Annotated in this window: 49 protein-coding genes (1 of these 49 cut by a window edge); 37 read left to right on the top strand and 12 right to left on the bottom strand. The window is 47.7% G+C overall.

Annotated features, from left to right (window positions below; translation table 11 throughout):
• Both ACJJIP_RS12305 and ACJJIP_RS12300 read left to right on the top strand, forming a co-directional pair.
• A protein-coding gene (locus ACJJIP_RS12305) for a carotenoid oxygenase family protein (protein ID WP_444945242.1) crosses the window boundary here: on the top strand, positions 1–1043 show its 3' portion. 826 nt of this gene lie to the left of the window's left edge; the window shows 1043 of its 1869 coding nt (coding positions 827–1869); the start codon falls outside the window, past its left edge; it ends in the stop codon at positions 1041–1043.
• A 42-nt stretch (positions 1044–1085) separates the two neighbouring features.
• Positions 1086–2747, top strand: a complete 1662-nt coding sequence (locus ACJJIP_RS12300; RefSeq protein WP_282950944.1) for a D-arabinono-1,4-lactone oxidase — start codon at positions 1086–1088, stop codon at positions 2745–2747.
• A gap of 83 nt (positions 2748–2830) precedes the next feature.
• Here ACJJIP_RS12300 and ACJJIP_RS12295 read toward each other — a convergent pair whose 3' ends face one another.
• From ACJJIP_RS12295 to ACJJIP_RS12285, 3 genes are all read right to left on the bottom strand, one after another.
• Entirely contained in the window at positions 2831–3655 is an 825-nt protein-coding gene (locus ACJJIP_RS12295; protein WP_444945241.1) for an alpha/beta fold hydrolase, read from the bottom strand.
• Positions 3656–3705: 50 nt separating this feature from the next.
• Entirely contained in the window at positions 3706–4140 is a 435-nt protein-coding gene (locus ACJJIP_RS12290) for a hypothetical protein (protein ID WP_282950943.1), read from the bottom strand.
• Between the two features lie 258 nt (positions 4141–4398).
• The gene (locus tag ACJJIP_RS12285; RefSeq protein ID WP_020414988.1) at positions 4399–4890 is read right to left on the bottom strand and encodes an Lrp/AsnC family transcriptional regulator; all 492 of its coding nucleotides are present in this window, start codon (positions 4888–4890) and stop codon (positions 4399–4401) included.
• 631 nt (positions 4891–5521) lie between these two features.
• Between ACJJIP_RS12285 and ACJJIP_RS12280 the strand changes: the two genes are divergently transcribed.
• On the top strand, positions 5522–9028 hold the full coding sequence (locus tag ACJJIP_RS12280; RefSeq protein WP_444945240.1) for an indolepyruvate ferredoxin oxidoreductase family protein: 3507 nt from the start codon (positions 5522–5524) through the stop codon (positions 9026–9028).
• A 25-nt stretch (positions 9029–9053) separates the two neighbouring features.
• Here ACJJIP_RS12280 and ACJJIP_RS12275 read toward each other — a convergent pair whose 3' ends face one another.
• Both ACJJIP_RS12275 and ACJJIP_RS12270 read right to left on the bottom strand, forming a co-directional pair.
• Positions 9054–9740 carry a ChrR family anti-sigma-E factor gene (locus ACJJIP_RS12275; protein ID WP_020414990.1) on the bottom strand — a complete coding sequence of 229 codons (687 nt, stop codon included), beginning with the start codon at positions 9738–9740 and terminating at the stop codon, positions 9054–9056.
• A 7-nt stretch (positions 9741–9747) separates the two neighbouring features.
• The gene (locus ACJJIP_RS12270) at positions 9748–10365 is read right to left on the bottom strand and encodes a sigma-70 family RNA polymerase sigma factor (RefSeq protein WP_020414991.1); all 618 of its coding nucleotides are present in this window, start codon (positions 10363–10365) and stop codon (positions 9748–9750) included.
• Positions 10366–10522: 157 nt separating this feature from the next.
• Here ACJJIP_RS12270 and ACJJIP_RS12265 point away from each other — a divergent pair, with 157 nt between their 5' ends.
• The 8 genes from ACJJIP_RS12265 to ACJJIP_RS12230 all read left to right on the top strand — a co-directional run bounded on the left by ACJJIP_RS12265 (position 10523) and on the right by ACJJIP_RS12230 (position 17379).
• Positions 10523–10954, top strand: coding sequence for a nuclear transport factor 2 family protein (locus ACJJIP_RS12265; protein ID WP_444945239.1), 432 nt, complete (start codon positions 10523–10525; stop codon positions 10952–10954).
• 3 nt (positions 10955–10957) lie between these two features.
• Complete coding sequence (locus tag ACJJIP_RS12260; protein WP_020414993.1) at positions 10958–11734, top strand: SDR family NAD(P)-dependent oxidoreductase; 777 nt, start codon at positions 10958–10960, stop codon at positions 11732–11734.
• On the top strand, positions 11734–12984 hold the full coding sequence (locus ACJJIP_RS12255) for an NAD(P)/FAD-dependent oxidoreductase (protein ID WP_353375169.1): 1251 nt from the start codon (positions 11734–11736) through the stop codon (positions 12982–12984). The genes ACJJIP_RS12260 and ACJJIP_RS12255 overlap by 1 nt, the downstream gene beginning before the upstream one ends.
• A 13-nt stretch (positions 12985–12997) precedes the next feature.
• The gene (locus tag ACJJIP_RS12250; protein WP_020414995.1) at positions 12998–13789 is read left to right on the top strand and encodes a DUF1365 domain-containing protein; all 792 of its coding nucleotides are present in this window, start codon (positions 12998–13000) and stop codon (positions 13787–13789) included.
• Positions 13786–15054: a class I SAM-dependent methyltransferase gene (locus ACJJIP_RS12245; protein ID WP_444945238.1), complete on the top strand. Its 1269-nt coding sequence runs from the start codon at positions 13786–13788 to the stop codon at positions 15052–15054. Before ACJJIP_RS12250 ends, ACJJIP_RS12245 begins: the two co-directional genes overlap by 4 nt.
• Before the next feature lies 1 nt (position 15055).
• Entirely contained in the window at positions 15056–15562 is a 507-nt protein-coding gene (locus ACJJIP_RS12240) for a DUF2878 domain-containing protein (protein ID WP_353375170.1), read from the top strand.
• 56 nt (positions 15563–15618) lie between these two features.
• A complete protein-coding gene (locus ACJJIP_RS12235) occupies positions 15619–16338 on the top strand; it encodes a hypothetical protein (RefSeq protein WP_020414998.1) in 720 nt (239 codons plus the stop codon).
• 111 nt (positions 16339–16449) lie between these two features.
• The gene (locus tag ACJJIP_RS12230) at positions 16450–17379 is read left to right on the top strand and encodes a LysR family transcriptional regulator (protein WP_444945237.1); all 930 of its coding nucleotides are present in this window, start codon (positions 16450–16452) and stop codon (positions 17377–17379) included.
• Here the strand turns inward: ACJJIP_RS12230 and ACJJIP_RS12225 are convergent.
• A complete protein-coding gene (locus ACJJIP_RS12225) occupies positions 17372–17989 on the bottom strand; it encodes a cytochrome P460 family protein (RefSeq protein WP_444945236.1) in 618 nt (205 codons plus the stop codon). The genes ACJJIP_RS12230 and ACJJIP_RS12225 overlap by 8 nt on opposite strands.
• 426 nt (positions 17990–18415) lie before the next feature.
• On the opposite strand from ACJJIP_RS12225, the gene ACJJIP_RS12220 reads away from it, so the two are divergent.
• Together ACJJIP_RS12220 and ahr are read left to right on the top strand one after the other, a co-directional pair.
• Entirely contained in the window at positions 18416–18811 is a 396-nt protein-coding gene (locus ACJJIP_RS12220) for a hypothetical protein (protein ID WP_020415001.1), read from the top strand.
• Positions 18812–18976: 165 nt separating this feature from the next.
• Positions 18977–19996, top strand: a complete 1020-nt coding sequence (gene ahr / locus ACJJIP_RS12215; protein ID WP_020415002.1) for an NADPH-dependent aldehyde reductase Ahr — start codon at positions 18977–18979, stop codon at positions 19994–19996.
• Between the two features lie 222 nt (positions 19997–20218).
• Here the strand turns inward: ahr and ACJJIP_RS12210 are convergent, their stop codons facing one another.
• The 3 genes from ACJJIP_RS12210 to putA form a co-directional block, all read right to left on the bottom strand.
• Positions 20219–20707, bottom strand: coding sequence for an AAA family ATPase (locus ACJJIP_RS12210; protein ID WP_020415003.1), 489 nt, complete (start codon positions 20705–20707; stop codon positions 20219–20221).
• Between the two features lie 220 nt (positions 20708–20927).
• Positions 20928–21797 (bottom strand): hypothetical protein, encoded by an 870-nt coding sequence (locus ACJJIP_RS12205; RefSeq protein WP_444945235.1) that lies wholly within the window; start codon positions 21795–21797, stop codon positions 20928–20930.
• Between the two features lie 897 nt (positions 21798–22694).
• A complete protein-coding gene (putA, locus tag ACJJIP_RS12200) occupies positions 22695–25841 on the bottom strand; it encodes a bifunctional proline dehydrogenase/L-glutamate gamma-semialdehyde dehydrogenase PutA (RefSeq protein ID WP_444945234.1) in 3147 nt (1048 codons plus the stop codon).
• Positions 25842–25982: 141 nt separating this feature from the next.
• Here putA and ACJJIP_RS12195 point away from each other — a divergent pair, with 141 nt between their 5' ends.
• The 4 genes from ACJJIP_RS12195 (at position 25983) to ACJJIP_RS12180 (ending at position 30684) form a co-directional block, all read left to right on the top strand.
• Entirely contained in the window at positions 25983–26492 is a 510-nt protein-coding gene (locus ACJJIP_RS12195) for an Lrp/AsnC ligand binding domain-containing protein (protein ID WP_020415006.1), read from the top strand.
• A gap of 339 nt (positions 26493–26831) precedes the next feature.
• On the top strand, positions 26832–27986 hold the full coding sequence (locus ACJJIP_RS12190) for an acyl-CoA dehydrogenase family protein (RefSeq protein ID WP_020415007.1): 1155 nt from the start codon (positions 26832–26834) through the stop codon (positions 27984–27986).
• A gap of 236 nt (positions 27987–28222) precedes the next feature.
• The gene (locus tag ACJJIP_RS12185; RefSeq protein WP_353375174.1) at positions 28223–30238 is read left to right on the top strand and encodes an alkyl/aryl-sulfatase; all 2016 of its coding nucleotides are present in this window, start codon (positions 28223–28225) and stop codon (positions 30236–30238) included.
• The gene (locus tag ACJJIP_RS12180) at positions 30238–30684 is read left to right on the top strand and encodes an OsmC family protein (RefSeq protein ID WP_444945233.1); all 447 of its coding nucleotides are present in this window, start codon (positions 30238–30240) and stop codon (positions 30682–30684) included. The genes ACJJIP_RS12185 and ACJJIP_RS12180 overlap by 1 nt, the downstream gene beginning before the upstream one ends.
• A gap of 425 nt (positions 30685–31109) precedes the next feature.
• Here the strand turns inward: ACJJIP_RS12180 and ACJJIP_RS12175 are convergent, their stop codons facing one another.
• The gene (locus ACJJIP_RS12175; protein ID WP_353375175.1) at positions 31110–32633 is read right to left on the bottom strand and encodes a flavin-containing monooxygenase; all 1524 of its coding nucleotides are present in this window, start codon (positions 32631–32633) and stop codon (positions 31110–31112) included.
• A gap of 116 nt (positions 32634–32749) precedes the next feature.
• On the opposite strand from ACJJIP_RS12175, the gene ACJJIP_RS12170 reads away from it, so the two are divergent.
• Entirely contained in the window at positions 32750–33799 is a 1050-nt protein-coding gene (locus tag ACJJIP_RS12170; RefSeq protein ID WP_444945232.1) for an AraC family transcriptional regulator ligand-binding domain-containing protein, read from the top strand.
• Here ACJJIP_RS12170 and ACJJIP_RS12165 read toward each other — a convergent pair.
• Complete coding sequence (locus ACJJIP_RS12165; RefSeq protein ID WP_444945231.1) at positions 33793–35298, bottom strand: DUF1254 domain-containing protein; 1506 nt, start codon at positions 35296–35298, stop codon at positions 33793–33795. The genes ACJJIP_RS12170 and ACJJIP_RS12165 overlap by 7 nt on opposite strands.
• 47 nt (positions 35299–35345) lie before the next feature.
• On the opposite strand from ACJJIP_RS12165, the gene ACJJIP_RS12160 reads away from it, so the two are divergent.
• The 18 genes from ACJJIP_RS12160 (at position 35346) to ACJJIP_RS12075 (ending at position 54122) form a co-directional block, all read left to right on the top strand.
• Positions 35346–35582, top strand: coding sequence for a hypothetical protein (locus ACJJIP_RS12160; RefSeq protein ID WP_444945230.1), 237 nt, complete (start codon positions 35346–35348; stop codon positions 35580–35582).
• 634 nt (positions 35583–36216) lie between these two features.
• Positions 36217–37686 (top strand): class I adenylate-forming enzyme family protein, encoded by a 1470-nt coding sequence (locus ACJJIP_RS12155; RefSeq protein ID WP_444945229.1) that lies wholly within the window; start codon positions 36217–36219, stop codon positions 37684–37686.
• 128 nt (positions 37687–37814) lie between these two features.
• Positions 37815–38963: a type III PLP-dependent enzyme domain-containing protein gene (locus ACJJIP_RS12150; protein WP_444945228.1), complete on the top strand. Its 1149-nt coding sequence runs from the start codon at positions 37815–37817 to the stop codon at positions 38961–38963.
• 3 nt (positions 38964–38966) lie between these two features.
• Positions 38967–40007, top strand: a complete 1041-nt coding sequence (locus ACJJIP_RS12145) for a hypothetical protein (protein ID WP_444945227.1) — start codon at positions 38967–38969, stop codon at positions 40005–40007.
• 8 nt (positions 40008–40015) lie between these two features.
• On the top strand, positions 40016–40840 hold the full coding sequence (locus ACJJIP_RS12140) for a hypothetical protein (protein ID WP_444945226.1): 825 nt from the start codon (positions 40016–40018) through the stop codon (positions 40838–40840).
• A complete protein-coding gene (locus ACJJIP_RS12135; protein ID WP_444945225.1) occupies positions 40837–41376 on the top strand; it encodes a hypothetical protein in 540 nt (179 codons plus the stop codon). Before ACJJIP_RS12140 ends, ACJJIP_RS12135 begins: the two co-directional genes overlap by 4 nt.
• Before the next feature lie 2 nt (positions 41377–41378).
• Complete coding sequence (locus tag ACJJIP_RS12130; RefSeq protein ID WP_444945224.1) at positions 41379–42398, top strand: hypothetical protein; 1020 nt, start codon at positions 41379–41381, stop codon at positions 42396–42398.
• The gene (locus ACJJIP_RS12125; protein ID WP_444945223.1) at positions 42391–44238 is read left to right on the top strand and encodes an acyl-CoA dehydrogenase family protein; all 1848 of its coding nucleotides are present in this window, start codon (positions 42391–42393) and stop codon (positions 44236–44238) included. The genes ACJJIP_RS12130 and ACJJIP_RS12125 overlap by 8 nt, the downstream gene beginning before the upstream one ends.
• A gap of 5 nt (positions 44239–44243) precedes the next feature.
• Positions 44244–46211 carry an NAD(P)/FAD-dependent oxidoreductase gene (locus ACJJIP_RS12120; RefSeq protein ID WP_444945222.1) on the top strand — a complete coding sequence of 656 codons (1968 nt, stop codon included), beginning with the start codon at positions 44244–44246 and terminating at the stop codon, positions 46209–46211.
• On the top strand, positions 46208–47122 hold the full coding sequence (locus ACJJIP_RS12115) for an alpha/beta fold hydrolase (RefSeq protein WP_020415021.1): 915 nt from the start codon (positions 46208–46210) through the stop codon (positions 47120–47122). Before ACJJIP_RS12120 ends, ACJJIP_RS12115 begins: the two co-directional genes overlap by 4 nt.
• Positions 47119–48249 (top strand): hypothetical protein, encoded by a 1131-nt coding sequence (locus ACJJIP_RS12110; RefSeq protein WP_282950913.1) that lies wholly within the window; start codon positions 47119–47121, stop codon positions 48247–48249. The genes ACJJIP_RS12115 and ACJJIP_RS12110 overlap by 4 nt, the downstream gene beginning before the upstream one ends.
• Before the next feature lie 2 nt (positions 48250–48251).
• Positions 48252–48506 (top strand): acyl carrier protein, encoded by a 255-nt coding sequence (locus ACJJIP_RS12105; RefSeq protein WP_020415023.1) that lies wholly within the window; start codon positions 48252–48254, stop codon positions 48504–48506.
• Positions 48507–48528: 22 nt separating this feature from the next.
• Positions 48529–49263 carry a tetratricopeptide repeat protein gene (locus tag ACJJIP_RS12100; protein WP_444945221.1) on the top strand — a complete coding sequence of 245 codons (735 nt, stop codon included), beginning with the start codon at positions 48529–48531 and terminating at the stop codon, positions 49261–49263.
• Complete coding sequence (locus ACJJIP_RS12095) at positions 49263–49997, top strand: ABC transporter ATP-binding protein (RefSeq protein ID WP_444945220.1); 735 nt, start codon at positions 49263–49265, stop codon at positions 49995–49997. Before ACJJIP_RS12100 ends, ACJJIP_RS12095 begins: the two co-directional genes overlap by 1 nt.
• Entirely contained in the window at positions 49994–50698 is a 705-nt protein-coding gene (locus ACJJIP_RS12090; protein WP_444945219.1) for a hypothetical protein, read from the top strand. The genes ACJJIP_RS12095 and ACJJIP_RS12090 overlap by 4 nt, the downstream gene beginning before the upstream one ends.
• Positions 50699–50700: 2 nt before the next feature.
• Positions 50701–51930, top strand: a complete 1230-nt coding sequence (locus tag ACJJIP_RS12085) for an ABC transporter permease (protein ID WP_020415027.1) — start codon at positions 50701–50703, stop codon at positions 51928–51930.
• A gap of 48 nt (positions 51931–51978) precedes the next feature.
• Complete coding sequence (locus ACJJIP_RS12080; protein ID WP_444945218.1) at positions 51979–52722, top strand: outer membrane lipoprotein-sorting protein; 744 nt, start codon at positions 51979–51981, stop codon at positions 52720–52722.
• 14 nt (positions 52723–52736) lie between these two features.
• Positions 52737–54122, top strand: a complete 1386-nt coding sequence (locus tag ACJJIP_RS12075; protein WP_444945217.1) for a hypothetical protein — start codon at positions 52737–52739, stop codon at positions 54120–54122.
• Between the two features lie 89 nt (positions 54123–54211).
• On the opposite strand, the gene ACJJIP_RS12070 is transcribed toward ACJJIP_RS12075, so the two are convergent.
• On the bottom strand, positions 54212–56515 hold the full coding sequence (locus ACJJIP_RS12070; protein WP_444945216.1) for a tetratricopeptide repeat protein: 2304 nt from the start codon (positions 56513–56515) through the stop codon (positions 54212–54214).
• 109 nt (positions 56516–56624) lie between these two features.
• On the opposite strand from ACJJIP_RS12070, the gene ACJJIP_RS12065 reads away from it, so the two are divergent.
• Entirely contained in the window at positions 56625–57671 is a 1047-nt protein-coding gene (locus ACJJIP_RS12065; RefSeq protein ID WP_444945215.1) for an HAD family hydrolase, read from the top strand.

The raw sequence follows: 57671 nt of genomic DNA, 5'->3' as shown, positions 1-57671 counted from the left end.
GGGTAACACGCAATCACGTCGTGATTTTTGAGACAGCCGCAAGGGTTGAGTCCACACGAATACTTGGCACACGAATTGTACTGCCGCAAGAGCATCGCACGCGCTGCTGGGTGTTGCGCAAAGCGGATATGATAACTGGCCGTGAGGATATAGTTGCCGACTACTTGGAATTAGGTTTCGATACTTCCGATATTGTTTGTAACTACGATGATAGCGCTGGTGAAATTACCCTCTATGGCCAGTACATGGGGGCTATGGATAAGTCAGAGCAACTGTTCCGCTACGAGATTTTGCAGGAGGGTGGTTTGGTACCCTCTTGGCTATCTGGTTATCCTGCCGCACCGGTAGATGTTGGTGGGCTTGTCCGTGCTCGTATTCAGGTGACTTCCGGTTCTGCGAGGGAAATTAAAGAAGACTATCAGGTTATACGTGATGAGCGTCTTCTGTGGGATATGAATGACCCTGCTTACAGAGGCCACTTCCAGTTCCCCGAGACTTTTGAACACCTGTATTGGGCGGCAGTTGGCTATCGTCCCAATCTGGTTTCTATGCGTGTGTCCTGGGCCTACCGGAACTATCCAGAGCGCCACTTTGGTTACTGGAATATGCCAGAGGAAAGTCGGCCTTCAGCACTGGTTCATATGGATTGTAAGCAAATGCGTATTGCTGATGCTTATCAGTTCCCGGATGACTGTGTGATGCGCACGCCTCAATTTATGGCCAGACCCGGCTCCACGGCACAGAATGACGGTTACCTGATTGCTGCTGTGGTCAGGAAAAATCCCACCACCTCAGCTTCCAATGGCAAGGAATTCTGGATTTTTGATGCGGCTGCTTTAAGCCGTGGGCCACTTTGTATTCTCGCCAGTACTTCACTGGAGTTTGCCACCACCAACCATGCCCTGTGGGTACCCTCAATAGGGAGACGTCCCATTACAGCTTACCGCTCAGGTTATGGAGACTTCCTTCGCGGTAAAGCTCCAGATCATAGCGGTAATGTACAAGACATTATTAACCGGGAGCTGCTGCCCCGATTCGGTTAATTCACTCATCCAATTGAAATGCAATCACAAGGAAACAAAGGCATGTACCATTTACTTTCTTCCGGGCGATGTCGTTTGTTGCGCGGGGCCACCAACTTACTTTGTGCGGCAGGTCTGTTTATTGCTGCAGGGGCTTCAGCAGCACAATTGCCACCACCCATTGAGGTTCCCGAGGTAATTAAGAATTACCAGGGTACCCAGGACTGTTTTCCAGGTGTTATCTATGATCCCTCATCGGTAGCAGAGGTTCAGGATATTGTACGCAATGCCGCTGCGCAGGGGCGTAAGGTAATGGCGGGTACTCGCCGATTTAACAGCCAGATTGATGCTGCCTGTGCAGGAAATGGTGAAGTTCAGGTCACCTTAAAAAATATGGATCAGGTGATTAGCCTGGATAAAGAAAACCGCCTGGTGACCGTTCAGGCAGGAATGCGCTTTAACGACCTGACGGCCTACCTGCGAGAGCATGAGCTTAGCGTTCCTATGGTGACAGAACTAGCCATATTTACAATTGGCGGCATGCTCGGTAGCGGCACTCACGGTTCAACTTTTACACAAAAAAGCAACATGATCTCAGACTATGTCACTGAGCTAAAAATTGTCGATGGCAAGGGAGATCTGCGTGTATTGAGTGGGGAGATGCTCAACGCCGCCCGAGTAAACCTGGGAGTCCTCGGCATAGTGGTGGAAGTCACTATTGAGGCTGAACCCGGTTATAAAGTTCAGGCCAAGGTGAAAGGGCACCGGGATGATGAAGACCTTGAGAGTGTAATACTGGATCTGGCCCGGGATAATCACTCAGCCAATGTTGCCTGGTTCCCCGGACTCGGTCGTTATACGGTAACCACCTACAATAAAGTTCCCCTGGATACCAAAGGCAATGCCTATAATGCCCAGGCGGATGTCTCTGATTTCTCTGAATACCTTTTCGGTCTTATTTTTGACAGCTTACATGAAGCTGACAGCTCTGCCTTGCAGTGCTTTGCAGCGTCCTTGCGTTATACCGCACGCTCCAGTTCTTATTTCAGGGATGTAGATAGCGGCTTTAAGAAGTTTATTAAGCCGACTGGTCATGCGGATCTGATGCAGCACTTTGTTTGTAAGGAGCCTAACAACTGCGTATGGGATAAGCTACCGATTGCCCTGCAGGAAGTTGCCATTCCCTTTGAAGAGCTGCCTAACTGGATTGCAGATGTACGTCAGATTATTGCACACAGTGAGCGAACCTGCTTCCCGTTGAATGGTATCTATTTCCGTTTTGGCAAGGCTTCTGATAGCTACCTGGGCATGAGCGCCGGCCGCGATACTGCGTTTGTGGGTATTGAATATACCTTGCGCCAGCGTGGCGAAGCAGTGCCCAAGAACTACTTCGTAAACCTGGAAATTGAGCAGATGTCTCTGCGCAAGTATGGAGCCAGACCCCATTGGGGTAAGAACTCGGTGGCGATCTTCGAAAATATGCCGTCGCGTTTCCCCAAGTGGTCTCAGTTCCTGGATGCCAAGGCTGAACTGGATCCAAACAACGTATTTACTAATCCCTTCTGGGAGAGGGTGAGTGGGCAAGATCCTTTGGAAAATTACCTGACCCCGGAATGTAATGCGGAAGGCCAATGTTATTGCACGAATGACTCTCATTGTGAGTCAGGCGCAACCTGCCAGGCGGGCAACTGGTATTCTGATGCCCGTATCTGTAAGGCCGAGTAGCCGCTGATACTAAGGCTGTATTAATTGCTAAGGGGGAGCATTTAATGCTCCCCCTTTCTTTAATCATCCAAATCGACTAACGATTATTCTTCCCTGGCTATATGTTCTTTTATGAGCTGGCTAAATTGCTCCGGATTTTCCAGCGGTAGCATATGATTTTCTGAAAGAACTTCAATTAGCTTGGCGCTGGAGATGTGGATGGCTGCAGATTTAGATACTATTCGAAAAAGAGATCTGGTATCGCTGCCAAAGGCAATAGTGGTTGGAATCTGGATTCTCGAAAGGTGGGTTTTATCCAGAGAGGGCTGTTCAGATTGATTCAATTGTAGGGGTAGGGTATGGGTATTTTCCAGTTGTTGGCTGCGGTGATTTTGCGACTGGGAAGAAAAATACCCGACCTTATTACCGGACCCGTCAATTAGGGACTCTACTGCCACTTCGAGATTCCCATCAGAAACGGCCTGGAACACCTTGCCAAACATGGCCTCGGCATCCTGCATATACTTAGCCATCTCTTCATTATCCAGGTGTCCCGGATATCCTGGTTCATAGAGAAATAGGCTTTTAAACAGGGTAGGAGACTTAATTGCAGCATTCAAGGCCACATCGGCTCCATAAGACCAGGCTGCAAGATGCACGGGCTTACTGGTCTTCTCCTTAATAAATGAATTAAGATCCTCGGCATGGGTATCAATTCCAAAGTTGCCATTTGAATCTTGTCCATTTATACCAAAATGTCTCTGGGTAAAATTAACCACAGTGAATTCTTTGGATAGGAGCTGGATGTGCGGTTCCCACATCCTCTCATCTGCAAGGGCGCCATGAAGGAGTATCAAGGTGTCTTTAGGTTTTTTCTGGGATTGATCCATTTTTTGAGTATTGTTATTGGTTTCTGAATTGTTTGTCATGACATTTAGGGCATCGATAGACCTTGGGGCTTCTTATATTTCGAGGCAACTTATTTTTTGTAAAGCTTGATTAGCATTAGGAACCCGATAGCTGCTAAGTTTACCCCAATACCCCAAGGCCTATCACTGAAAATAGCCATGGAATAATTGGCTCCCAGGCTGAAAAAGTAATTACCTCCGTGTGAGGAGTACATGAAAGCAAGGGATATTCCTGTTCCAATTTTATACATCAAGATTGGTGAGGAAAGCCATGGAACCTGGAGGAGAAAAGCGCGTGAAAGCTGTTTGGTATTTGAAGCGGATTTAGAAAATTGCAGTCCGGCATAGAGTGTATATATAAAGACAGTAAGGGCCAGGCCATTCACAATAGCCCCACCTATAGTCCAGCTACTGAAAGCAAAGAAATAATTCAGGGCTGAGACACAGCCCATAAAACCACCTCCGATAGAGGCAATGAGTAACGTCGATCTAATAAAAGTTTGCACTTGTCTTATCCTGCGGGTTTTATAAAAGGTGTAGTTTTCTAGTCGTAGGTATTTTTGCTATTTAAATTTTCACATGTTTATATCCCGCTGGGTTTGGGCAGTAAGTGAATGAGCGGATTTTTAGGTCGCTACAAATGGTGGGTGCCGGGGTATGATTCGACTTAGGTGTTTACTTGAGGGGAGCGCCTGGTTATTCCTCAGGCGCTTAAAGCGAAGTAAGATATGAACTTGCCAGCTTCGCAGGAGAGCAATTCTCTCTTACTGTCCCTTCTTTTCCAGTAACTGATCCAATGGTAGTTCTGTTCGGTAGCGTACCTGTTTGAGGGAGAAGCTACTCTTAATATGATCAATGCCCGGTAGCTCGGTGAGCTTCTTGTCCAAGAACTCCTGGTAGGCCTGTAGATTGGGGACCACGACTCGGAGCAAGTAGTCGAAGTCTCCCGTCATTAAGTAGCATTCCATCACTTCCGGCCATTGGCCTATTACGGATTCAAAATCCTGTAATTCTTTTTTGACCTGGTGGTTGAGGGTAACCTGGATAAAGACGCTCACCGGCAGTCCTACTTTTTCCGGCTCCAGTAAGGTCACGGCACGCTTGATAAAGCCTTGTTCATTCAGGTTCTTGACTCGGCGCGAGCATGGGGAAGGGGAGAGGCAGACTTTTTCTGCCAGTTCAATATTGGGAATAGTGGCGTCCTGTTGAAGAATTTCCAGGATCTTTTTATCGATGGCATCCAGTAAATAGGCCATGGTTTTTTCCGTATCTCATCTTTCTGAACGTATACCGGGTTTCCGGCAGTCTCACTTTCAACCTGGCAAACCGGGTAACCTTCCCGTCTATTCATGTCTCCAGTAAACGGTTGGTTTTTATGAACCGATAATGTGAATTACCTGCTAGCTTCAGTCTTCGAGCTAAGCGTGGTAAAGCCTTTGCCGTAGCGTTGCTGTGAAACGGTTTTGTCTTTGTTATAAATACTCACTCTTACCTACATCCCATGTAGCGACCAACTTAGCTACTTTCGTCACACACCCGGTTGCTGTAGCTCTCGGGAGGTATCGGTGGACAGTAGCCCGGGTATTCAGCGCTCAAATGTGGTGGCACATCTGGGCCCTCCCTCTTCGATAGATCCTCCAAAATGTGGCATTTTGAGTGATTTGTTGCCATCAGTTGGCGATCTTTAGCGAGTTGTGTCCGTATTATGCCCTAGTCAGGCCTATTTTGGTATGACCTGCCCAGGCGGCCGATGTTAATTTTAGCGGCTAATCAAAAGCTCTGGTTTGCCTTCAAACTGCTTTACGTCCGCTGAGTTGAAAAAAGTGGCCTGCAGATCCTAAGCACCCAGTAGCGAGAAAAGCAATAAAGAATACACAGGTGGTACCCATGGCAATGGTCGAAGGCGATCAGGAGCTTGGCTTTGATACGGAGTATTCCCTTAAAGCCGCATTTACTCGTGAATCTGGCCGGGTCTTTCTGACTGGTATTGACGCACTGGTGCGCCTGCCCTTGATGCAGAAGCGCATGGATGAATTGGCCGGCCTCAACACCGCTGGCTTTATCTCCGGCTATCGCGGTTCTCCCCTCGGCGGCTACGATCAGGCCCTGTGGCGCCACAAGAAGCTGCTGGCAGGGCACGATATCCATTTTGAGCCTGGTATCAATGAAGATCTGGGGGCTACTAATATCTGGGGCACCCAGCTGGTCGATCATTACCGCAAACAGGCAACACGCGATGGGGTCTTTTCGATCTGGTATGGCAAGGGCCACGGCGTAGATCGCACTGCAGACGTATTCCGTCAGGCAAATATTCAGGGTACGGCCAAACTCGGTGGTGTATTGGCCCTGTGTGGCGATGATCACACAGCTGAATCTTCCATGTTCTCTCACAATACCGACCAGATTTTTGAGTCGGTGATGATGCCGCTAATCTTTCCGGCCTCAATCGATGAATATTTGACACTCGGGCTTGCCGGTATCGCCTTATCCCGCTTTTCCGGTTTGTGGGTGGGCTTCAAGACAATTACTGAAACCGTAGAAGCTGGGGCCTCCCTGGTTGTGCCCGGTTTGCCTCAGTTTGTAACTCCCGCAGACTTTCCTGTTCCAGCGCATGGCCTGAATTATGACCCGCACCTCAACTGGCCGGCGGAGCGCTTGGAGTATGAACGTCGTATGTTGCAGGAGCGTCTGCCGGCGGCCCAGGCCTTTGCCTATGCAAATCGCCTGGACAAAACCACCCATAAAGCTGAACACAAACGCTTCGGAATTGTCACTGTCGGTAAGGCCCACGGTGATTTGCTGGAAGCTCTGCAACTGCTCAATTTGAGCGAAGAAGATTTGAACAGAGCGGGCATTTCCATCTTTAAGGTCGCAATGTCCTGGCCTTTGGAGCCCAAGGGCATTGGTGAGTTTGCCGATGGCATGGAGCGCCTTTTGGTCGTCGAAGAAAAGCGTCCATTGGTGGAAGACCAGCTTAAAAACCTGCTTTACGGCTGGGAGGATGGACGCCGGCCGAAAGTGATCGGTAAGAAAGACCTGAATGGCGATGATCTGCTGCCCGCTATTTGGGGATTTGGGCCAGATCAGGTAGCCAAGGCGATTGCCCGTTGGCTGTCAGATACTGATCTGGCAGAGACACTGATTCCTCTGGCTGAGAAGCTGGGTGGGAATGTACCAACTAAAGCCTGCGGTTTGCTTGCGCGGGAACCGATATTTTGTGCTGGCTGCCCGCATAATACTTCCACTAAGTTGCCAGAGGGCAGCCTGGGTAGTGCCGGTATCGGATGTCACATTATGGCGTTGGGTAAAGGCCTGCGCACCGATACTTATTCCCATATGGGGGGTGAGGGTGCCCATTGGGTGGGCCTGCACCGTTTCTCCAGTGCCGAGCATATTTTCCAGAATATGGGTGATGGCACCTACAATCACTCCGGCTTGCTTGCTATTCGCCAAGCTGTGGCCAGCAAAGTCAATATTACCTACAAAATCCTGCTCAACGATGCGGTAGCCATGACCGGCGGCCAGCCCGCTGATGGTGAGGTGAACGCGCCAAGCCTGGCCGCCCAGCTGTTGGCAGAGGGCGTCGGGGAAGTGGTTTTATTGAGCGAAAACCCGGACCACTGGCACGAGCATCGCAACTTATTACCGGCCCGGATAGAAGTACTGGATCGCTCAGAGCTGGATGCAGTTCAACGTCGCCTTCGTGAGACTCCCGGTGTCACTGCGATTATTTATGAGCAGGTGTGTGCAGCGGAAAAACGCCGTCGTCGCAAGAAAAAGCAGATGGTTGATCCTGCCCAAAGGCTGCTGATTAACCAGCGGGTGTGTGAGGGCTGTGGGGATTGCAGTGTGCAATCCAGCTGTATTGCAGTGGAGCCACTGGAGACACCTTTTGGGCGCAAGCGCCAGATTAACCAGTCCAGCTGTAACAAGGATATGCGCTGTGCCGATGGTTTCTGTCCGAGCTTTGTGACTGTAGAGGGCGGTGAATTGAAAAAGCCACCGGTACAGTCGCTGGCCGAATCCCTGGATTCTGCCATCGCCGAATTACCGGCGGCCCCAGCTGCAGATTTACAGCAGCCACTTAGTATTCTGGTTGCAGGAATTGGTGGCAGTGGTGTACTCACCGTGGCGGCCTTATTGGGAATGGCAGCGCACCTTGAAGATAAAGGCAGCACCACCCTGTATTTCACTGGATTGTCACAGAAAAACGGTGCGGTGGTAGCCCATGTAAAAGTGGGCGCTCGCCCTGAGTCAATTACCACTGCACGAATTCGCGATGGCGCAGCTGAATTATTACTCGGCTGCGATATGGTGACGGCCGCAGGCCAGCGCCCGAAATTTGCCACCGGAAAGATGCGAGCGCTAGTTAATACTGCAGAAGTGCCGGTAGCTGCTTTCGTTCGCAATAATGAGCTGGCATTTCCGGCGGATACCACCCAAGAGAGTATTGAGTCCCTGTGCGCTGAGTATTTTGCCTTCGATGCAAATAAATACGCTCAGGCCCTTTTTGGGGATACTGTTGCCAGTAATCTAATGATTATGGGGTTTGCCTGCCAGAAGGGCCTGCTGCCTATCGGTGAAGCAGCTTTGGAGCGGGCCATCCAGTTAAACGGCGTCGCGGTGGAAAATAACCTGCGGGCGTTCCGTGCAGGGCGCCTGCTGGCGACTGACCCAAGGGCAATTGAAAAACTGGCGGTTCCAGCGCAGCCAGTAAAAATGATTGAGCCCCAAGAGAGTGTTCAGCATCTGATCGCCCGTTTGGCAGGTGAATTGAGTGAGTACCAAAATGCAGCTTATGCCCATCAATTCACCCGCCGTATTAAGCAGTTACATCAGGCGGAGCTGTCTCTGCAGGGCACATCCGGAGAGTTGACCCGGGCTGCGGCTAATAGTCTTTACAAGGCCATGGCCTATAAAGATGAATACGAGGTGGCGCGCCTCTACAGTGGCGACGATTTCCAGCGGCAGCTGCGCGAGACTTTCACCGGTGATTACACCCTGAAGTTCCATATGGCGCCGCCAATACTGGCCAGGCCGGATGCCAGTGGCACAGTGCGAAAAATGCAGTTTGGTCCCTGGATGGGTAAGTTGATGCCATTATTGGCACGGGGCAAGGTACTGCGCGGTACCTTTATGGATATATTTGGCTACTCTGGGGAACGTCGCGCAGAGCGCGACTGGGCACACCAGGTGGCCCTGGCCGTAGAGGGAGTAGCAGCTCAACTCAGAGCAGACAATATTGCCACTGCGCAGGAGCTGCTGGAGATCCCGCTCAAGGTGCGTGGTTATGGCCATGTGCGTGAGCAGAAGTTTGCCTTGGTAAAAGAGCGTTGGCAGGAGCTGTTTGGGCTGTTTGTGGATGGAGATCAGGTTTCGATGGTGGCATCCTGATAGCCCGGATCTTTCTCTGGCTATATTAACCTGGGCGGAAGGGGATCAATCGGTTGAGTAATAAACCGCTGATCCCCGTGATGGCTACCGGGGCAGCCACTGCAGAAAAGCACAGGCAGTCCTGGTCCTGGGTGGCAATTGGGCGGTGTATCTGGCCAGGTTCGCGATATACAAAATCTCCCGGCCCATAAATCCCATTGTGGTCAGAGAAGCTGCCGTTTAGAACCACTGCAAACTCTGGCCCCCTGTGGTCGTGTTCTGGCAGCTTGGCTCCCCTGCGTAGACGGTGAAAGGCGACTTCATACTCTCTTTGCCCGGTCCTCACCCGGCACACTTCTAAATTGCGAGAAGCTTTTCTCCACTTGCTGCTGGGGTTTTTTTCCAGCAACTTGTTCAATACTTTTGGTAAATGTTCCATTGCCGGGACCTGCTTGATTGATAAGTCTGGTTGTCTAGCAGGTTTTTCCAGATCGGTAATCTTTTCCTGGGTCTGGTCGATACGTGCAATTAAGCATTCGAAAGCCTTGGACTTCAGGGGTTGAGCGGGGCTTTGGTTTAGCAGGGAGCCACCCAGGCAATTAAGGCTGTGGTAGTGTGAGCGACAGTCCGCGCACATCTGGATGTGCGCGGCGACTACCAGGCTAGGTCCGCGTGCCAGGCTGCCGGCGGCGTATTCCAACAGTAAGTTATTATCGGGGTGGTGGCGAATCATACGGCGATCACCTGACAAATCGAGCTTGTAATTTCTTCATTGCCAGGCGCACGCGGGATTTCACCGTGCCCAGCGGTAGGCGCAGCTCTTGTGATATTTCACTGTGGGATTTTCCCTCCATGTAGGCCTTTTCCAGGATATGGCTTTGTTCTGCCGGCAGTGCACTTAAACCGTCGGCAATATCCCGCTCATTGCGTTTATGTTGCAAGAAAAGCAGGGGCTGATTTTCCAGAGCCTCATCCCAGATGTCAGCGACATCTATATCGCCTTCCCGGTGCCGATGGCGCTGGTTGCGGCGCAGCATATCGATACGGCAATTGCGCATAATCGTATAGATCCAGGTGCTGGCAGAGGCCTTACTCTGGTCAAAGCTGGGTGCCTTGTGCCATACCTTGAGCATTACCTCTTGCACCAATTCATCAGCTGCTTCGGTATTGAGTGCCTGGGTGCTACGGCTGTGGTGGAAGCCCTTAATCAGTGGAGCGAAGTGCCGAAAAACACGTTCAAATGCCTGCCTGTCACGCTGGGTACCGACCCGCGTGAGTAATGTACTCCAGTCATCTGCACAGTCCTGGGTGGCTCTCACTGCAATTCCATTGCTATTGAGTTTTTGTATCTGCGCCATCTTAGCGCTCTTTGCTGTATTGTCGATACTTACTACGCTCACTGGAAAGGTATGGATGTGGTTTTTTGAAATTTATTTTGTATCTTGCTTGTGATCCATCCTCAGTGGTTGGGCGTAGATTTAAGGGACAGAAGTGCGGGATATTGTGGAAGAGGCTATGAGCAGTCAAACGCTGGTAAAAGAACTTCAGACTTACTACCAAGATTTTTTGATGCGAGATCCAGCGGATTTATCTGCGATATATAGCGATGACGTTGTTTTTCGCGACCCACTATACCGAATTGAGGGGCTATCAGCGTTAAAAGCGCACTTTGGTGAAATGAGCCGGGGACTTACCCAGTGTCGCTTCCGCTTTGAAGAGACATCCATTACCCATGAAAGTGCCTGCTTACCCTGGCATATGAACTACTCCCACCAATCCTTGAAAGGGGGGCGGCCGTTGCGATTGCGGGGCTGCAGCTTGGTGCGATTTTCGGATAAGGTATTTTATCACGAGGATTTTTACGACATGGGTGCAATGGTCTATGAGCAGGTGCCTCTGCTGGGTTCCCTGATTCGAAAAATCAAGTCGCGGCTGGGCCAGGGCTGACTGGTGGGTGAAATTCGTGATAAGACTGTATGGGTAACCGGCGCCAGCTCTGGTATTGGCCGTGCGCTGGCCCTGCGCCTTGCTCGGCACAATAACTTTGTAATTGCCTCCGCTCGCCGGCGTGAGACATTGGTAGAGCTGCAAAAATGCGCGCCCAGCCGCATCCAGATACTCGACTGTGATGTTGCTGACGATAATGCCATGGCGGCAGTTCCCGCCCGCCTTAATGAGTTTATCGACCACTTGGATATGGTGATTGCCTGTGCGGGTACCTGCGAATATGACAATGATTTACAGCTTGAAAGTGCTATGTATCGACGGGTGTTTGATGCCAATTTCTTCGGTGTCATAAATACCTTGCGCATCGCTCTGCCACTGCTGAGTGTAAGCCCTGCCCCGATATTTGCCGCCCTCGGCAGTCTTTCATCGGTTGTCCCTTTTCCGCGTGCGGAGGCCTATGGTAGTTCAAAGGCTGCGCTCGATTATTTTCTGGCATCGGTGCGTGCCGATTCCTGCCATACAAACCTCAAAGTTGTATGTATTCGTCCTGGGTTTGTAGACACTCCACTGACGGCGCGTAACGATTTCGATATGCCTTTTCTAATCAGCCCGGAGCGGGCTGCAATATATATAGAGAGCGGCCTTTCAAAAGGAAAATCAGTAATCGATTTCCCCCGACGTTTGAGTTGGCCTTTACGATTTTTTGGCTTTTTTCGTTTTATTTGGTTTCGTTTTTGCACACCCAGGATAAGTAGGATTCGCACTTTAAGGAAGAATTGATGCGTATTGCCATTATTGGCAGCGGTATCGCCGGACTCACATCAGCTTACTTACTAAGCCGCAGATATGACATAACCCTCTTTGAGGAACAGGAACGCCTGGGCGGGCATACCGCTACTATCGACATACAGGAGGGTGAGCGCCAACTGGCAATTGATACAGGCTTTATTGTATTCAATGACTGGACTTACCCGAACTTTATTCGCTTGTTGGATGAACTCGGAGTTGAATCCCAACCAACTTCAATGGGATTCAGTGTGCGCTGTGATCGGGAGGGCTTTGAGTACGCTGGTAATAACCTGAATACGCTGTTTTCCCAGCGCTCCAACATACTCAGTGCCGGCCACTGGCGAATGCTTTGGGATATTGTGCGATTTAACCGCGGCGCGTTACGTGATTGGCGAGAAGGGCGCTTGCACGATGGCCTGACCCTGGGCGAATACCTTCCTGCAAATGGTTATTCATCAGAGTTTGCCAATCGTTACCTGGTTCCTATGGGCTCTGCAATCTGGTCGGCTAGCGTGTCGCAGATGCTGGAATTTTCAGTCAGCTTTTTTGTACGCTTCTTTTTTAACCATGGCTTGCTCAATATAGTGCGCAGGCCTCAATGGCGGGTGATCAAGGGTGGGTCACGCTCCTACATAGATCCCCTGGCAGCACCTTATATCGACAGAATACGGCTCTCCACTAAGGTTTGTTCTGTGCGGCGTACAGAGCAAGGTGTGAAGTTATTAACTTCTGCCGGTGAACAACATTCTTTTGATGGGGTGATATTTGCCTGTCATTCTGACCAGGCTTTGCGATGCCTGGATGATGCTTCGGTTCGTGAGCAACAAGTCCTCTCAGCAATTCCCTATGCCTGTAACAAGGTAGTTTTGCATACAGATACCGCTCTGCTGCCGAAGCACAAGCTCAGCTGGTCTAGCTGGAATTACCGCTTACGCGCGGAGCAGGATCAGCTGCCAGTTCTCACCTACAACATGAATATCCTGCAAGGACTACAAACAGAAAAAACCTACTGCGTTACGCTGAATGCGGAAGAGCGAATTCAACAGGAGAAAATCCTGGCACGCTTCGAGTATGCCCATCCGCAATTCTCTGTTGCTGGCTCGCGGGCACAGCAGCAGTGGGCCAGTATCAATGGCGTAAACCGTACTTGGTTTTGCGGCGCCTATTGGGCCAATGGTTTTCATGAAGATGGTGTAAATAGCGCTTTGCGAGTGGCCGAAAGCCTGGGGGTTTGCTGGTGAAGGGGAAATTGTAGTGGAGAGTGCCATCTATACGGGCTGGGTACAGCATCGCCGTTTTTCACCTAGGCAGAATCAGTTTCGTTATAAAGTGTTTATGGTGTATCTGGACCTGGCGGAATTGGATAGCTTTTGTTCTCTTTCGCGGTGGTGGTCAACGCGGGGTTGGGCACCGGCGCGTTTTTGCAGGAAGGACTTCTTTGGTGATCCGGTTTTAAGTCTGGATGAGGCCGTGCGTCGTAGAGTGGAAGATGTTTGTGGAGAGCGTCCGCAGGGCCCTGTGCGTGTATTGGCTAATTGGCGTTATTTTGGCTACAACATGAATCCAATCACCATCTATTACTGTTTTGACGGAGAGGGCAATAAGGTACGCTGGCTTTTACTGGATGTGCACAATACGCCCTGGAATGAACGCCATAGTTATGTGTTGGATTGCCGCTCTGGTGCCCGGGTACAGAAAGTGGCATTTGCCAAAGCTTTCCACGTTTCCCCTTTTATGCCGATTACCCAGGGATACCGGTGGCGCAGTATCACTCCAGGAGATCGACTGACGGCTTATCTGCAGAATTTTGACACGAGTACCGGGGGAGAGAGTGAGCGCCCTCTATTTGATGCTGTACTGAGCTTGCGTCGCCGTGAAGTGAGTAGCGCGGTGCTCAATAGTATCCTGATCCAGTACCCATTCATGACCGCAAAGGTAATAGCCACAATTTATTGGCAGGCGCTGAAATTATGGATTAAGCGCACCCCCGTTTTTTCCCATCCGGGTAGTAAGCGTGGGACTCAGGGAGGAGAAGAGCAACTATGAAAGTCATACAACAGGTCCAAAGGGAAGAGAGTACTTCTTTAGCGGGGCTATCAGAGTCATGGATGGTTCGCCTGGCCCGCAGGCTAGTGTTGAGTAAGATGCGGGTAATTGATAGGGGGCATTTGCTTATCGAGGAGGGAGTTAATAAATATCGATTTGGCCAACCTATAGATCAAGCCTGTGTTCGTGCACATATAAAGGTACTGGATGGCAGTGCATACGTACAGGTGTTACTCAATGGCACTATTGGTTCTGGTGAAGCCTACATGCAAGGGGACTGGACTTCACCGTGTCTTCTGAGTGTAATTCGTTTGATGGTCGATAACATGGATCTGATTGAGGATATGGACGGGCGTTGGAGTCAGTTACCACGAATGTTCCTGCGAGGTCTGCATCGATTAAACTCGAATAATCCTAACGGTTCGCGTAGGAATATTGCTGCACACTATGATCTGGGTAACGAATTTTTTCAGCTTTTCCTCGATAAGACCATGCTCTATTCATCGGCAATATTCCCCTCAGAGAAAACGCCGCTATTTGATGCCTCAGTACACAAAATGGGGCATATTTGCCAAAAATTACAGCTAGAGGCCAATGACCATCTACTTGAGATAGGAACCGGCTGGGGCGCAATGGCCATCTTTGCCGCAAAACACTATGGGTGCCGGGTAACTACTGCCACTATTTCTGAAGAGCAGTATGACTATGCCCAAAAGTGGGTACAAAAAGAGGGGCTGCAAGATAAAGTTTCTGTGCTCTTACAAGACTACCGTGATTTGCAGGGAAGTTTCGATAAATTGGTTTCTATTGAAATGGTGGAAGCGGTAGGGCATGAATACCATCGTAAGTTTTTTTCTACTTGCAGCCATTTGCTTAAAGATAATGGTTTGATGGTGATGCAGGCCATTACCATTCAGGATCAACGTTATCAGCAATATCGTAAAGAAGTGGATTTTATCCAGCGCTATATCTTCCCTGGTGGCTGCTTGCCATCAAACCAGGTGGTTGCTCACCATGTGGCGACAGCCACGGATATGCAGATGGTCGATCTGGAAGATATTACCATCCACTATGCACATACTATCCGCCACTGGCGCGAGGCTTTTTTGAAGCAGGTGGATGCAATGCAAGCTCTTGGTTTTGATGAACGCTTTATTCGTATGTGGGAATTTTACCTGTGCTATTGCGAGGGTGGATTTATGCAGAGAGTGATCAGTGCCGCACAGTTTATTTTTGCCAAGCCGCGGTTTCTCGGTAGCTTTTAAAATGTGGCGATTTTTCGCCAATGCCATACTATTTGATATAGCATGGCCTCTCTGTGTGATTGTTGCCCGCCCCTGGATTGTAGTGCCTTTTACTCTGGTTAATTTGAGTATTCACCTGCTTTTCATAGCAAATCTGCGCAGGGAGCCCCTTTGGTTAGCGGGCATCTTTCTTTTCGGTGTGGGGGTGGACTCTGTGCTTTTCCATATTGGTGTGTTGCGCAATCTCAGTGGTAGCTCCTGGCCGCCGGTCTGGCTGATTTGTCTATGGTTGAACTTTGCTATGACACTGCGTTATAGCCTGGCAGTGCTGCAGCGTAATTTATGGCTGCCTGTCTTACTAGGTGGGATTTTTGGACCTTTCAGTTATTATACCGGCGCTTTACTAAACGGTACCGTGGAACTACACCGGCCCTTATGGCAGTCAGTTATGGTGCTGTCAGTACTATGGGCTGTGATGTTGCCGGTTTTTGTTCGGTTGGCACGTGCTCTGAATACGGCATCCAAATAGTTACTCTGTTGCCTCACTGATGGCCGGGCTAATCAAATATTTCTATGGGGTGAACTATGTTAGAGCTGCTGGCTGCCCTGGCGATATCAATGGCAGGCTGTGGCTATCAAGGCCAGACCTCTGCAACGGGCCTGGCATTCGATCCAGAAAGCCACAGCCTTGAATACTGTGAATATTATCTACCCGCTGAAAATGGCCAGGTACAGGTGCTGTATTTTTCAGCTCAAGGGCAATTGTTTGCTAAAAAGACATTACTGGATCATACCGGTAACCCTCATGGTGGCACGACTATGCCGGAAGTTATACAAACCGACCTTCGCCACGGGGAAGTACGTGAAGTGCGAAGGGAGCAGGGGCAATGGTTGATGCGCTACCGTAAGTCCGGCCAGACAGGTTGGAAGAGTGTAATGCGAGAGCGGGAAAGTATCGATGTGGTAGATGCTGGCTTTGATGTATATGTGCGTGAACACTGGCAGGCATTAGTGCGTGGTGACGTCCTCAAATTCAATTTTGCCTCTCCAATGCATGGGCGGGCAATCAAGCTGAGGGCGCGCAAAGTAGCCTGTAATCAAAACCAGCTGGAGAATACCTGTATCCGTGTGGACGTAGCCCAGCCATTGTTGCGACTGTTTGCCGGCGATCTCGACTTAGTTTATGACAAGGTCAGTCGTAAATTGCTTAGGTTTGAGGGGGTAGTTAATATTCTCGATTCAAGGGCACAGAGCCAACGCTTGAAAATCTTTTACCAGTACCAATCATTAGGCGGATCATTCTAAGTAAAAAGCAGCCGGGTTAATCATCTGTAATGATATATATAACTTAATCCTTGGAGTAGACCCTGCTCTAAGGTGTCACTATTTATTGGTTTAAGGGAGTGTGGCTAGAGAATGGATTTCAAGCAGGTTAGCTATTTTCTTGCGCTGGCAGATACGCTGAACTTTACTCGTGCCGCTGAGCAGTGCCATGTGTCGCAGCCAGCTTTAACCCAAGGTATTAAAAAGTTAGAAGAGGAACTCGGTGGGAATTTAGTACACCGTGAAGGCCGATATATTGAGTTGACAGAGCTAGGCCGTAGTTTACGGAGCAATTTTGAACAAATTGATCATACTCGGCAATTGGTCAACTTAACAGCCCGCGCAATTACAGCTGGGGAATCTGGTGAGCTAAATATTGGGATCATGTGTACCATTGGGCCGCAAGCTCTGGTGGGGATGTTGGGTCAATTTCGATTAAATAATCCTCAGATATCCGTGGTGATTCATGATGTCGCACCACCAGCTCTGGGAGAGCTATTGTTGACAGGTAATCTTGATGCAGTGTTTTGTCTGCCGCAAAGTGTGGCGCATTCACGAATACGCTTCCTGAAATTATTTCAGGAACCGCTGGTTTTGGCTTGTCCTCCAAACCATAATTTTTTAAGCCGAAAGTCTATCTCTATTTCTGATCTTGCCAATCAACCCTATGTTGAGCGTTTACATTGTGAATTCCGTCAGAAAGGCCAAGTGTTCAATAGCGAGCAGGATCTGGAGTTGGATATTGTATTTCGTAGCGAGCGAGAGGACTGGATTCAATGCTTGATTAGAGAGGGAGCAGGAGTCAGTGTGATTCCTCTTTACTCATTAATTAAGCCGGAGCTTGACTACCTCCCAATTACAGACCCACCATTATCTAGAACAGTAGGTCTTGCTACTACCAATAATTCTGTTTTGTCCCCAGCTCTTGAAAAATTTATTGCTGCTACATCTGGGTATGATTGGAGCTCTTTGGAAGCTAAGTGGTCAGATGATATTGTGAAGCTTTCTGCTGAGACTACTTAGCTTCTGGCAGCTTGAGTGGGGAAATCAGTGGCCGATAGAGATCCATAAAGACCATATCTTCTGTGGCATTGGCCATATGGCAGCCTGCGCAGGAAGAGATATCCATTGCTTCTGTACTGGCAGCATATGGGGGAGCATGGTGACCAAAGTTAAAATATCCCCATCCCCTGGACTCTGGAAATCTTGTTGAATCTTTTACAGACACGTCCATGCCGTTAACTTTTCCGGGAAAATAACCGCGACCGGAGGATTCGTAACGCGAACCATCGGCTTCTGTTGCTTTTCCTCCGGTAAGTTGCAGCTCTTTTAACATGATCGTTCCTTCGGGCCATTTACCATGATCCCGATAGTATTGAAAGGCTTCTGGTTGGACATAAACATTATGGTATTCTGGAAAGCTGGCATTGCCCCCGTTTAGTCCATTTGGGGTTATTGGCGAACCAATAAATACCCAGCGGCGAAACTCTTTTGGTTGAATTAACTCCAGTTTATTATCATCTGCCCACTCTGGTTCAATAATAATGTGCTCATAACTATTGGCAAATATTGCAGGGGAGTTTTTATAGTCCTCGCTTGCCGAAGTTATTGAAGAGTAAATAATCGCAGCCACAAAGACTACCTTTTTCAATATGCCGTATTCCATTCTTAGTATCCTTCAACCATTTTCAGGTGTATCACCAATGGATTTTGTGAATCCATCAATTAACTGTGAATATATGGGAGAGTTTAAAAAATGCCCAATAAGCATATGAAAAGTATTAATAAGTGATGCTTATAGTTTGAGAGACTTTTCCCAAGTGTATTTTCTTATGTAGCCAATACGAAAGTGGACGGTCTACCGCGTATGATAAGTTCTACCCTCCGAATGCTTGCTCCTGGAATTAAGGTGAGGTCCGGGTTTTCCTGTCTGCAGGGTCACACTTTTCTCCTCTTTTAGTGCTTCCTCGCTGGCGCCAACTTCAACTGAGAGCTAAACCTAAAGTAGAAATACGTGACAGCACCTCTGTCTCTAAGCACTAGCTGGAAGGGGTATCCGATGAATACTGGTATTACCGCCACTGCTGGACTCTGTATAACACTTCTTATTGGCTGTGCCGCCCAGCCGGAGCAGGTGCCTGGTGCTGGAGGAATTGTGATCGACACCTGGGGTGTCAACATGAATCAATACCAAATGGATCTTTCCGAGTGTAAGGGGATTGCCTACTCCACCTATAGCGATCAGGGCCGACGAGGCTTGGCCGGAGCCGCTGGAGGCGCAGTAGTAGGTGGGGCGCTTGGAGCTATTGTGGGTGATAGTAGCCGAGCCGCAGCAGCAGGAGCTGGTGCCGGAGCACTGGTTGGCGGTCTCTCCGGTGCGGGGAGTGCTGGGGCTGAGGCTGACCAGATCATCAAGAATTGTCTGCGCGGCCGAGGTTACCGCGTACTGAACTAAGTTCTATCACAGGAATTAGCCAGGTTTTCTCGTAGGTCCTCTGAAATTCAGCAACCTCACAGGACTTGGCTTGGGCCGGGAATATCCCGGCTCTTTTTTGTTTGGATGAGCACTGGTTTTCTGTGGTGGGAACCTGAATCAGGTTAACAGTAACGGGAGTACCTTATGCCGGAGAACAGTACCATCAATGCTTATGCAGTAATGGAAGCCGGCGGTCCCTTTCAGCCCTATCAGATAGAGTTGGGTGAGTTGGGCGCGACGGAAGTTGAGCTGGACGTACTCTATTGTGGCGTTTGCCACAGTGACCTCAGTATGATTGATGATGAATGGGGAGTATCCAAATACCCTATGGTTGCGGGCCATGAAGTCATTGGTCGAGTCGTAGCGGCGGGGAGGCAAGCTAGCCATTTTAAGCCTGGCATGGTAGTGGGATTGGGTTGGAATTCTGGTTATTGTGAGACCTGCCACTCATGCCGTTTGGGTAACCACAACCTTTGTGCTGAAGCGCGCTTTACCATTCTGACTAATGGCGGCTTTGCAGATAAGGTCAGGGCTGACATGTGCAGTCTTGTGATTATTCCTGAGGACATCGACTATGTCTCTGCGGGCCCTTTATTGTGTGGTGGAATTACAGTATTCAACCCATTAGTGCAGTTCAACATCAAGCCTACTGATAAAGTTGCAGTAATTGGCATTGGTGGACTAGGGCATTTGGCGCTCATGTTCCTTAATGCCTGGGGTTGTGAAGTAACCGCTTTTACCTCCAGTGAGCATAAAAGAAAAGAAGCACTATCATTGGGGGCCCATAAAACCCTCAACTCCCGTGATCCTGATGAGATCAAGTCTGCTTCAATGAGCTTTGACTTCATTATCTCTACAGTAAATGTCAATCTGGAGTGGGATCTTTATTTGCAAGCGCTAAAGCCTAAGGGGCGTTTACACTTTGTCGGTGCCATTGTAAATCCAATACAGTTTACACTCTTCCCAATGATATTTGGCCAGCGCTCCATCTCCGCATCTCCGGTAGGTAGCCCAGCTACCATGGAAACCATGCTCGACTTTGTCGCTCATCATCAAATCAGGCCCCAGGTGGAAATATTTCCCATGAGCCAGATTGAAGAAGCGTTCAAGCACCTGAAATCTGGCAAGTCTAAGTATCGGATTGTGTTGTCTGGAGAGGGATAGAGTACAGCTGGATAGCTGTAATCAAGTGCTTTCTCTGTGTGGGTCGATATATTGACCATTAAATATGGGGTTTTTTACTGATGCTTTTCATCGATGGAGGTATGTAGCCCCTAGTAGACTAGCTTCTGTTTAAACCGCGTGTCCAAATTAAGAATTAACGCAACTAAATTAGCTGCTGCTGGTTTTTGCGCGGGTAAAGAAAACGGTGGGATTAGGGCAGGCTCATTTTATATTTTTATTCTCTGCATAAATAGCTTTTTTGCCTTGATAAGTTTTGTAAAATCTCAGGTGAGCTTCATAAGAAAAGGTGTCTGATCTTGCTTTATAATCCTTGATCCAGCGTGTCAGCATATCAAGATTTGAATCCTGTGCCTCTTTGGATTCGTACTTATGTGGCTCCCAGGGTCTATTCCTGGCATTTTCTATACACTGTTCTATGCTGAGATCCATAAATATTATTTCTGTGGATTCTTCTACTAGAAGTTCAAGTAAATCGGTGTAGCATCCTTCTACCACCCAGTTTTCATTTTCCCTTAGAAAAACCTCTATCTTAACTCGGGATTCTTCTAAAGGCATTCTCTGGGGAGGGGAGGTGGGTAGCCATGCCAAAACATCCAAATCCAAATGAGCTAATCCTTTGTTATTTGAAAGGTGCTTAGCTAAGGTCGATTTGCCGGAACCAGAGTTTCCAAAAATTAATATTTTGCTCAATTGAAAATTCTATCTCTGTGATGAATAGGGTATTAAAAGGTAGGATCTTTAATGTATATGCTATCAGTAAGTATTGATTAAGGCCACCAGTAGTTGCTCTTTCAAGTGCACAGATAGTAACAATAAAGCACTGGCCGATCTATACATCGGCCAGTGCTAATATCTAAGTATTGCCTTTCCTGTGCCAGAATTAATCAGCTTTATGGTTGTACAACTGTTGCTATAGGGTATTTCTAGCCAGAACTCCCTTGGTCATAGCTAAATGCTCATGCTGAAGATTATAGTTGATTCCGTTGTTTGGTGAGAAGCCATAATGCTCTGCAAGTGCTGTCACTAGTACGTAGGTATAGAAGTCGCAAATTGATGTGTCGCCACTAAACTTATCTGCTGCTTTTAATAGATCTTGTTTGTTTTCAGTCAGTTGCTGACCAGTTTTTTGAAACTTCATATAATCACGTGTATCACTATACATCCAGGCAATGATAATCGTGTTTCCCACGGCTGTTGGTGCAAAAAGCCCCACCACGTTAGAGGCGATCGCCAAAAAATCTCGCCGGATCATTTTATAGTATTCCCTCCAGGATGTGTTCTGTGAGGCCAGATTACTTCTCAAGCCTTTAAGTGCGATAATTGTTGCCACAACTCCATTGATCTTTGATGAAATATCATTGACGGATGACGCTAACGAAGAGGCTGAAATTGCAAAATTAATACGCCTATCTTTTTTAAGAGCATTGTTTTTATCGATTTCTTTATCTATTTCTTTCGTGAGGAACGCCGTAGAACATAACCGCTGATAATCCACTGCAGCGATCCTAAAGCGGTCTCGTAAGTTATCTAGTTGTGCAATTTGGCTGGCAGGTACTCTCGAAGTCAGGTATTCCCTGAGAAAGGAGTGGATGGCCAGGATGCAGCTCGCTTCACTGTTAAGGTCATTCCAATAAACTTGTCCATCCGCAGATCGCTCTCGACCAGATTTATAGTTATTGGCGACATCCTTATTAATAATTTTGGTCCAGGCGTCATAGCCTTTGGAGCAAAATTCAATCATCTCTTCTATTTTGGTATTAGTGAAAACGTCTGCACCCATGATTAGTCCCTTTGTCAGGTGGAGAATTTAAAGTGGAAGTCGGCACTCAGTTATATATGATGTTCTGGAAGGCCAGTTATGATGAGCAGCATAGGAGTAGTACCATAATTTGACTCCTATATGTCTTAGCCTTAAGACGGTTTAAAGGCTAACGTAGTTTCTCATGGGAATAGCCAAGGCCCGATAATCAGCTTCTATATTACCATACTTCCCTGATAAACCTATTACTCGCAGGCACATCCCAATAGTGCAGCTGATTTTCTATATTTCTTTGCCTTAGATAAATTGGTTTACATAAACTAACCTTCATTGAGCATGGCGTAAGTTGGTACTTGAATACAAAAAGCGATTGGCAGATTTTTTGTACGATCGTACGGAATGTGTCTGCTACTCTATTCATTAAGCCAGAAGGCCAGTAGTCTTTTCTAATGGATCTTTTACTGGCAGTTGGGTTTAGTGAGCTTTGTGTTTTTGTCCAGGACTTATGAAGAGTGAAAAAAGATATCTGACTTTCTGAATCAATTTTTTAACGATGCAGCCCGATTAAAAAATTAAAAAATAAGAAATTTTGTTATTTTTAATGTTGAAAAATACAGTATTGGTTTCATGGGTGGGACTCTAAATATCTTATTGTATCCTGCCTGTGAACTTATTAGTGGTGTATTGATGGTCAATTAGAAGTCGATTATTTCAGTGGAAATATGGCATTGCTGAAAGTCTTTATTATATTAAGCAGGGGTGCAGAAACCTAAGCGTTTTTAACTGCTAAGATTAAAAAATTAAATTTTACTGGTTTGGCGGAATAGGGTGAGACAGCCGGGAGCAAAAAAGATTTAAAAGTAATTACTTATATGGTGTAGAAAAAGCGGGCTAAGCCCGCTCTCTCATTTTTGAAGATTACTGTCCCAAAGTAAACAGCTGTGTATTGCCACCAGTGGCAACGGTATTGATGGTTTTGGTTTTCTCGGTAGCAAAACGGAATAAATAGTGGGGGCCGCCGGCTTTGAAACCGGTGCCGGAGAGGCCTTGGCCGCCGAATGGGTTCACGCCGACTACTGCACCGACCATATCCCGGTTTACGTAGCAATTCCCTACATTAACCCGTTTGAATACCGCGTCGGCGCGGCCCTCGATGCGGGAGTGCAGGCCGAAGGTGAGTCCGTAGCCGGTGGCGTTGATGCGGCGGATCACGTCCTCCAGTTCTTCGGCTTTAAAGCGTACCACGTGCAGGAAGGGGCCGAAGACTTCGCGCTTTAGTACAGAGAAGTCTTCAATTTCTACAACTTGAGGGCCGAAGAAAGTGCCTGTACCGGGCTTTTTATCTTCATCGAAGGCAAACAGCGTTTTGGACTCTGTGCTCATACGCTCCCGATGGGCTTCCAACATGCCCAGTGCTTTGTCGTCGATTACTGGGCCGATGTCGGTATCCAGCTTGCCGGGATCGCCAAGGGAGAGTTCTTCACAGGCGCCTTTGAGCATATTGAGCAAGTTATCGGCGATTACGTCCTGTACACACAGAATGCGCAGGGCGGAGCAGCGCTGGCCGGCACTTAGGAAGGCGGATTGAATTACGTCATCTACTACCTGCTCGGGCAGGGCAGTGGAATCTACAATCATTACATTCTGCCCGCCAGTTTCGGCAATCAATGGAACGATCGGGCCCTCTTTCGCTGCCAGTTGTTGGTTGATCAGGCGAGCGGTCTCGGTGGAACCGGTAAAGGCTACGCCGCCCAAGCGGGGGTCTTCGATCAATAACTTACCTACGGCTGCACCGGTGCCGGTAATCAGGTGTAGTACTTTTGCTGGTACGCCAGCATCGAGCATCAGGCGAACGGCGTGGGCGGCGATTATTGGCGTCTGTTCAGCGGGCTTGGCCAGTACTGCATTACCAGCCGCCAGTGCGGCAACCACTTGGCCGGTAAAAATAGCCAAGGGGAAATTCCAGGGGCTGATAGCGGCGAATACGCCACGGCCGCCTAGGTATAGTTGGTTTTTTTCACCAGTGGGGCCGGGCAGCTCCGTTGGTTCACTGAAATGCTGGCGCGCTGCATTGGCATAGTAGCGGCAGAAATCGACTGCTTCACGTACTTCGCTGATACCATCATTGAGAGTGCGGCCTGCTTCCAGGCAAATAATTGCGGCAAGTTCATTCGTCTTTTTCTCATAGAAATCGGCGATGCGATCGAGAATCGCGGCGCGCTCATTGCCGCCCATACGATCCCAGCCGATCTGTGCTTCAGTCGCAGAGGCGTAGGCTTGCTCAATCAGGTGCTTGTCAGTATTAGCGGTGTGGCCAATGACCTCGCCGGAAGCCGGGTTGTAAACTGGCTCTTCGGCTTTACCCATAACACCGTTGATGATTGGGCCACCGAGGAAATGCTTGCCGCGCTGTTTGTCCAACTCTTCCAACAGCGGCTCTACAGAATTGGGATCGGTCAGCTCGATGCCGTGTGAATTTTTTCGTGGCAGGGCTTCTGCGCCCATATAAATATTCTCCGGTACAGGAATTTGTGGGTGGCGGTATGGGTTACAGGCCTCACTGAGGTCGAGAGTGTCCTGTACCAATGCCTCAATTGGGGTCTCCTCATCCATAAAGCGGTTTACAAATGAGCTGTTTGCGCCGTTCTCGAGGAGTCGGCGAACCAGGTAGGGAAGCAAGTCGCGGTGGGCGCCTACCGGAGCATAAACTCTCACTGGTACGCGTTTGCCGTGTACAGCTTCAATTTGCGCGTAGAGCAGGTGGCCCATGCCATGCAGGCGCTGGAATTCATAGTCAGTGCGTTCACCAGCCATCTCCAGGATCAGGCCTACGGTGTAAGCGTTGTGAGTAGCAAACTGGGGATAGATAGCATCACCGGCATCCAGCAGCCTCTTGGCACACACTTGGTAAGAAAGGTCAGTGTGACACTTGCGGGTATATACCGGGTAATCGGTCAGGCCCATCTGCTGGGCGTGCTTGATTTCGCTATCCCAGTAAGCGCCTTTCACCAAGCGAACCATTAATTTGCGGCCGGTGTCTCGACCAAGGGCGATCAGCCAGTCTGCAACATGGGGAGCCCTTTTTTGGTAAGCCTGCAAAACAAAGCCGAGGCCTTGCCAGTCCTTCAGTTCAGGGTCGCGGGCAAGTGCGTCGAAAATATCCAGGGAGATATCCAGGCGTTCCGCTTCCTCGGCGTCGATATTTAAACCCATATCATATTTGGCGGCAGCAACGCACAGGCGCTTTACCTGGGGCAGCAGTTCATCCATGACACGATCGCGTTGCAGTACGCTATAGCGAGGATGAAGGGCAGACAGTTTGATAGAGATCCCGTTAGCTTCGACAACGTCACGTTTGGTGTTGTCGTTACCGATGGCTTCGATAGCCATCATGTATGCATCGTAATAGCGCTGGGCATCGGCCATGGTGCGCGCACCCTCTCCGAGCATATCGAAGGAAAAGCGAGTGCCGGGCAGGTTTTCCTTGGGGCCGCGCTTAAGTGCCTCGTCGATAGTACGACCAAGTACGTACTGTCCCCCCATGATCTTCATGGCCTGCATCATGGAGGTGCGCACCATGGGTTCGCCGATACGGCTGATCAGGCGTTTCATCCAATGGGAAGGACGCTCGGTGATATCGGGGTCCAGCTCAACCACGCTGCCGGTAAGCATAAGCCCCCAGGTAGAGGCATTCACAAATAGTGAATCTGACTGGCCACGATGGCTGGACCAGTTGCCGGAATGCACTTTCTCAGCAATCAGTTTATCGGCAGTATCAGCATCGGGAACCCGAAGTAGAGACTCCGCCAGGCACATGAGGGCCACCCCTTCTTTGTTCGACAAGCCGAACTGCTGCAGGAAGGCGTCCAGGGTGCCACGCTTACTGCGCTGCTGGCGTGAGTGCCGTACCAGCTCGCGCGAGGTATTCAGAATTTTCTTGCGCAGGGCTTCACTGGGGCGCGGTGCGGCCAGGAGCTCACTTACACATTGGTTTTCGTCGGCATGCAAATACTCGCGTGCCTGTTCTCGGGCACTGTGTAGGTCTCCGGCGAAGTTTGTCGACATATCGTCTCCCAAGCTCTATATCTAGGGTCAGAATAAAAAACCGGATTATGTGCGAAAGTGCTTAGAATTAATCGCCATTTTGGCGCCAGTTGTGGTTAAATATCACGCCTAATTGCGTGATTGCCAGTAGGGTATTTTGTAATGTCTCGACAGTTGGAAGATCTTGATCGTATCGATCGCCAAATACTGCGTATCCTGCAACGCCATGGACGACTGCCAAACGTAGAGTTGGCACGCCGGGTTAATCTCAGTCCCACTCCCTGCCTGGAGAGGGTCAAGCGCCTCGAGCGAGAGGGATTTATCCGCGACTATGTAGCGTTGCTGGACCCGCTCAAGGTTCATGCCGGCCTGGTTGTTTACATCCAGGTGACTCTGGCTAATACAGCCACTGAGGCACTGGAAGCCTTTAACCAGCATGTGGCTGGCTTGGAGGAAGTGCAGGAGTGCCATATGGTGGCCGGTGGTTTTGATTACCTCGTAAAGATTCGCATTAAGGATATGCTTGGATACCGCCGTTTTCTCGGAGAGAAGCTGGCTTCAGTGCCGGGAGTACGCGAAACCCATACCTATGTGGTGATGGAGGAGGTGAAAACCGATACTGCCGTAGCGGTGCCGGACCCTGAGCCTAAGACCAAATCAGCCCGGCGCTGAGCCGGAAGCGCGCTTTAGGCGCGTGGTGGCCTGGAACCTATCTGGAACCTATCTGGAACCTATGGGGAGTCGGCCACCGGGCAGATAATCATCAGGTAAGGTTGCCAGAGCTCGGGAAAATGACTCGCCAAAAAACTCCGTACCCGGCATGTGCTCCGTGTTGAGGTAAAACCCAATTGCTTTTCCCCACCGCTATCTTTGCTATTGATTGCGGAATTCATGGTGGAATAGGGTGAATTGGCAACCATTGTCGGTCGGTATTTTATTATCCTCGACATAACTTGTGAGCGGTGTCCCCGCCGCCGAATCAGAATGCGATAACGATAAAGTAGGTAATGTATGGATTTCTCACTGAGCGAAGAGCAGCAGATGATCCAGGACGCAGCACGTCAGTTTGCCGAGAGCGAATTGAAGCCTATAGCTGCGGAACTCGACAATACAGGTAACCGCCCTCTGATACTGGAGAAGCTCAAGGAATTGGCCGAACTGGGTTTTATGGGTATCAATATCGATCCCAATTACGGTGGTACAGGTGCAGGCACGGTGGCTTTTAGTTTGGCGATTACCGAACTGGCACGAGGCTGTGCATCCACTGCAACTACCACCTCGGTTACCAATATGGTGGCTGAAGTTATCCAGGCTGTAGGCAATGAGGACCAGCGCCAGAAGTACCTGCCAAAAATCTGTAGCGGGGAATACGCTGCGGGTTCTTTCTGCCTGACTGAGCCCGGCTCAGGTTCTGATGCTGCAGCTATGCGTACCCGTGCAGTAAAAGACGGCGATGAGTATGTGCTGAATGGCAGCAAATTATTTATCAGTAGTGCTGAATTTGCTGGCATTTTTGTTGTGTGGGCGGTTACCGACCCTGATGCCGCGAAAGGTAAAGGGATTTCCTGCTTCCTGGTTGAAGCGGGCACACCGGGGCTGATTATCGGCAAGGCTGAAGAGAAGATGGGGCAGAAAGCTTCTGTCACCAATGAAGTTTCCTTTGATAATTGCCGCATTCCCGCAAGTAACATGCTGGGTGAGGAAAATCGCGGCTTCCGAATCGCCGCGGGTGAACTTGCTGGTGGTCGTATTGGTATCGGTTCCCTGGCACTGGGAATTGGGTTGGAGGCGATGGATTGCGCCCGCGCTTATATGCACGAGCGCGAGCAGTTTGGTAAAAAACTGGCGCAGTTCCAGGGATTACAGTGGCAGCTGGCAGATAAGTACACTGAGCTCGAAGGTGCGCGCCTGTTGCTGTTACAGGCAGCTTGGCAGAAAGATGCGGGCATGGCTTTTGGCCCGGCGGCGTCCATGGGCAAACTGTTTGCCAGTGAAAAAGCCAATGAAGCTTGTTACTTAGCCCTGCAGATCCATGGTGGGGTCGGATATACCCGCGAGTACCCATTGGAGCGCATGAGCCGCGATGTGCGTATCACCACCATTTATGAGGGCACCAGTGAGATCCAGCGCCTGATCATTGCGCGTCACCTGCTTGATGTGCGTTGATTTAGTGATATAAGACCCAGAGGCTGGCTCTACCCAAATGGAGGAGTCGGCCAGTGGGCTCCATGCTTAAAATTGTCAGCAATCTTCCCTTCGCTACCGAATATCCCATCCTTACTGACAGATCCTACCTATTCTCTACTGGGAAATTCTTTTCCTGTTTTCCGGGAAAATATTTTTCAGAGCTTGTCCGCTAAACAGTACTTGCGGCCATTAAGAGTATCCGATAGCGGGTGAGAATGATGCTTGCTGACCAGGGAATCTCCGCGACTTTTTTAGCTCGCCTGGCATTTATTATATCTCTTCAGTTTTCTGTTTTCACTTATGCCGATCCACCTAATCCGGCGAGTGCTGTCACCCAAAAGGCCAATCAGACAGTTTTAAAAGAGTTGCCATTTGATAATCGGCAGGATTTTGAAAATGTAAAACGCGGTTTTATCGCGCCATTACCTGATAATGGCGTAATTAAGACCGAAAAAGGACAGCCTGTCTGGAATCTTGAAGCCTTTCAATTTGCACGGGATAAACCTGCACCAGACAGTGCCAACCCAAGTTTATGGCGACAATTACAGTTGATCTCCGAGGGTGGGCTTTATGAGGTAACTCCGCGAATCTACCAGGTGCGTAGCGCCGACCTCTCAAATATTACGTTTATTGAGGGAGAGACTGGGGTGATCGTAATGGATCCCCTGATCTCGGAAGAAACTGCGAAAGCAGCCTTGAAATTGTACCGGCAGCATCGAGGTAACAAGCCAGTGGTCGCGGTGATTTATACCCACAGTCATGTGGATCATTACGGTGGCGTACGTGGGGTGGTAAATGAGGAAGAGGTAAAATCTGGAAAAGTTAAAATCTTTGCTCCAAAAGACTTCCTGATTGAAGCGGTCAGTGAAAATGTCTTTGCCGGTAACCATATGGCGCGTCGCGCCAGTTTTATGTACGGTAATTTGATCCCAAAAGACCCTAAAGGTACGTTGGGGGCTGGATTAGGCCTGGAAACCTCTACGGGTACCGTCACTTTAATTGAACCCACCGACACTATTACAAAAACAGGAGAGACTCGAACCATTGATGGTCTGACTTTTGAATTTTTGATGGCACCGGGTTCTGAAGCACCGGCTGAAATGCATTTCTATATTCCCGAGCTAAAGGCAGTAACCGCTGCCGAAAATGCTACCCATACCTTGCATAATCTTTACACGCTTCGCGGGGCCAAGGTGCGCAATGCAAGGGATTGGTCGCGTTATTTAAATGAGACCATTCAGCGCTGGGGAGACAAGGCAGAAGTATTGTTTGCACCGCATCACTGGCCGACCTGGGGGCAGGAAAATGTTGTTAATCACCTAAAGAAACAGCGAGATCTTTATAAATACCTGAATGACCAGACCCTACGCTTGGCCAACCATGGCTATAACATGGTGCAGACTGCTGAGATGATGGAGCTTCCCCCAGAGTTGTCTCAGTATTGGGCCAACCGAGGTTACTACGGTAGTGTTAATCACGATACTCGCGCAGTGTGGAATTATTACCTCGGTTTTTTTGACGGCAACCCCGCGCGTCTTTATCCAATGCCTCCCACTGCTGCCGGCAAGAAGTATGTGCAATATATGGGAGGAGCGGCCAATATCATCAAGCAAGCCAAGAGAGATTATGATGCTGGCGAGTACCGCTGGGTGGCGGAAGTGCTGGATAGACTGGTCTCAGCCGAGCCGAACAATCGTGCTGCAAGAGATTTACTGGCCGATGCCCTGGAGCAAATGGGTTACCAACAGGAAAACGGAACCTGGAGAAACTTCTTCCTCAGCGGCGCTAAAGAGCTGCGGGATGGCATCGAGCGCCTACCGGTGCCGCTAACTGCCAGCGCAGATACTATTCGTAGTATGCCCACCGAGCTGATTTTTGATTATCTGGGGATTCGCTTGAATGGGCCAAGAGCGACAGGCAAAAAAATATCGATCAATATTAATCTTCCAGATATAAAAGAACGCTACTCACTGGTGCTGGAAAATGCAGTGTTGAACTATGGCCCTCCAGTTAATGACCCTCATTCCAGTGTCACAATAAAGCGTGAAGACTTGAATGATATTATCCTTGGTACCGCCACAATTCAGGAGAAGATGGAGGATGGTTCGATAAAAATAGTTGGGGATGTTGGCCAGTTGAAAACTCTTCTCTCCCTTATGGATCGATTTGACTTCTGGTGGAACCTGGTAACCCCAGAGCCTATGGAAAAAATGTCTTCAGGAGACTTCTGATGAGTGGTCCATTGCCAACTGTTGTTACCGTAGAAGAGGCTGGTGCGGATAAATATACGCAGATACTGCACTCGGGTCCCCATCGGTTAATTGCTGATGAGCCGGAGGATTTAGGCGGGCAAAATCGTGGACCAGGCCCTTACGAATATTTACTCATGGGGCTAGGAGCATGTACCAATATCACCGTGCGTATGTATGCAAATATGAAAAATATTCCGTTGGAGCGAATACAGGTCATCCTCTCCCATCGTAAGGTCCACCTAGAGGACGGGAAGGACTGTGAAAAAAGTTCGAAAAAAATTGATGAAATTGTGCGGGATATTACCCTGGAGGGGGAACTGACCGGTGAACAGAGGCAGCGCCTGCTGAAGATTGCTAATCGCTGCCCGGTACACCAGACACTGACTTCAACAGTAACTATTCATACACGCTTAAGCTCCCAATAGAGAATATGCCTCCCATGGCTTTGTAGGGAATTCTATTGGGTAATGAATAGTGACCGTTCTTTTGGTTCAAATGTCTTGGGGTAGCAGCGGCCTCTTTTTCAGGGCGTAATTTATGGCGATACAAGAGTTTGTTTTTGGAATCCGATCGAGCTATGTAGTTAAGTTGTGGTATGGGGGCCAAACTACGGATTGCCCAAAAGGTTCCTGAGAGAGTTTACCGGCTAATTAAAAGATTTGATCGGGAGCAGGCAATTGCAGAGGCCAGAATTGTGGCCCCTAATGCCCTTTTTTACCCAGACTGTCTGGAAGGCCAATGCCGAGGCTATTTAACGTCCCTCAAAACTATACTTTCATTTCATAACTTATGTTCTGCTATTTAGTAATCCCTATATCAAATGTGGTGGTTGTTAATGTGGCTTTAATATTCAGGAAGTCATAGTTTCTTCAGTTTTATGAGCTGAAGCTTTAATGCTCGGCGTCACTTCAGGAGCTTGTCGGAGCGTAAAGGTGAGAATACCATCTTCGATAGGTTGTTTAAGTAGAATTCTTGAGTCTTCCTCATAATTATTTAAGAGGCGCCAAGGATACTTGTTACCCTGGCGAGGTAATACGTTGTTTCCTCTTTCCACATAGCCGGAATTTAGGCTGCTCATCACAGAGCTGTTTTCACTACATCCTTCTGTATCTTTGGCAATGCAGGTGTCAAAGTTACCTTGGTCCATATAGTTGAGTAAGCGGCAGATGTACTTTGCAGAGATATCTGCTTTCAAAGTCCAGGGAGCATTGGTATACCCGAATACCCATGACATATTGGGCACCCCTTCTAAGAGAACGGCTTTATAGGTTAATTTTTCCTTGATATTTACTTCATTTCCATCAACATAGAGTTGCATTCCTCCAAGCACCTGTAATTTGAGGCCGGTTGCCGTAATTATAATATCGGCAGTAATGCGCTCTCCAGATTTCAGTTGAATGCCTGTTTCTCCAATAGATTCAATTTCATCGGTCATTACCGAAGTTTTACCGGAGCGCATTGCCTTAAAAAGGTTATCATCAGGTACCGCACAAACCCGCTGATCCCAAGGTTGGTAGCTTGGGGTAAAATGACGCATGTCGAAATTTTGGGGCAAGCTTTTGCGTACACCGCGTAAAAAAAGCTTTCGCATAAAGTTGGGCCAGCGCTTGGAGGCTTTAAAAAGCCAGCGCTGTATTTTGATGTTTCGCCAGCGAGCAAATTTAAATACCCAGGAGCTGGGTAGAATTTTTAAGAGTTTTTTAGAGAGTTTGTCGAACGCGGGAACAGAAATGATATAGGTGGGTGAGCGCTGCAGCATGGTTACATGCTTGGCTTTTTCCGCAAGTGCGGGAACTAGAGTAACCGCTGTTGCTCCACTGCCGATGACAACGATCGTTTTATTACAGTAGTCCAGTTTTTCCGGCCAATGTTGCGGATGGATATAGTCACCCTGAAACTGTTCTGCTCCAGGAAACTCAGGCAGGTATCCCTGATGATGATCATAATACCCTGTACAGGAAATCAGGAAACGACAGCTATAGCTGCACCGTTCACCGGTTTTTAAGTTAATTCCGTCGATAACCCAGATTTTTTTTTCGCTATCCCAATTGGCTTTGGAAAGTTCAATGCCGAAATGAATATGCTCCTTAATGGAATATTCTTCGGCAGTATCGCTGATGTACTGTTGGATAGAGGGGCCATCGGCCAGCACTTTGAGGCCAGGCCAGGGGTGAAAATCAAAACCAAAACTGAACATATCTGAATCGGAGCGAATTCCTGGATAGCGAAATAAATCCCAGGTTCCACCGACTTGTTCGCGGCGGTCCAGAATGGCAAAACGTTTTGTAGGGCACTCGCGACTGAGGTGGCAGGCTGCGCCAATACCGGAGAGGCCAGCACCGATAATTAGTACGTCAAAATGAAGCGGCTCCAAAATCAATTACCTGGCTGATTGGTAGGTGTTTATAGACTGCGTAGAACCAATGCTGATTTATTGCTACATTGCGACAAAAAATTATCTTGAGGCGCCAGAGGCGTTTTGGAGGGGCAGTGGGAAGCGTAATACGAGCCAGTGTGCTCACGGGATATGACGAATTAGTGGAGGCTTTGGGTGGTAATACCGCTAGCTATCTCACTGAATTCAATATACCGCAGGATATTGTGGTGTCCGACACTCGTCTCTTGTCCCATGCCGATGTTGCGAGTTTGTTGGAAGTCTCCGCACAGCGATTACAGTGTGAGGACTTTGCGCTGCGCCTTGCCTTTCATCAGGGAGTAGACAGGCTGGGGGGAATCGCTGTGATTGCCTGCAACTCTACAACGCCAAGGGAGGCGGTGGAGGCGGTAGGTAGATTTATGCCTCTGCATAGCCCGGCAACCCAATTGCGTCTGGAGCCTGTAGGCGACGGGCATTGTGAGCGCTTGGTATTTAACTTACTTGACCCAGCTTTGTCACGATTTACTCAAATCCATGAGCAGACATTGGGTAATGCATTGGCAATGTTACGTATGCTGATGGGGGCGGATGCTGCACCACAACGGGTTTTGTTGCCGCACAGCCCGATCTCCAGCAGGCAACGTTATCACGAGTACTTTTCCTGTCTAGTGGAATTTCAGTCGGGCTACTGTGCTATGGAGTTTCCCTCTGACCCGTTGGATAGTCAATTGCCCTCTGCCGATCCCGTGACCAAGCGTTTGGCTACCTGCTATCTGGAGCAGCAATTTTCCTCATCAGCAGCGTCTCTGGGTACCAGAGTGCGGGAACTATTACGGCAGTTGTTGCCAACGGGAAAATATCAGGTGGCGGTGGTTGCTGATCACCTGAGCTTGCACCCCCGCACTCTACAAAGGCGCTTGGCAGATGAAAGTCTGCGTTTTGATAGCTTACTGGATCTGGTGCGTAGGGAGCTGGCGGCAGAGTATCTCTCAGATGCCAGTCTTGCATTGGGGCAGATAACGGGTTTATTAGGATATGCCGAGCAGAGTACTTTCCAGCGCTCCTGTAGGCGTTGGTTTTCCGATACGCCACGCAACCATCGGCGTCGCCTTACTCGTGCGCAAGCTTTAGAGCGTAAAGGTTTGGCTGCTGCAGATCAGTAGTCTGTTAGCTCAACCTCTCCGGGGCGCCAAGTCTTTTCCAGCCAGGGGCCTAATGGGCCATATAGGCGCAAAATAACAAAGAAGCCTTTACCCGGCACTGTCTCCAGCCAGTTGTTCTCAAATCCTTTCGGCGCTACGGGACCGAAAAAAATATCGTAAGAACCATCGGTGTTTTTCTTGATACCTTTGCTCTGGCTGCTTACCGAGGGAAACTCCTGGCTTGTCTTTAGCTGGGAGCGGGTTTGGCTGTCATAAATGTTAACCGCCCAAAATGCATTGACAGGTACATCGGGTGGCAGGTGCAGTTTGTATTTCCTGGCGCCATCAAAGGGCTCTTTGTTTTCGTCGACAAAGGCAATGGCATAGTCAGAACCTTTACCTGGCTCGATGGCTGTCATCGCTGGGCTGACACCGGTGTAAGGGTAGAAGTAGCTAACACGGGCATCACTGTTAATCGTTTTACCATCGGGCCCATTGAAGAAAATATTTTTACCCGGGAAGGCCATCACCCAGGCGCTGTCGGTGCCCGGATAGATTTTGACATCGGATAATGATTTGTCTGTGCGTGGGTACCAGACAATAGATCGGGCGATGCCATTACCGATGCCAACTGCATCGGTCAGTATCTTGATCATGCGTTCATCGGGGCTAAAAGCCTTACCTTTCTCAATGCCGATAGAGGCAAACAAGCCGCGAGTTTCCGGATTTAGCATTCCTATCCATTCGTATTGGATGATCTCATTTAAGTGCTTGTAGAACTTGTAGTTGTTGGGGTGGATGGTGTTGAAGGCCTTGCCAGAGGCGCTAATAAACACCATGCGCGGAGGGTGATTCTTCTTGGAGAGGGGGTAGATCCTCAGTTTGTCTTTAACGCTCTGTACAGCTTCATCCAAGTCCTGGTTACTGGGAGAGCGCATAAAGACCCATACCCGGTAAGAGCGAGGATATACAGGGAAGTAACCGAAGGGAAGGTTGCCTTTATAGTCGGGTGGCAGGACTAGATATTTTCCTCCCCGACCCTTATCGGGGCCGGAGTTACCTATGTCTTCCGCATAGCGAAACCAGGCATCATTGAATGCGCCCATCACATTCGGTGGTGCGTGTAGAACTGTAGGGCCATCTCTCTTCAGGTCCAGGAAGGCCAGGGTGTAGATGGTGGATGTATTGCCGGTAAGGAACAGGGATTCGGAATTCATTAGTCGATCGAAGATCAGCACTTCATGGGCCGACTTGGCGCCGAGTTCATACCCACCTTTCATGAGTGCATGTACTGATGCTCCCTGAATACCTTTCAGGAAGCTATCTACCGCGCGCATATGGTCCAGATAGTCATATAGCTTTTCAGCTGTCTCAGGGTAAGGCGCGCCGTCGCGAAACTTTAATAAACCGATACTACTCTCGACTTTATCCGGGGTGCTGATGGACTCTATGGTTTCCGGGCCGACGTCTGTGCTAGCAAAAGTAGCGGGTAAGTAAAAGTTAAATAAAAAGAGGGCCATCAAAAACCCACCGTGGATGCAAGGACGTACTTGCTGGAGAGGCAGCCATGACCGGCGGTTCAAATTCTGTTCCTCCATTGGTGAGGTTGCCTTTGAGTAGATTAATGACAGGAAAGGCAATAGTTTCCAATGCTTCAGCTGTAAGTTATTTTCCGCGCAGGGAAGCCTTTAGAAGTAAAAAGGTGTCATTTACTGGCGCGTATAAAAGAGAATTTGGCAACTACATATTAGTCGCTTCTACTGATGGACTCTTTGTCAGTTTCAGAAGTGGCGCAAATTTATAACATGTTTTGACAGATGGCGTATTACGTAGAAATTCATGCAGGGGCGAGTTGTAAAAACCTGGGAATAACACTCTCATAATATTAATTTTATCAAGAGCTTTGAGCGAATATGTTAAGTGGTGTTTATAATGGTTGATCACTTCCTGATTAAAAATGGATTAAAGGTTGTTCAGGAAAGAAAATTTTTTGAATGAAAATGTCATTAGTATATGTTTTTTTTGTCAATCGTGGGCAGTTGATCGGCTTGCTAAAGGTAGAGTGGGCAGCCATTTTTTAATTGAAATAATTGCATGAATATTCGGATTTTTTTTCTTACTGGAAGATTTGTTGTCATTTTTTGTGGAAGAAAAAGATTTAATTTCAGCTCATGTTAATGGTTGGGAACTTTATTCTTAGAGTTCGTTTTGTCTGTTTGTCGCGGATAGACAAAACAAAAAATGTCTAACAATTTTTGACTTTTCTTAATTTCAAGTAGCTGAATAAAAACTTCATCACAGGATTTCAAGATAGTACTTGTCATTATGGAGAGCTAACTTTATAAAATGATCGTCCCATGTAGGTGACCCCGAAAGTTTTTGAAGAGCAACTGGGGAAACCGTAGTTAAAAAATTTAGAATAATTAATTGGACTAAGAATGTTCTCGCTTGCCGACCTGTTCGATAAGGTTGTCGCTAACTCTTGGCATGGAAGCTTGGAAAGCCTGACCGGCGAAAAATTGACCCTCTCACATTGTGAGGAGGCCCTGGCCCTGTTGAAACAGGAGAATCTAGGTCTCATCAACGGGGATAGGATTGTTGTCAGGGCACACAGCGATATTTTTACTGTAGCCGTTATGCTGGCCGCTTGGCGACTTGGACTGGCCGTAGTACCAGTTAAAGGTGATGCGAGCGAAGCTGCGGTGCAATCTGTAGCTTCAGACTGTAATGCGAAGGTAATTTTCAAAGATGGTGATATTGTTTCCCTAGAGACTTATCGCTCAGAGCAGAGACGTTTCGAGTTTTGTGCGCCCCCAGAGGTAACCGGGGTTGATTTGGCACTGATTATTTATACATCTGGTAGCACGGGCAGCCCCAAAGGAATAATGCTCACCCACCAGAATGTGCTGACCTCACTGGAGTCAATCACAGAGTACCTGCGCTTAACTGAGCAGGACAGGATTCTCTGTCTCTCACCTCTATCTTTTGACTACGGTCTTTACCAGGTGCTATTTGCCCTCTACAAAGAGTGCACGACGGTCCTCTATGATAAGCCCTTTAATCCAATTCATGCGTTAAAGGCACTTTCTGAGAATAAAATCACGATATTACCGATCGTTCCTGCCATGGGGGCAGCATTAGTAAAGCTAATTTCTCTGGTGAAGCCGGATCTCTCACTGCTGAAAAGTATCACCAATACCGGCGGTCACTTATCTGAGTATGTGATTCGAGCCTGGAAAGAGTACTGCCCGCAACTCAACGTTTTTTCAATGTATGGACTTACTGAGTGTAAAAGGGCCATGTACCTGGAGCCTGAGCTTTGGGAGGAGAAAATGGGGTCGGTTGGGAAACCGGTTCCCGGTCTGGATGCGCGAATTTTTCAATATGACAGTGACGCAGATAGCTATCGCGAAGTAGCAGAAAACGAAGTCGGTGAGTTGTATGTACGTGGCTCAGCGGTAATGCAGGCTTATTACGATCCGAATGCCCAGGGCGGTGCGACAATTGTGCATGGCCTGTATCGAGATGATAACTGGCTTGCGACAGGCGATTTGTTCAGCAGGGATAATGAAGGGTTTTATTATTTCAAGGGACGTTCCAAAGACCTGATCAAGCAGGCAGGATTCTGCCTTTTCCCTAAAGACCTGGAAAACCTTATTGATGCTTGCCCGCAGGTACACCTCAATGTGGTGATGGGTTCAAAAGACAAATTTCAAAGTGAAATTGCCGTTTGTGTTGTTGAACTGCATGAAAATACACCGGAAAACCAGCAGCAGTTTAAAGTGTGGTTAAAAGAAAATCTGGATATTGATTACACACCTCGGGAAATAAAATTTGCTGAGAGCATTCAGTTGACGGCCAATAGTAAAGTGGATAGAAAATTACTGCAGCAAGAGTTTCAGGCCTGAGTTAGAGTTTCTAATTCTGGCTATTTGCAATGATACAAAAATAAAAAGCGCTGAGACTTATTAGTCATCAATACGATTGAAACATAAGCGCATTATAAGAATGACATTGAATTTCTTTAGGGGATACCATGAACGCTTCCTTGGAAAAGCTTGTTGCCCAGCTTGACCAAAATAGACAACAATTTTCAACGCCTTGTTACGTATACTCGATTGAAGATGTTGCTAATAATTATCGCAAGCTAAAGGAAAAATTGGGTACATCCCTGATTTACTCGTTGAAGGCAAACAGTTGCCTCGATCTCATTGTACGCTGTGGGCATATTTTTGAGGACGGTATCGAGATAGCCTCTGTGGGGGAATTGAATCTTCTACCGAGAGGTGAGAGTCCCCGTTACATCAATAACCCTTCAGCGGACAAGAGCTTTATTCGGGCCGCCATAGCCAGTAAGTGTACTCTGGTAGTAGATAACCTTTTCCAATTGGAAATTATCAGAGAGTTTCAGGGCAAGAGGCCGATCAAACCCCTGATATTGCGCCTGAATCCAAGCACACTCGATCAGTTTGTAGAGCCTCCAGTTGGAATCCGGAAAGATCATTTTGGTTTGAGTTGGGAAGATGCAATTCGAGCCCTTGAAACCTGTAAGGAGTATGGCCTGGACGTTGCTGGCTTCCATGTTTTCCGCGGATCATATAGTTTTGCCAAGCTTGCTAACTCTACTGCGCAAGCTGCACTAAAAATTGTAGAGACATTTGAGGATTCTCTAGGCTACCCGCTCTCGCTTGTGAACCTTGGAGGTGGCTTCAATTCGAACTGGGAGGATGAGAATTTTGATTTTGACCAATATCGAAGTCTTCTTTCAGAATTTCCTTCCCATATCAGTATTATCCATGAAAGCGGGCGGGCCATTATGGAGTCTGCTGGCTACTTTGTTACTGAAGTGCGCTATGTGAAGTCGATAGAAGGGCGCCGTTACGGTGTTTGTAACGGGGGGATGGCCCAGAATTTTCTATTGGCCAAAACGGAAAGTGCTTTCAAGCGATTCTCGCAACCCCTGGTCTTACGCGAAGGCACTGTAGTTAAACCCGAGGAAGAGGCCGGTAGCTGCTTTTTGGTCGGTACATCCTGTAACAAAGAGGATGTGATCGGTGAGGTTAAAGAGCTTGAGGTAAAGCCTGGAGACCTGGCTATTTTTAGTCATTGTGGTGCTTATAACGCGAGCTATACCGTCGCTCCTTTCCTAAGCCTGCCGTCCGCAAAATCCTACCTGATGGAGTAGTTCATGGAATTGCAATCCATTGCTGGCGGCTTTGTCGCTGACCAGCTCGCATCGATTTCGCCTGTTCCTGCGACCTTTCAGAGCCTGCTGGAGCGGGCCTGCATTCGCTTATTTGATGCCTCGATGATTATTGAAGACCCGCTGACTGACTTGGCTCCGCTTAGGGAGCCCTCAGTAAAGCAGCCTTTAGAGCAGTTTGAGCAGACCTACGTAATCGATCAGATTATTGATAGGGTGCGGGATGAAGGGCTTTCGGGGCATTTCCATGAAATGATCGGGCTTTTTGGCTCCATTATGATGAGCCTGACTGCTACAGATGAGCAATTAGCGCAGGTGAACCATTGGGTAGAGGGGGGGATTTTTGGTCACTTCTTAATGACGGACCCCGGCGGGCCCAGCCTGCAAAGTTGGAAGACTGAGCTTAAGGATAGTGACGAGAGCTTGGTACTCAATGTTAATAAGGTGCATGGTATTGAAGCCCAGAAACTTGGGTTTGCCATGGTTGTAGCGAAACAGGTTGCGCGTCCATTTCCAATCACGGTGATGTTGCCCCCTGATCTTTGTGCTGAATTAAAACAGTTACCTGTTGGAAAACCTTTCCTGGATGGCAGGCTGCAGCTTGGTAATTGTCAAGGCAGTGTGCAAGTCTCTAAAGATATGTTACTCAGTAAGGGGGGGTTGGGTAGTGTTAACCGTTTCCTTACTTTGGTTCGTCCCCGTTTTGTAAAGTCTTTGATGCACTTTGTGCTGTGGTTAAAAGATCAGGGAGAGGTAGAGCTCTCAGTTACAGATCAGGAACATATTGAATACCTCATTTACCTGTGCAACGAGCAGACTTCGGCAACGATCTTTTCAATGCACAGTGTAAACAGGGTATTAGCGACAAAGTTTGCCAGTAATGAACTGCTTCTCGATATAGTGGCTTCTGGCAAGGTAAAAAATAAGGCTCGTCAGCGTGACTTGTTGGCATTTACCAAAATGGAAGGAAGCTCCTACCGCTGCTTTTTCGAGATCTATAGCAAGGCGAAAGGGCACCGGGTATGAGTTTGTATTTGAAGTCTGCCGCTTTCACTCCTATCGAAAGTATTACTTTTTCATCGAGCGGAAGTCTCCGTAGTGCTTTTGCTCACGTCAGTGAAATTCTCTTTGAGCAGAGTACTCGTGTACTTGAAGCAATTTCACCAGATATAAGGAAAGAGATCGGCCGCCACTTTCTTTGCTCAACAATGATCGAATTGCCCTTTACAACGGGCGCTATTGCGGAGAGTGATTTGAATGTTGTGGGAAAAGAGCAGCATGTCCCTGTGACCAGCTTTGTGAATACTTATGAATGCGCCTCGTGGGGCTATAGCCTTCGTTATTATTTAAAACAGAACCCTGATGCCCGTTATGTCATGGTCAGTATTCTGGATGCCAATGTACTGGACTTAAGTTTTTGGCAGAGTAATGAAAACTGGGGGAATAGCGGATTTGGTCTTTGTACTTTGCTGTTGGAAGTGGAATCATTTGAAAAAAATGATATCACTGCAAGCTGTGCTGTTACCTATAATACTACCCCCGAGTTTGCAACGATTATCCGAAAAATGGCAGCTGGTAGGGACGACCTCACATTATCATTGCCATTCTTCCCGGAAAATATTCGTCAAATTTTTACCAAATTGCTCAATGGTTTCGAGCAACTGCCCGATTTACATGACAGGTGGGGTCACTGTTTTGGTAGTGATCCCTGGTTGAATATTATCTGTCACGGTGTCAATGGTGATTTTCATCAGCCAAAAAAAATACTGGCCTGTTCTATTGCATTAAATGGCTACTACTGTACCGCAGAGGTGTGTGTTGACCAGCAGAGCACCTTTTATCTGTCGGAGGCAGTATGAGTAAATTGATAGAAATTACTGCTACGCTGGTTCGTAATCCATACCCAGATCTACCTAAGCTCTGTGCAGCCAGGACTTTGCCTTTACATAGGGAAGAGGATTTCGAAGCGATATCTATTCTTCCGGTGAATAGTAACCCGATGATGCTAAACTTTGCCGAGCACTATCGTTTGATCGTCCAGTTGCTCGGTTGTATTAAGAGTTTTGAAGCCAGGATTGATACGTGCCTGCTTAGGATACAAATGCCTGCAGGTGGGCGCATGCCTAAAGAGTTTCTCGATGAGAAGGTCTTGATGTTACAGGATGTACGCGCTGAAGAGGCATTCCTTCAACGTGAAGGAAAACCATATATTGCCATTGAAGACACACTCCCTCGGCATCCATTAGAGGCGGGGAATAATAAAATCCAAATTCGAATTGCCTGCGAGCAGGACCCTTCCGATTTACATTGGAATTTAGTGGAAGGTATTTCAGCCAAATTAAAAGCCGTTGGATTTGATGCTGTAGAAACGACAGTCAAGGACAGGACCGCGTAGACATGTATATCAAAAGCCTGTGGTTGGACAATAAAGGGGAGACGGAGCAGCTAGTACAATCGCTGAATCAGTATCTGGATGGTTTTGCTGAACTTCCTGAGCTTATCTATATCGTGTCTGCCGGGGAGGCGAATGTGCTGCTCGAGCAGCGCGTAATGCAGTTTATTACTAAGCTGGAAGAGTCCGCCCACAATATTCTTTTCGTAGGTAGTGCTTGTACCAGCTTTCATGCTGCGATCCTTAGTTATTCACGGCGAGCTGAAGCTGATGCGTTGATTATCAACCTGGAGGTGGGTAAGGAACGTCAGCAGGAATGCCTGGATTCCCTGGGCATAGGCGTGAAAGCAGGACAAGATGGCCTCAGTGTAATTACCGGTGTAGCAGTCACCTGGATTACCAGAAAATATCACGAGCAGAGCATCTGTCAGATTTCAAGTTGTGACATTTTATCGCAGTCCCCGTCATTGACTGGCGCACACGAGCTGGTAAAGAGTCTAAAGCGAATCATGTCCGTCAATTTCGATGATGCGAGTCAGGTAGTTTCCTTTGATATTGAATCCAAGTGGGCCAAAGGATTATTGAAAGGATTCTCTGGCGCAGAAAGGTCAACCTGGCTGCCAAGTATTGAAAAGGATGGCCTGCATTATTTGAGTATCAAACCGCTAGCTGAGATTAGAAAGTACTTTCTTGAGAAAAAACTTGAGAATCTTTGGCTGATAACACTCGGTGGTGGTGGTAGAGCAGGGTGTATAAAGGTAGTGAGTCCCGCAATCGACCGAGCTAGATTGCTTTCCAGATTGGTCCATACCGAGACGCTGTCTTTGGAGGATGCCTTTGCCGATTTTAGTACGGCGCAGCATATCGGAGACACGTTAGGGCAGGACTACCTTCCACATGTACGTGAAGCCTTGAGTTACCCCAAAAGAAAGTATCGGGGAAGGCACAATCAAATATTTCACTGGGTGCTAAATTCTGGCAGCTGGCGATCCCTTTTAGAGAATCAAGGAGCCAAACATGGGTAGAAATATCTACAAGGCTGATTTAAGGGAATTCAAATTCCTGATTGAAGACCAGTTTCACCAAGCCCGAACCCTGTTTGAGCACCCGCTATATAAAAATTGTACGCCAGAAATATTGGATGATATTTTGTTGCGTGGAAAGCAGTTTTCCTATCAAGTCTTAGGGCCAGGTTATCAGGAAGCTGATGAACAAAGTTGCCACCTTGTAGATGGCAAGGTTCAACTCCCCAGTGCCTTTCCTGAAATGTGGAAACGTTTCAAGGAGGAGTGGGGGAATATGGCTGCTGTGGATGGGGCACAGGATACCGGTCTGCCGCCTTTCGTTATGCAGATGCTCCTGGAAATGTTTATGGGCGCCAACCCCAGTTTTATGACATATGGAGGTTTCTGCCTGCCATCCGCCACTTTGGTAGAAAAGTACGGCAGTGATATCCAAAAGGCGCTCTTCAAGGACAAGCTGGCAACCTCCGAGTGGACTTCCTGTCTTTGCTTGACTGAACCTCAGGCTGGCAGTGACGTTTCCCTGGTGGAAACCAAAGCTACTCGCCAGGAAGATGGCACTTACTTACTAAGTGGTGAAAAATATCTGATCAGCGCCGGTATGCATGACCTGACAGGTAATACCATTTATTTTGTAATGGGCAGAGGAGAGAAAAGCGGATCAGGTACCTATGGGTTATCTTGCTTTATAGTGCCCAAATATTGGGTAGAAGAGGATGGCAGCCTGGGAGCTTTCAATCACGTGGAGTGTATATCCCTGGCTGATAAAATGGGTTTTAAAGGCTGCGCCAATACCCATCTGACTTTTGGCAAAAAAGGCCAATGTCGGGCTTATTTGTTGGGCGACAGAGAGAATGTCGGCCTACTACAGTTTCTCACCCTGATGAACCAGGCCAGGATAAGTACCGGTGTTTATGCACTGGGGATGGCTTCCTCTGCTTATTACAATGCGCTGGCCTATGCCAGTAAGCGTCTTCAAGGCAAGCGGTTCCATGAGAGTTTCAGCTCAACAGCCAGCCGTGTAAATATTGTTGAGCATGTGGATGTTCAGCGTATGTTGCTGGAGATGAAATCCAAGGTGGAAGGCTGTCGTGCGCTGATTGCCAAGTTGACCCTTTCGGAAAGTCTCCTGAAAACTTTTGCCGGTGATGCCGACAAAAAAGCGGAGATAGCCCACCATCAGGGTCTGGTAAATCTACTTACTCCAGTTGTTAAGGCCTATATCAGTGATCAGGCCTGGAGAATCTGCGAGCTGGCGATTCAAACCTGTGGTGGTCAGGGTTACTTGAAAGGTTTGGGTATTGAGCAGTATGCCCGAGATATCAAAGTGCTGGCGATCTGGGAGGGCACCAACTATATCCAGAGCCAGGACCTTATTCGAGACAAGCTCGGCCTGGGCAATTCCAGCAAGCTCTTTCAGGTATATAAGACTGAAATCGACGCATTTATTGGCAGGGCGGCAGACTTCCCACAATTCAAGGGGGAGTTTGATCATCTGAAGCAGTCCTTTGAACACTTGGAGGCAGCCCTGAAGGCTGTTCATGTCTGGGTCCGGACCAAAGAGATGTTTAAAATCCCAGCGTACAGTACACGTATCCTGCACATGATGGGGGATATTACCCTGGCCTGGTTATTACTCGAAGCCGCCTGTGCAGCCTCCAGTAAATTGAGTAAAGAAGATTCAGATAAAGCTTTTTACGAGTCAAAGATACTTAGTGCCAAGTTCTTTATTCGCAATGAGTTGCCCAGAAGCAGGTTTACGCTGGAGGTAATTCAAGACCCTGACTCTTTCTGTGGGGTCGACTCGCCGGTTTGGGCCTCACTGCTCAGTGATGTGGAGTAACTGTAATGAAAGCAGTCGAACAATTAGAAAAAGAATACGACGTTGTCATTATTGGTGGCGGTTGGGCCGGCTTGACCCTTGCGCGCCAGATAAGGCGAGGCAGTAAGGAAATCTCAATCCTTGTTGTAGAGGCCAGCGAGGAGTTTCGGGGGAAAGTTGGTGAAGCCACTGTCGAAATGACAGGCCACTATTTTATGAAGCAACTGGGGTTGGTGAACTACCTATACCGTAATCACTTACCTAAAAATGGTCTGCGTTTCTTTTATGACAAGCCTGATCACAGCTTGTCGCTCACAGAAATGAGTGAGCATGGGACTACCAGCATTCCACCGCATCCGGCCTTCCAACTGGATCGGGCCCGCTTGGAAGAAGATCTGGTGGAGATGAATCGCGCAGACGGTATTGAAGTTGTCATGGGGGTGAAGGCCAAGGCACTCAATATAGAACCAGCAGATAAACGACACTCTGTGCTGGTGTCTGCCGGGGATTACAGTTCGGAGATTTCTACACATTGGTTAGTGGACTGTAGTGGTCGAAACCGATTCACCAAAAAGCATAAAAAACTAACCCGGCAGAAAAATGTGCCTGAACACTTCTCTGCTTGGGGGCGTTTCAAGAATATCCAGGATATAGATTCCATGGGTGATGAGGCTTGGAGAAAACGGGCGTTTGGCCGTTTCCTCTCTACCAATCACTTTGCAGGGGATGGCTATTGGGTATGGTTTATCCCTTTGAGTGGTGGCTACACCAGTGTTGGTATCGTTGGAGAAAAGGCTAAATTTGAGAAACCACCTACTAAGCGCGATAGCTTCCTGAATTTCCTGGCGGAATATCGTGCGATTGCGGAGTTGTTGGAGGGTGCGGAGCTTGTGGATTTTGAGGCCTGGGGCCAGCTAGCTTATCGTGCGGACGAATTTATTTTTCCAGATCGTTGGGCAACTTCCGGCTTTGCTTCTATGTTCCTGGACCCGCTATTTAGTGGGGGGGGCGATATGATCGCCCTGTTCAATGATCATATTTCCAAATACATTCTTATGGATCTTTGTGAATCTGACAGAGATAAAGCTCAGGAAGTACTGGATCATCAGTTACCGGTTGCCAACCAAACAGTAAAAGAGTTTTACCAGGGACTTTATGCACATGTGGCTAATGTGTATCCGGTCATTGACTCCGCCGAACTGTGCTCGCCGCTACTGGCTTACAATACTGCGGCCTATTTCTTGGAAATAGCCTGGGATTATATGTCTGGAAATTACCTTGACCAGGAATACTGGCAACGCAAGAGCTACCTGCGTCGCGGCTATATGGCTCTTGAATTAATACTGCAAAAGCAGCTGATAGATACCGCTGAAGTACTCAAGTCCGAGGGGCGCTACTATCGCCGAAATGATGAGGGCTTTTTCGAATCTGGAGCCGATCATTATAAGTATTTTGTTTACTTGATGGGTACCAGTGGCAAAGATGGGTGGCGTATTGATTTAAGGGTCAAGCTCTGGGTGGAGATGTTCCTTAAAGTAATCGAAGCTAAATTGGATCTACCGATGCTTGCCAGTAGGATGGTTGTGCAGCAAAGTATTTTATTGCCGGACCTTTTGGAGAGGCCCAACCTGAATGTTGGGGACAAAGATTGGCTCCTGAATAAAATCTCAGACAAATTATCCGAAATGCTCTCCGAAGAAACCGAGGTCCCGGTTCAGGCTAAGATTAATGAAGATACCTTTCACACTGATATGGTGAACGTTGTGGACCCCTCAGGTGATCTCACTGAAGTTGAGCTTGAAAAGCTTTCTAAGAAAGCCAAGGCACTCTGGGGGCAAACTCAGGAATATATAGCCATGCCGGGTATGGTGCCTGTATTTCTGGCATTTGCTCGTAGCCAGCCTGATAGCATTATGGATTCAGTAATAGACCAGAGGAAAATGCAGGGTATGAATCGAGAAGTCTCTGAAATTAATGTTGTGGAGGCGGTGTGATTCAGGAGTTTTTTAAGGCCAGGGATGGTAAGAGCCTGGCATTTCGCTGGTTACCAGCGGATGATACTGAGACTGCACTAATTTGTATGCACGGTAGTACTTTTAGTAGCCAGTGGTATCTGATGTTTGGACGTATGTTGCACAGGCAGGGGATGACCATTTGTCTACCCGACTGGCGTGGCCATGGCAAAAGTGAAGGCCGTCCAGGTGACCTGGACTATCCAGATCAATTACAAGACGATCTGCATGATTTAATTAATCACCTGAAACAGCGCGGAGTACGTCGTATTATTTTGGGGGGTCACAGTGCAGGTTCTCTTGCGTGCTTAAGATACCTTGGGATATATGGTACCCAGGACATTGTGGGTTTCTTCGCTATTGCTCCGCCATTAACCCAGGCAGAGGAAACCAGGAAGTACGATATTGCTACCTCAGGCCTTGAGTACTTTATCCGTTACTTCCGCAAGAGAAGACATGCACGGCCGATGGCGGGACCTGAGCAACAAAATTTGCCTAAAATAAATCTGTGGAAGTATTGGCTGGCAATGCTCTTTCCTGTTTTCAGGCGGATGGCTGTGCTGAGCTTTCCTCCAGTGGGGTCGGATGCCGGTAACCAGGGTAGAGTTCTTGATTGTAGCTTTAATCTCCTGAGCGCTTATACAATCAAAAGATATACGGATCTGTTTGCCAGTCTGGATATTCCGTGCCACATCACAGTCGGTGAGCATGATGAGGTGGTCGACGCTCATATTCTGTATACAGTGATGAACTGGTATATATCTCCCCAGGTTGAGTCTTGTCTGACCGAGATTCCAAAAGCCACGCATATGTCAGCTATTTCGGCATCGGCCAAACCACTTTCCAGCTGGTTGGATAAGGTAGTTGAGCGTCAGCTGGAGGCAAGCCTGTGAAGCAAATGGTTTACGATGTTCCGGGTGTGGAATCCGTAACTCTGGCAGTTGGAGCAGAGCTTTCCCTACTTAATTTATATCCTGCCAAATACAAAAAGTCAGAAGCTATTCCACTTGTAGATCATGACTCTGTGATTCAGCGAAGTGATCGCAATAGCTTTCATATTAAGCTTGGCAAATCATTCAGTTTGCCCCTTTATCACTTCCTCTTTAATGAACAGTTATATATAGGAAGATGTCTATCTTCTTTTATAGCGGTGGGTGCCGATAAAGTTGATCCTCATTATTTAATCGAACTGGAATACTTTGGTTTTCCGACAGAGCGAAAAAGCCTGCTGAAAAATGTCCATATGCTTTTTCCTGGCGATGAAGTGATGATTAATGCAGAAGAGCTTATTTGGCTGGATGAAACCTTGCCGGAGCAACCGGGTTTACATGCGACTTTGGTGAAACCTCAAGCAAAAGGGGATGTAGTTTACAACCTTCTGCCCAAAGTGGCTACGGACCTGTTTTCTCCTTTCGATCATGTATTTTTTGCCGAAATTTCACAGCAACTACAAGACAATGAAGATTCGGTTCTTGAAATATCCAAAGATAGTCTGCCGAAAAATTTTGGGCTTAATAAAGAAAGGGCTGATGTCTTTAATGGAGCCCACAAGTCCAACGTAGTTGAGGGGGTTGATCTACAAGAATACACCGATCAGATCAATGGCTTAATCAAGTCAAGCTGGGAGGCTTCGGGAAGTAAAGAGTCCCTAGGTTGCTATCTGGCAGAGCAGTTTTACTATCCATTTATTCTGTTCCAGCTCAATACATTAGCTGCTGGAGCTGGTAAGGAAATCAGGGTTGTTGAATCAGCAAATCAGGAAAACAGTGTAGCGCCGGTATTTTCTTTGGACGATGCCCCAATAGTAAATGTCTATGAATCATTTCAAAGGGTGTTCTTTTACGGTAACCAGTGGCTTTCTCGCGTATGGTTTTTTATTCCACCCATGATTAGTGCCAAGATTATTAAACGGCAACAGAAATATTCCGGCGGTGAACAGCATATATGTATATATGCCCTTACTCTGGATTATTTGTTGCGATTCTATCCCTTAAAAGTTGGTAATGTTATTGGAGATTAGGTATGTCTACAGCAGTCGTAGAGAGCAAAGTACAGGAACTCTGTGAGCAGATAGCTCTTATGCTGAATGTTGATTCCGTCGATGCGGATACTCCCATCGCTGAGCTTGGTGTTGATTCACTCAATATTGTTGAAGTGATACTAATTTGTGAACAGCTTTATCCTGGAGTTATGAGTCCTGAAAATCTGGTGTTTGATGAACACACCACTCTTAAAGAAATGGATAACCAATTACTTGAGAATTCTGTCGAGATGTAAATCTCTTATAGGGGGGTAGCCCATGTTAAAGAAAGTGCTAACAATTCTAATAAGCAGCCTTTTTATCGGAAATATTGTTGCCTGGTTTTCAGGGGCAGCTCCCATAGATTTTAAAAAGGTCGCTTATAGTAAATCAGAAACAGAGCAGTTGCAGTTCCTTAAGGCGGAGCTTGAACAGGATCAATCTGACACAGAGTTGATGCTGCAGCTTGGTCAACTGTACAGCTATCACAATGAAATAGATCGAGCAGATGAGTTATTGAGCCTTGCTTACCAGAAAGATCCTGACAATATGCTGGTTAAGGCTGCCTACTTCTCTAATGACGGGAAGCTGGCCGGGGCTATGTTTGATCCCGTTATGGGGATCTACAAGCTCTATCGGCTGCGTAATGCGATGAGCCAAGTGGATGCGGCCGCAGTACAGGCGAACTCTGATTTTAATGTACGCTTGGTTCGTTTACTGACTTTCTCTTTTGTTGGTGAGATCAGCGGTCACTTTGATCGGGTCTTTGAAGATGAAAACTGGTTTAATGCGGTAATTGATGAAGACCCTGCGGCTTTACCTGCTGAGGTCAGGCAGCTGGTATATCTCGCTCTTGCCAATGCCTATTGGGTTAAGGGGCAGGAAGATAGTTCCGAGTTTAGTATAGCCTCTGACTATTTTCAGAAGGCAGAAAGTCTGGCTGACTGTCCCTCGACAATGCAGGATGCTTGCAAGCAATTAAGTCAAATGGTTGTAACCCTGGGCAAAGCCTAATGCTGGTTGAACTTAATAATGTATCTAAACGCTATGCGATGGGTGATGTTTGGGTGGATGCGCTCAAAGAAATCACTCTTTCCCTGGATAAAGGCGAATTTTTAGCTGTTAAAGGCCCGAGTGGCAGCGGAAAGAGCACCTTGCTGAATATTTTGTCTGCACTTGATCAGTGCGATTCCGGCACCGTTCAGGTAGGGGGGGTTAATGTCGGGGCGTTGGGCGAGCACAAGCGCTCGAGGTTCCGCAACCGGCATATTGGCATCGTGTTTCAGTCCTTTAACCTGATACCGGTACTGACCGCTTTGGAAAATGTGATGTATCCACTGACTCTCAGGGGGGTGAAAGATGTAAAGCCGCGGGCTTTACAGGCACTGAAAGATGTCGGTCTAGAAAAGCAGGTTAATCAGAGGCCTACACAACTGTCTGGTGGGCAGATGCAACGGGTAGCCATAGCCCGGGCGATTGTTACACGGCCCGATATTGTGCTGGCTGACGAGCCTACTGCAAATCTGGACTCAAAAACCTCTGAAAATATTATGGCGTTGATACAGAAACTGAATAAGGAGCAGGGTGTCACCTTCGTTATATCCACACACGATAATTATGTGACCAGCCTGGCTTCCAGAGTTATTACTATTCTGGATGGAAAATTAGTGGGAGATAGTCTTGCTGAAAATAGGCAGGCCAATAAATATTCAGAAACTGTTCTTGATGAGTCGGGGGTAGAGGTATGAAGTTATTTGCTCAGCAATATGCTCTGAGATTTTTTGTTATCTTTTTTATTTTAGCCAGCCATCTATCAAAAGTATGGGCTGAAGAATATATACCACCCACTGAGATTCCCCCTGAGAATAGTGAGCGGGCTTTACTGATAGCTGGATTAAATGAAAATTCCACCCCGGAACAAAAAAAAGTTGCCTACTTAGCCGAGCTGGCATTGCTCACTTCCTCGGCTGATACACAAGTGGCACAAGTGGAATTGCTGGAAGAGAAGATCACTCAATTACTGAAGTCACAGGATAATGATTCAGAACTAAGTGCCGCCCTGGGTTCAGCGATCTCGTTTCGATCCAGTTTTTATACAGACCAGCTGGCAAAGCTTTCCTTATTCTCTAGAAGGGGAAATCGCATTATGGATAGAGCTGTTAAACAAGCCCCCTTTGACTTGGGTGCCCGGTTACAGCGCGGCATCAGCTGTGCAAATATGCCGGCGTTCCTTCGTCGAGCCCGCTATGCGGTTGAAGATCTAGAACTGGTTCAGCAACAAATAGGTGGGAAATATGGCGAAGAGTTCCAGGCATTTGTCGAGTTCTACCTGGCGCAGGCCTATAGTCGTAATAAGCAGGCAGAGAAGGCCCGAAGCCTTTGGGCAAAGCTGGCGGGCTCTGAAACCAATTGGGCGCAAAAGTCTCGCCAGGCGCTGGAGAAGTTGTAACCATGACTCTGGGTTGGAAAGTAGCACTGTTAAATATCCTGAGAAATGGACGGCGTAGTCTGATTACTCTGGCAGCAGTTGTATTTGGTTGCACGAGCCTGATTATATTTGGTGGCTTTGTGCAGTCTATGTACGATGGTATGCGTGAGAGTATGATTCGTTCGCAGTTAGGTCATATCCAGGTTTATGCAGAGGGGTTCGATCAGTATGGTAAGGCTGAACCAGAGAAATACCTTATCTCCTCTGCTGACTTAGTAGAGATTAGCGATGTAATTGAAGAGCAAATCCAGGCTTTGGTGGTGGCTCCAAGACTAAATTTTAATGGGCTTCTCAGTGATGGAAAACAGTCTATAGCCATAACGGGGGTTGGTATCGATGCGGAAAAAGAAGTTCTCCTTTCCTCCGCTATACATATTGTTGCAGGAGAGGACCTGTTTCCTGAAGATGCGGCTGCTGCGCACCTTGGAGAGGGGCTGTTTAATTCACTGGATGCTGAAATAGGGGACTATTTGACCTTGTTGGCTAGCACCCAGGATGGGGCGATCAATGCGGTGGATATCCAAATTGCTGGAGTGATTAGCACTGGTGTAAAAGAGCTGGATGATCGTCTACTTCGCGTCAATTTACCTCTTGCCCAGGAGTTGCTTTATACCTCAGATGTAACCAGGCTGGTTGTCCTTTTGGACGATACCAAAATGACCGACAAAGTCGTTGGTGATTTGCAAAGGATATTTCAACAGCAGGGTCTAAAACTGGAAATAAAGAGTTGGTGGGATCTGGCTGGTTATTATCACCAGGTCGTCGGGCTATTCAATGGTGTCTTTGGTTTTATTACAGTTATTGTATTGGTAATTGTGGCTTTAAGTATCTCCAACACCATGCTGATGGCAGTGATGGAGCGCACTCGCGAGATTGGTACTATTCGAGCCATGGGGGGAACCCCCACCCAAGTGGTCGGGTTAATTCTTCTGGAATCCGTATTCCTGGGTATTATCGGTAGTCTTTTAGGTCTACTTGTAGGCGTTCTGGCTGCTAAAGGCATCACCTATGCGGAGTGGATGATGCCGCGCCCACCGGGTAGTACCCAAGATTACCCTATACGGGTATTTGTAGTTTCTGAAATTTTAATCAAAACCTTTGTCTTGGGATTTTTCATCTCTTTGGTTTCCAGTATTTATCCTGCCGTGAAAGCATCCAGAATACCCGTAGTGAATGCTCTGAGGTTTACCTGATGTTAATGCGAGCTATCCAGTGACGTGAGGCTTAGAAAGAGTATTGTGATGGAAAAATATCGCTTTGGTTTTTGGATTGTGTTTTTGCTTGCTTTCAGTCTATCGTCAAAAGCTGAAGTGACAGCGGAATACCTGGTAAATCGACTGGATGAGGTCAGGGGCTATAGGGATCAAGGATTTGTATTCGATATCACTAATATCAGCTACAAAAAAGATAAAGAGCCCCGAACAAATACGCTCAGTGTTAAAGTCTTCAATGATAAATCCCTGATTCGTTTCGAGTCACCCGCCCGAGAAAGGGGCCGGACAATGTTGAAAGAAGACTCCAATATGTGGCTCTATATTCCGGGGACCCGCCGTATTATCCGAATAGCGCCTTCGCAGCGTTTAATTGGGGAGACCAGTAATGGAGATGTAGTGGGCACTAACTTCTCCAGGGACTACCGTGCAAAAATTGTTGGTGAGGAATCAGTCGAAGAGCAGGAGTATTGGTTGTTGGAGTTAACTTCGACTGCTTCCGGCGTAGCATATACCAAAGTAAAGGTATGGATGGCAAAAGCCGACGGCCATCAACCGTTAAAAAGTGAGTTTTATTCCCGCTCCGACCGCCTCTTGAAAACAGCATTTTACAAAGAGTATAAAAAGTACTCTGGCGAATTGAAAGTACACAAGATTTTGTTAGTTGATGCACTGATGCAGGATAACTATACCTGGATGAAGTTTGATAATTACCAGCTTGAAGCGCTAGATCCGGCTATTTTTCAAAAGGCTTCTCTGGGTAGGCTGAATTAAAAGAAGTAAAGATCATGGCAAATCCTAGCTTGGTCCGGCAAAAGCTGGCTATTTTTTTGTGTATTGCTTCACTACCTCCCTTAGTCATTGCACAGGAGTATGAAGATCCGTTTTCAACCGAATCTTCCGAAGCCAATCTGGCGGGTGAGCTCGGTAGTGATATGTTGGAAAATTCTGCTTCATGGAACTTTGATGTCTCTGCTATTGCCTACCACCAGCAAAATAGCGTTAGGGACAATCAATACTTTAATCCTGGAGGGTTGGTTTTTCGTGAAAGGGAGTCCCAACTGGCATTGGATTTAAGTGGCCAGTTTTCTACCGGTTCTTATTTTTCCGCTTATACACGTTTAGCTCTCGTAGGGGACTATCGAGTAGATGAATCAGGAGGTGCTTCTGATGAGTTCAGCCACTACTTATTAGAAGGCTATTTATCCTCCTATTCCTCTAATCGACGATTTGGAGTGAATGTTGGGCGCATGAAGCCACAGTGGAGCAATGGCTACAACTGGTCACCCGCAAATTTACTCAAGCCCGTTTATGATCGCCCAAACCTGGATACCGATGACCTGACCCAACAACAAGGGTGGGATATGGTTCATCTGGATTTTCGCTACGGGGATTGGAATACGGGTTTCTACTTTGCTGAAGTGGAAGATACCTTGGACCGAAATCTGGACCTTCCATTTGGCGATAGTGATTATCAGTATGCGTTGGTTTTCAACCGAGAGGGGGACCTGGATACTCGTCTGGTATTACACCAGCTAGAAGGTGGGGATATTAATGTTGCCCTTGGATTAAGTGCACTAGCTGACGATAATATCACTCTAAGGTTTGAGGGCGCCTGGGAGCACCAGCGGGAGCTAGCACTGGCAGGTGATATGCAATACGCCGACCTGCAGGATCTCGGTTACTTGAAAGCGGTTCTCGGCACCCAAGTAAGCTTAAATGATGGTTGGGATATTACGGCAGAATATCTGTATAACGAGCATGGTTATACAGCGGAAGAGTGGGATCAGGTAATTGAGCAAATAGATGTGGCTAAGCTGAATCTCACTCAGTCAGGCTTTTCCCTGACAAGCCTACAATCAACAGAGGCGCACACAGCTTTTAATTTCCTGATTGATAGCTTTGGCTTGTTATCTGTGGGGCAGCTACGACGGGAATATCTGTTTTTTATGTGGGGCAATACGCGTGTAGAGCGTAAATTCCAATATCGTCAAAGCATCCAATATAATATTGACGATCAGAGTCAATACCACAATCTGGAATTTATCCAGAATTGGACAGAACATTTCAGTACAAGGCTTCAGGCTCAAGTATTTTCCGGCTGTGATAACTGTGAATTTGGTCTGATTCCCAGTGAGCATCTACTGCGATTGAGTTTCTATTACGATTTCTAGTTTTTTTATACTAGAGGATGTATAAATGGAATAGCAAAGTGTTCTCTGATACTTATATAGAATTAACAGGTCTATTTAGCTCAAAGTATTTAATAGTTTCCAGTAAGTAGTACTTCATATTTTTTTGCTTTTTCGAGATTGCCAGATTCACGATGAATAGAGATTATTGCCTGCAATATATCTGGTGAGGATGGGAACTGATCCAATCCTTTTTCAAGTACTGAAAGTGCCTGCAATGGTTCTTTGGCCGAGTGTAAGGCAATAGCATATACGTAGATATAACGACTATTGGTTTCCTGGGCTTCTGCAGCTTGTTGCAAAAAGTTAATTGCCTCTGAGTGGCGGCTCTGCCGTATCAAAGATAGCCCCAAGGAGTGCTGAACTGCCGCTTTGCTTTCGGCTCGATTCAGGCCTTGCCGCAGTAGTTTCTCAGCCTCCTCCTCACGCTCCTCAACTCGATACAGGTCCGCCAGATTCACGTAGGCAGGGACATAATAGGGGGCACTCTTAATTGCTCGCCGAAAAAAAACTTCTGCCTGGCTGGAATTACCTCTCTGTCTGTGTAGTTCGCCCAGGTTGACCAGGGATTCTGGGCGATCACTATTAAATAACTCTGAGGCGGTGTACTCCTTAAGTGCTGTGTAAAACTGCTTCTGAACCGGGCCTGGGTAATTATTTAGGGGCAATGATCCCAGTGCATTGGCGGCTAACGAGCGTGTTACGCGTTCACGCTCAAAGAGAAGGGGAATGCCCAGTGCCGGGCGAAATTGTGCTGGTACTCTATCCAGTGATTGGGCTAGAGCCAAACTGAGAAGCGGTTCGTTACCTTGCGCTATTGCCTGCAATAGCTGGGCGGAATGACGTGTGAAATACTGGGGGAGTAGGGTTACTGCGGTCGCCCTCGCAATTGCTGGCTGTGTGGAATCTGTAATTAGCTGGCTTAGTTTTTTCTCCCCATCGATTGCTTGGAAAAATCCTGCGTGAAGCGCTTCGCCGTAATGAGACTTGTCGGGGGCACCAAACTTTCTGCGCAGTACATCAGTTGCCCATTGGTTGGTTTGTTCCTGGTGGCAGCTGAGGCAGGCATTGGGTGTGTTTAACTTATCAGAAAGGTCTGGCCTTGGGATTCGAAAACTATGATCCCGACGGCTATCTACCTGCATATAGTTTTTTGATGGCATATGACAATTGACGCATCTTGCACCGGAGCTATTAACAGGGTGAAGGTGGTGATCGACTTGCGCAAATTTTTCCGGGAGGTGGCACTGGGAACAGACACCATCGCTACTACTGCGCAGCTGTAAGCTATGTGGTTCATGGCAATTGCTACAGGTAACTCCTGCTGCATACATTTTACTCTGCAGGAATGAACCGTAAACATAGACTTCCTCGTTAATTTGACCATCTATATGATAGAGCGGCGGTAGCAGCAGGGCGGGATTATAGTGATCCAGAAATTGGCTGCCAGCTTTTGCGCCAGGAAAGAAAGTAGTGCGCCTGGAGTGACACTGGGCACAGGTTTGTAGCTCTTGATTTTTTTTGGATACCTTATTTTTGGCAATGCCACTTTCATGGTCCATTTCCCAATTGGTCGCACTGACCGAATGCAGTTCAACAGGAAATCCAAAATTTTTGATCTTTAACTGCTTGTTCTCAGCCCATTCTAGATGTTTGGATGCTGACCCGTGGCAGGACTCACAAGCAACATTGATTTCGGACCAGCTGGTTTTAAAGCTATCGGTATTTAGGTCGTAATTTTTTTGTAGTTTTGTGGAGTGGCAATCCGCACACATAAAATTCCAATTTTGATTGATGCCGCTCCAGTGTAGGGAGTGCTTATGTGAGATCTTCTCATCTGGATATAGGTGGAACCATCGCTGCCCCCCCTCTGCCTTGGACCGACTATCCCACGCAATACTGAGTGCCTGGAGGCGTCCGCCGGGAGACTGAATCAAGTATTGTTGCAGTGGTACTGCGCCAAATGTATAGGCAATAGGAAAATCTTTTAGCTCGCCGTTGGCCCCATCAGTATTGACGTAATAGTCCCCTTTCTTTTTATAGAAGGTGGAAGTAATACCCTCATAGGTAAAAGTTGACTGATTAAAATCGCCGAGGATACTCCCTTCATTCGCTTCCTGCATTGCAAAAGCATGGTGGGAACTTTGCCAGGCGCTGGTCTCTTCCTTATGGCAGTGAGCGCAAAATTTAGACCCTACATAAGTCGTTTCTTTATGCGCAGCTTGATCTATCTGCTGATTATGAGTTGTGGAGGTATCGAGGTTTTTAACCTTATCTACTTTGGACATACTGCGATCATTCGGCCCACAAGCAATCAGAGCTTGAAGACTCAAGAGCACGACAAGTCGGGAAATACCGCTGACTATATTTATCATAATTCTTGCGTAGTCCTGAATAACCCAGTTCGGCTCTGGGATTGCTAAAGCAAGATTAGTTCATTCGCCGCCAAAGAGTAACGTTTAACCATTAGGGTGGTTTGTGGGTATGGTCAGGATTCAAGCGTATCTGTTTGCATATGGCTTACTCGTGTCAGCATATGCCTGCTTTGCTAACGAACGTGGTAGTGCGCCACTTCCTTCATGGAATAGTACTGCTGCAAAGTCCGCTATCGTAACATTCATCGATAAGGTCACTCAGGAAGGTAGCGCAGATTTCATCCCTCCTGAACAACGTATAGCCGTATTTGATAACGATGGAACCTTATGGGCAGAAAAGCCAGCCTACTTTCAGCTGCTCTTTGCTATGGATGAAGTAAAGCGGTTGGCACCGGAACACCCTGAATGGAAGTCGGAGCAGCCTTTTGCGACGATTCTCAACGATGACATGATCACCTTGTTGGCACAGGGAAGAACCGGTTTGGAGAAAATGATCGGTGCGACTCATGCCGATATGACCAGAGAAGAATTTAATAAAGTTGTTGCTTCCTGGCTTAATACAGCCAGAAATCCGCTCACAGGAAAGCACTACATTGCTATGTATTACCAGCCAATGCGAGAGCTATTAAATTTCCTGCGCTCGAAAGGATTTAAAACTTATATAGTTTCTGGAGGTGGCGCAGATTTTATCCGTGTGTTTTCTGAACAGCTATACGGTATTCCTCCAGAGCAGGTTGTTGGTAGCCGACTGAAAGCCCGCTATGAGGATGGTGATGGCAAGCCGCGTGTTATCACTACTGATGATGTCGAATTTGTGAATGATAAAGAAGGCAAACCTATCGGTATTAGCCAGATGATTGGCCGCCGTCCGATTTTTGCCGCTGGAAACTCCGATGGGGACCTGCAGATGTTGGAGTGGGTAACATCAGGCCCTGGGCCGCGTTTTGGGATGTTGATTCATCATACCGATGCAAAAAGGGAGTGGGCTTATGATCGCAATTCCAGGGTGGGACGCTTGGATAAAGCGCTAAAAGCTGCGAAACCCAATGGCTGGACGGTTGTAGATATGGCCAAGGACTGGAAGGTGATATTTCCCGTCGTACAAACCGCCGAAAAAGAGGACAGAAACGGTGAAAAAGTACATGCGCCAAATTAA

It is taken from the genome of Microbulbifer variabilis (assembly GCF_052467165.1).
The sequence above is the reverse complement of the archived record's forward strand: the minus strand, read 5'-3'. Positions and strand labels throughout refer to the sequence as shown.

What these genes read in the sequence shown, in the direction of transcription:
- ACJJIP_RS12095 (WP_444945220.1), top strand. Translation starts at nt 49,263, where the DNA reads ATGCTGGTTGAACTTAATAATGTATCTAAACGCTATGCGATGGGTGAT.
- ACJJIP_RS12240 (WP_353375170.1), top strand. Translation starts at nt 15,056, where the DNA reads ATGTGGCGATTTTTCGCCAATGCCATACTATTTGATATAGCATGGCCT.
- ACJJIP_RS12190 (WP_020415007.1), top strand. Translation starts at nt 26,832, where the DNA reads ATGGATTTCTCACTGAGCGAAGAGCAGCAGATGATCCAGGACGCAGCA.
- ACJJIP_RS12235 (WP_020414998.1), top strand. Translation starts at nt 15,619, where the DNA reads ATGTTAGAGCTGCTGGCTGCCCTGGCGATATCAATGGCAGGCTGTGGC.
- ACJJIP_RS12155 (WP_444945229.1), top strand. Translation starts at nt 36,217, where the DNA reads ATGTTCTCGCTTGCCGACCTGTTCGATAAGGTTGTCGCTAACTCTTGG.
- ACJJIP_RS12245 (WP_444945238.1), top strand. Translation starts at nt 13,786, where the DNA reads ATGAAAGTCATACAACAGGTCCAAAGGGAAGAGAGTACTTCTTTAGCG.
- ACJJIP_RS12270 (WP_020414991.1), bottom strand. Translation starts at nt 10,365, where the DNA reads ATGGCGCAGATACAAAAACTCAATAGCAATGGAATTGCAGTGAGAGCC.
- ahr (WP_020415002.1), top strand. Translation starts at nt 18,977, where the DNA reads ATGCCGGAGAACAGTACCATCAATGCTTATGCAGTAATGGAAGCCGGC.
- ACJJIP_RS12085 (WP_020415027.1), top strand. Translation starts at nt 50,701, where the DNA reads ATGACTCTGGGTTGGAAAGTAGCACTGTTAAATATCCTGAGAAATGGA.
- ACJJIP_RS12075 (WP_444945217.1), top strand. Translation starts at nt 52,737, where the DNA reads ATGGCAAATCCTAGCTTGGTCCGGCAAAAGCTGGCTATTTTTTTGTGT.
- ACJJIP_RS12275 (WP_020414990.1), bottom strand. Translation starts at nt 9,740, where the DNA reads ATGATTCGCCACCACCCCGATAATAACTTACTGTTGGAATACGCCGCC.
- ACJJIP_RS12080 (WP_444945218.1), top strand. Translation starts at nt 51,979, where the DNA reads ATGGAAAAATATCGCTTTGGTTTTTGGATTGTGTTTTTGCTTGCTTTC.
- ACJJIP_RS12230 (WP_444945237.1), top strand. Translation starts at nt 16,450, where the DNA reads ATGGATTTCAAGCAGGTTAGCTATTTTCTTGCGCTGGCAGATACGCTG.
- putA (WP_444945234.1), bottom strand. Translation starts at nt 25,841, where the DNA reads ATGTCGACAAACTTCGCCGGAGACCTACACAGTGCCCGAGAACAGGCA.
- ACJJIP_RS12145 (WP_444945227.1), top strand. Translation starts at nt 38,967, where the DNA reads ATGGAATTGCAATCCATTGCTGGCGGCTTTGTCGCTGACCAGCTCGCA.
- ACJJIP_RS12295 (WP_444945241.1), bottom strand. Translation starts at nt 3,655, where the DNA reads ATGACAAACAATTCAGAAACCAATAACAATACTCAAAAAATGGATCAA.
- ACJJIP_RS12065 (WP_444945215.1), top strand. Translation starts at nt 56,625, where the DNA reads ATGGTCAGGATTCAAGCGTATCTGTTTGCATATGGCTTACTCGTGTCA.
- ACJJIP_RS12220 (WP_020415001.1), top strand. Translation starts at nt 18,416, where the DNA reads ATGAATACTGGTATTACCGCCACTGCTGGACTCTGTATAACACTTCTT.
- ACJJIP_RS12280 (WP_444945240.1), top strand. Translation starts at nt 5,522, where the DNA reads ATGGCAATGGTCGAAGGCGATCAGGAGCTTGGCTTTGATACGGAGTAT.
- ACJJIP_RS12285 (WP_020414988.1), bottom strand. Translation starts at nt 4,890, where the DNA reads ATGGCCTATTTACTGGATGCCATCGATAAAAAGATCCTGGAAATTCTT.
- ACJJIP_RS12180 (WP_444945233.1), top strand. Translation starts at nt 30,238, where the DNA reads ATGAGTGGTCCATTGCCAACTGTTGTTACCGTAGAAGAGGCTGGTGCG.
- ACJJIP_RS12265 (WP_444945239.1), top strand. Translation starts at nt 10,523, where the DNA reads ATGAGCAGTCAAACGCTGGTAAAAGAACTTCAGACTTACTACCAAGAT.
- ACJJIP_RS12135 (WP_444945225.1), top strand. Translation starts at nt 40,837, where the DNA reads ATGAGTAAATTGATAGAAATTACTGCTACGCTGGTTCGTAATCCATAC.
- ACJJIP_RS12105 (WP_020415023.1), top strand. Translation starts at nt 48,252, where the DNA reads ATGTCTACAGCAGTCGTAGAGAGCAAAGTACAGGAACTCTGTGAGCAG.
- ACJJIP_RS12195 (WP_020415006.1), top strand. Translation starts at nt 25,983, where the DNA reads ATGTCTCGACAGTTGGAAGATCTTGATCGTATCGATCGCCAAATACTG.
- ACJJIP_RS12185 (WP_353375174.1), top strand. Translation starts at nt 28,223, where the DNA reads ATGATGCTTGCTGACCAGGGAATCTCCGCGACTTTTTTAGCTCGCCTG.
- ACJJIP_RS12300 (WP_282950944.1), top strand. Translation starts at nt 1,086, where the DNA reads ATGTACCATTTACTTTCTTCCGGGCGATGTCGTTTGTTGCGCGGGGCC.
- ACJJIP_RS12120 (WP_444945222.1), top strand. Translation starts at nt 44,244, where the DNA reads ATGAAAGCAGTCGAACAATTAGAAAAAGAATACGACGTTGTCATTATT.
- ACJJIP_RS12165 (WP_444945231.1), bottom strand. Translation starts at nt 35,298, where the DNA reads ATGGCCCTCTTTTTATTTAACTTTTACTTACCCGCTACTTTTGCTAGC.
- ACJJIP_RS12160 (WP_444945230.1), top strand. Translation starts at nt 35,346, where the DNA reads ATGACCGGCGGTTCAAATTCTGTTCCTCCATTGGTGAGGTTGCCTTTG.
- ACJJIP_RS12150 (WP_444945228.1), top strand. Translation starts at nt 37,815, where the DNA reads ATGAACGCTTCCTTGGAAAAGCTTGTTGCCCAGCTTGACCAAAATAGA.
- ACJJIP_RS12100 (WP_444945221.1), top strand. Translation starts at nt 48,529, where the DNA reads ATGTTAAAGAAAGTGCTAACAATTCTAATAAGCAGCCTTTTTATCGGA.
- ACJJIP_RS12130 (WP_444945224.1), top strand. Translation starts at nt 41,379, where the DNA reads ATGTATATCAAAAGCCTGTGGTTGGACAATAAAGGGGAGACGGAGCAG.
- ACJJIP_RS12090 (WP_444945219.1), top strand. Translation starts at nt 49,994, where the DNA reads ATGAAGTTATTTGCTCAGCAATATGCTCTGAGATTTTTTGTTATCTTT.
- ACJJIP_RS12255 (WP_353375169.1), top strand. Translation starts at nt 11,734, where the DNA reads ATGCGTATTGCCATTATTGGCAGCGGTATCGCCGGACTCACATCAGCT.
- ACJJIP_RS12205 (WP_444945235.1), bottom strand. Translation starts at nt 21,797, where the DNA reads ATGGGTGCAGACGTTTTCACTAATACCAAAATAGAAGAGATGATTGAA.
- ACJJIP_RS12125 (WP_444945223.1), top strand. Translation starts at nt 42,391, where the DNA reads ATGGGTAGAAATATCTACAAGGCTGATTTAAGGGAATTCAAATTCCTG.
- ACJJIP_RS12070 (WP_444945216.1), bottom strand. Translation starts at nt 56,515, where the DNA reads ATGATAAATATAGTCAGCGGTATTTCCCGACTTGTCGTGCTCTTGAGT.